This is a genomic window from Polaromonas sp. (genome assembly GCF_029945925.1).
In the GTDB taxonomy this organism is placed as follows: domain Bacteria; phylum Pseudomonadota; class Gammaproteobacteria; order Burkholderiales; family Burkholderiaceae_C; genus Polaromonas.
The window spans coordinates 1-57,671 of sequence record NZ_JAQSDN010000008.1 but is presented as its reverse complement, the minus strand read 5'-3'; the positions used below and the strand labels follow the sequence as shown (position 1 = coordinate 57,671).

The 57,671-nt window shown below is 64.6% G+C and carries 48 protein-coding genes, 1 tRNA gene and 1 pseudogene (1 of these 50 running past the window's edge); 20 read left to right on the top strand and 30 right to left on the bottom strand.

What is annotated here, in order from left to right:
• The 3 genes from PSV40_RS02535 to PSV40_RS02525 all read left to right on the top strand — a co-directional run.
• Positions 1-394, top strand: the end of a protein-coding gene (locus PSV40_RS02535; protein ID WP_300533750.1) for a metal-dependent hydrolase. The gene continues 458 nt to the left of window position 1, outside the view; the window shows 394 of its 852 coding nt (coding positions 459-852); its start codon lies off the left edge, out of view; the stop codon is at positions 392-394.
• A 231-nt stretch (positions 395-625) separates the two neighbouring features.
• Positions 626-2,089, top strand: a complete 1,464-nt coding sequence (locus tag PSV40_RS02530) for a nodulation protein NfeD (RefSeq protein ID WP_300533749.1) — start codon at positions 626-628, stop codon at positions 2,087-2,089.
• A 19-nt stretch (positions 2,090-2,108) separates the two neighbouring features.
• The gene (locus PSV40_RS02525; protein WP_300533746.1) at positions 2,109-2,888 is read left to right on the top strand and encodes a slipin family protein; all 780 of its coding nucleotides are present in this window, start codon (positions 2,109-2,111) and stop codon (positions 2,886-2,888) included.
• Here the strand turns inward: PSV40_RS02525 and PSV40_RS02520 are convergent.
• From PSV40_RS02520 to purL, 4 genes are all read right to left on the bottom strand, one after another.
• Positions 2,885-3,715 (bottom strand): DUF2189 domain-containing protein, encoded by an 831-nt coding sequence (locus tag PSV40_RS02520; protein ID WP_300533743.1) that lies wholly within the window; start codon positions 3,713-3,715, stop codon positions 2,885-2,887. The two genes, PSV40_RS02525 and PSV40_RS02520, sit on opposite strands and share 4 nt — an antisense overlap.
• 179 nt (positions 3,716-3,894) lie before the next feature.
• Complete coding sequence (locus PSV40_RS02515) at positions 3,895-5,436, bottom strand: L-lactate permease (protein WP_300533741.1); 1,542 nt, start codon at positions 5,434-5,436, stop codon at positions 3,895-3,897.
• A gap of 7 nt (positions 5,437-5,443) precedes the next feature.
• Complete coding sequence (locus PSV40_RS02510; protein ID WP_300533739.1) at positions 5,444-6,448, bottom strand: 2-hydroxyacid dehydrogenase; 1,005 nt, start codon at positions 6,446-6,448, stop codon at positions 5,444-5,446.
• A 31-nt stretch (positions 6,449-6,479) separates the two neighbouring features.
• Positions 6,480-10,589: a phosphoribosylformylglycinamidine synthase gene (purL, locus tag PSV40_RS02505; RefSeq protein WP_300533736.1), complete on the bottom strand. Its 4,110-nt coding sequence runs from the start codon at positions 10,587-10,589 to the stop codon at positions 6,480-6,482.
• 208 nt (positions 10,590-10,797) lie between these two features.
• On the opposite strand from purL, the gene map reads away from it, so the two are divergent.
• The 3 genes from map to PSV40_RS02490 all read left to right on the top strand — a co-directional run bounded on the left by map (position 10,798) and on the right by PSV40_RS02490 (position 15,122).
• Entirely contained in the window at positions 10,798-11,670 is an 873-nt protein-coding gene (map, locus tag PSV40_RS02500; protein ID WP_300533733.1) for a type I methionyl aminopeptidase, read from the top strand.
• A gap of 46 nt (positions 11,671-11,716) precedes the next feature.
• A complete protein-coding gene (locus PSV40_RS02495; RefSeq protein WP_300533730.1) occupies positions 11,717-14,359 on the top strand; it encodes a [protein-PII] uridylyltransferase in 2,643 nt (880 codons plus the stop codon).
• A gap of 232 nt (positions 14,360-14,591) precedes the next feature.
• Positions 14,592-15,122 carry an OmpA family protein gene (locus PSV40_RS02490; protein WP_300533727.1) on the top strand — a complete coding sequence of 177 codons (531 nt, stop codon included), beginning with the start codon at positions 14,592-14,594 and terminating at the stop codon, positions 15,120-15,122.
• 18 nt (positions 15,123-15,140) lie between these two features.
• On the opposite strand, the gene def is transcribed toward PSV40_RS02490, so the two are convergent.
• Positions 15,141-15,680, bottom strand: coding sequence for a peptide deformylase (gene def, locus PSV40_RS02485; protein WP_300533724.1), 540 nt, complete (start codon positions 15,678-15,680; stop codon positions 15,141-15,143).
• 95 nt (positions 15,681-15,775) lie between these two features.
• Between def and PSV40_RS02480 the strand changes: the two genes are divergently transcribed.
• The gene (locus PSV40_RS02480) at positions 15,776-16,225 is read left to right on the top strand and encodes a YbaN family protein (protein ID WP_300533722.1); all 450 of its coding nucleotides are present in this window, start codon (positions 15,776-15,778) and stop codon (positions 16,223-16,225) included.
• 6 nt (positions 16,226-16,231) lie between these two features.
• On the opposite strand, the gene ligA is transcribed toward PSV40_RS02480, so the two are convergent.
• The 3 genes from ligA to smc form a co-directional block, all read right to left on the bottom strand.
• Positions 16,232-18,370 carry an NAD-dependent DNA ligase LigA gene (gene ligA / locus PSV40_RS02475; RefSeq protein ID WP_300533719.1) on the bottom strand — a complete coding sequence of 713 codons (2,139 nt, stop codon included), beginning with the start codon at positions 18,368-18,370 and terminating at the stop codon, positions 16,232-16,234.
• Between the two features lie 11 nt (positions 18,371-18,381).
• Complete coding sequence (locus PSV40_RS02470) at positions 18,382-19,446, bottom strand: cell division protein ZipA C-terminal FtsZ-binding domain-containing protein (protein ID WP_300533716.1); 1,065 nt, start codon at positions 19,444-19,446, stop codon at positions 18,382-18,384.
• 136 nt (positions 19,447-19,582) lie between these two features.
• A complete protein-coding gene (gene smc / locus PSV40_RS02465; RefSeq protein WP_300533714.1) occupies positions 19,583-23,116 on the bottom strand; it encodes a chromosome segregation protein SMC in 3,534 nt (1,177 codons plus the stop codon).
• A gap of 345 nt (positions 23,117-23,461) precedes the next feature.
• Between smc and dapC the strand changes: the two genes are divergently transcribed.
• The 7 genes from dapC (at position 23,462) to PSV40_RS02430 (ending at position 31,553) form a co-directional block, all read left to right on the top strand.
• On the top strand, positions 23,462-24,661 hold the full coding sequence (dapC, locus tag PSV40_RS02460; RefSeq protein WP_300533711.1) for a succinyldiaminopimelate transaminase: 1,200 nt from the start codon (positions 23,462-23,464) through the stop codon (positions 24,659-24,661).
• A gap of 11 nt (positions 24,662-24,672) precedes the next feature.
• The gene (gene dapD, locus PSV40_RS02455) at positions 24,673-25,500 is read left to right on the top strand and encodes a 2,3,4,5-tetrahydropyridine-2,6-dicarboxylate N-succinyltransferase (RefSeq protein WP_300533708.1); all 828 of its coding nucleotides are present in this window, start codon (positions 24,673-24,675) and stop codon (positions 25,498-25,500) included.
• 67 nt (positions 25,501-25,567) lie between these two features.
• Positions 25,568-26,749, top strand: coding sequence for a PilT/PilU family type 4a pilus ATPase (locus PSV40_RS02450; RefSeq protein WP_300533795.1), 1,182 nt, complete (start codon positions 25,568-25,570; stop codon positions 26,747-26,749).
• A gap of 32 nt (positions 26,750-26,781) precedes the next feature.
• Positions 26,782-27,975, top strand: a complete 1,194-nt coding sequence (gene dapE / locus PSV40_RS02445) for a succinyl-diaminopimelate desuccinylase (RefSeq protein ID WP_300533706.1) — start codon at positions 26,782-26,784, stop codon at positions 27,973-27,975.
• A complete protein-coding gene (gene prmB, locus PSV40_RS02440) occupies positions 27,972-28,862 on the top strand; it encodes a 50S ribosomal protein L3 N(5)-glutamine methyltransferase (protein WP_300533704.1) in 891 nt (296 codons plus the stop codon). Before dapE ends, prmB begins: the two co-directional genes overlap by 4 nt.
• A gap of 72 nt (positions 28,863-28,934) precedes the next feature.
• Positions 28,935-30,956 (top strand): ATP-binding cassette domain-containing protein, encoded by a 2,022-nt coding sequence (locus PSV40_RS02435; RefSeq protein ID WP_300533702.1) that lies wholly within the window; start codon positions 28,935-28,937, stop codon positions 30,954-30,956.
• A 93-nt stretch (positions 30,957-31,049) separates the two neighbouring features.
• The gene (locus PSV40_RS02430; protein WP_300533699.1) at positions 31,050-31,553 is read left to right on the top strand and encodes a hypothetical protein; all 504 of its coding nucleotides are present in this window, start codon (positions 31,050-31,052) and stop codon (positions 31,551-31,553) included.
• A gap of 116 nt (positions 31,554-31,669) precedes the next feature.
• On the opposite strand, the gene PSV40_RS02425 is transcribed toward PSV40_RS02430, so the two are convergent.
• The 7 genes from PSV40_RS02425 to PSV40_RS02395 all read right to left on the bottom strand — a co-directional run bounded on the left by PSV40_RS02425 (position 31,670) and on the right by PSV40_RS02395 (position 37,380).
• Positions 31,670-31,745, bottom strand: a tRNA-Lys gene (locus PSV40_RS02425).
• Positions 31,746-31,823: 78 nt separating this feature from the next.
• On the bottom strand, positions 31,824-32,627 hold the full coding sequence (locus PSV40_RS02420; RefSeq protein WP_300533792.1) for a tRNA threonylcarbamoyladenosine dehydratase: 804 nt from the start codon (positions 32,625-32,627) through the stop codon (positions 31,824-31,826).
• 145 nt (positions 32,628-32,772) lie between these two features.
• The gene (locus PSV40_RS02415; RefSeq protein ID WP_300533697.1) at positions 32,773-33,888 is read right to left on the bottom strand and encodes a YeeE/YedE family protein; all 1,116 of its coding nucleotides are present in this window, start codon (positions 33,886-33,888) and stop codon (positions 32,773-32,775) included.
• 54 nt (positions 33,889-33,942) lie between these two features.
• The gene (gene ybgF, locus PSV40_RS02410; RefSeq protein ID WP_300533789.1) at positions 33,943-34,650 is read right to left on the bottom strand and encodes a tol-pal system protein YbgF; all 708 of its coding nucleotides are present in this window, start codon (positions 34,648-34,650) and stop codon (positions 33,943-33,945) included.
• Between the two features lie 69 nt (positions 34,651-34,719).
• The gene (pal, locus tag PSV40_RS02405) at positions 34,720-35,262 is read right to left on the bottom strand and encodes a peptidoglycan-associated lipoprotein Pal (protein WP_300533695.1); all 543 of its coding nucleotides are present in this window, start codon (positions 35,260-35,262) and stop codon (positions 34,720-34,722) included.
• A gap of 50 nt (positions 35,263-35,312) precedes the next feature.
• Complete coding sequence (gene tolB / locus PSV40_RS02400) at positions 35,313-36,635, bottom strand: Tol-Pal system beta propeller repeat protein TolB (protein WP_300533693.1); 1,323 nt, start codon at positions 36,633-36,635, stop codon at positions 35,313-35,315.
• A complete protein-coding gene (locus tag PSV40_RS02395) occupies positions 36,616-37,380 on the bottom strand; it encodes a glycosyltransferase family 2 protein (RefSeq protein WP_300533691.1) in 765 nt (254 codons plus the stop codon). Before PSV40_RS02395 ends, tolB begins: the two co-directional genes overlap by 20 nt.
• A gap of 370 nt (positions 37,381-37,750) precedes the next feature.
• Between PSV40_RS02395 and msbA the strand changes: the two genes are divergently transcribed.
• Both msbA and PSV40_RS02385 read left to right on the top strand, forming a co-directional pair.
• Positions 37,751-39,505, top strand: a complete 1,755-nt coding sequence (gene msbA / locus PSV40_RS02390; protein ID WP_300533786.1) for a lipid A export permease/ATP-binding protein MsbA — start codon at positions 37,751-37,753, stop codon at positions 39,503-39,505.
• A complete protein-coding gene (locus tag PSV40_RS02385; protein ID WP_300533688.1) occupies positions 39,502-40,374 on the top strand; it encodes a glycosyltransferase in 873 nt (290 codons plus the stop codon). Before msbA ends, PSV40_RS02385 begins: the two co-directional genes overlap by 4 nt.
• Positions 40,375-40,400: 26 nt before the next feature.
• On the opposite strand, the gene PSV40_RS02380 is transcribed toward PSV40_RS02385, so the two are convergent.
• The 11 genes from PSV40_RS02380 to PSV40_RS02330 all read right to left on the bottom strand — a co-directional run bounded on the left by PSV40_RS02380 (position 40,401) and on the right by PSV40_RS02330 (position 50,134).
• Positions 40,401-41,585 (bottom strand): glycosyltransferase family 4 protein, encoded by a 1,185-nt coding sequence (locus PSV40_RS02380; protein ID WP_300533684.1) that lies wholly within the window; start codon positions 41,583-41,585, stop codon positions 40,401-40,403.
• The gene (locus PSV40_RS02375; protein ID WP_300533682.1) at positions 41,582-42,331 is read right to left on the bottom strand and encodes a polysaccharide deacetylase family protein; all 750 of its coding nucleotides are present in this window, start codon (positions 42,329-42,331) and stop codon (positions 41,582-41,584) included. The genes PSV40_RS02380 and PSV40_RS02375 overlap by 4 nt, the downstream gene beginning before the upstream one ends.
• A 19-nt stretch (positions 42,332-42,350) precedes the next feature.
• Positions 42,351-43,832 carry a ribonuclease G gene (gene rng, locus PSV40_RS02370; RefSeq protein ID WP_300533680.1) on the bottom strand — a complete coding sequence of 494 codons (1,482 nt, stop codon included), beginning with the start codon at positions 43,830-43,832 and terminating at the stop codon, positions 42,351-42,353.
• A 24-nt stretch (positions 43,833-43,856) separates the two neighbouring features.
• On the bottom strand, positions 43,857-44,459 hold the full coding sequence (locus tag PSV40_RS02365) for a Maf family protein (RefSeq protein ID WP_300533678.1): 603 nt from the start codon (positions 44,457-44,459) through the stop codon (positions 43,857-43,859).
• A 133-nt stretch (positions 44,460-44,592) separates the two neighbouring features.
• Complete coding sequence (rlmH, locus tag PSV40_RS02360) at positions 44,593-45,060, bottom strand: 23S rRNA (pseudouridine(1915)-N(3))-methyltransferase RlmH (protein WP_300533676.1); 468 nt, start codon at positions 45,058-45,060, stop codon at positions 44,593-44,595.
• Complete coding sequence (rsfS, locus tag PSV40_RS02355; RefSeq protein WP_300533673.1) at positions 45,057-45,839, bottom strand: ribosome silencing factor; 783 nt, start codon at positions 45,837-45,839, stop codon at positions 45,057-45,059. Before rsfS ends, rlmH begins: the two co-directional genes overlap by 4 nt.
• Positions 45,840-45,874: 35 nt before the next feature.
• Positions 45,875-46,498 (bottom strand): nicotinate (nicotinamide) nucleotide adenylyltransferase, encoded by a 624-nt coding sequence (gene nadD / locus PSV40_RS02350; RefSeq protein ID WP_300533784.1) that lies wholly within the window; start codon positions 46,496-46,498, stop codon positions 45,875-45,877.
• Between the two features lie 5 nt (positions 46,499-46,503).
• Positions 46,504-47,415, bottom strand: a complete 912-nt coding sequence (gene hemF, locus PSV40_RS02345) for an oxygen-dependent coproporphyrinogen oxidase (protein WP_300533670.1) — start codon at positions 47,413-47,415, stop codon at positions 46,504-46,506.
• A gap of 5 nt (positions 47,416-47,420) precedes the next feature.
• Complete coding sequence (locus tag PSV40_RS02340) at positions 47,421-48,065, bottom strand: 1-acyl-sn-glycerol-3-phosphate acyltransferase (RefSeq protein WP_300533667.1); 645 nt, start codon at positions 48,063-48,065, stop codon at positions 47,421-47,423.
• Positions 48,065-49,384, bottom strand: a complete 1,320-nt coding sequence (gene purD / locus PSV40_RS02335) for a phosphoribosylamine--glycine ligase (protein WP_300533664.1) — start codon at positions 49,382-49,384, stop codon at positions 48,065-48,067. Before purD ends, PSV40_RS02340 begins: the two co-directional genes overlap by 1 nt.
• Before the next feature lie 24 nt (positions 49,385-49,408).
• Positions 49,409-50,134, bottom strand: a complete 726-nt coding sequence (locus PSV40_RS02330; RefSeq protein ID WP_300533661.1) for a YebC/PmpR family DNA-binding transcriptional regulator — start codon at positions 50,132-50,134, stop codon at positions 49,409-49,411.
• 65 nt (positions 50,135-50,199) lie between these two features.
• Between PSV40_RS02330 and PSV40_RS02325 the strand changes: the two genes are divergently transcribed.
• The 3 genes and pseudogenes from PSV40_RS02325 to PSV40_RS02315 all read left to right on the top strand — a co-directional run.
• Positions 50,200-51,681 (top strand): helicase HerA-like C-terminal domain-containing protein, encoded by a 1,482-nt coding sequence (locus tag PSV40_RS02325; protein WP_300533658.1) that lies wholly within the window; start codon positions 50,200-50,202, stop codon positions 51,679-51,681.
• A gap of 33 nt (positions 51,682-51,714) precedes the next feature.
• Entirely contained in the window at positions 51,715-52,344 is a 630-nt protein-coding gene (gene upp, locus PSV40_RS02320; RefSeq protein WP_300533655.1) for a uracil phosphoribosyltransferase, read from the top strand.
• 75 nt (positions 52,345-52,419) lie between these two features.
• Positions 52,420-52,578, top strand: a pseudogene (locus PSV40_RS02315) (cytosine deaminase); the annotation flags it as partial.
• Between the two features lie 366 nt (positions 52,579-52,944).
• Here the strand turns inward: PSV40_RS02315 and PSV40_RS02310 are convergent.
• Both PSV40_RS02310 and PSV40_RS02305 read right to left on the bottom strand, forming a co-directional pair.
• Positions 52,945-54,549, bottom strand: a complete 1,605-nt coding sequence (locus PSV40_RS02310; RefSeq protein ID WP_300533653.1) for an ATP-binding protein — start codon at positions 54,547-54,549, stop codon at positions 52,945-52,947.
• A 5-nt stretch (positions 54,550-54,554) separates the two neighbouring features.
• Positions 54,555-55,727, bottom strand: coding sequence for an FIST N-terminal domain-containing protein (locus tag PSV40_RS02305; RefSeq protein WP_300533650.1), 1,173 nt, complete (start codon positions 55,725-55,727; stop codon positions 54,555-54,557).
• Positions 55,728-55,948: 221 nt separating this feature from the next.
• Here PSV40_RS02305 and PSV40_RS02300 point away from each other — a divergent pair, with 221 nt between their 5' ends.
• The gene (locus tag PSV40_RS02300; protein WP_300533782.1) at positions 55,949-56,365 is read left to right on the top strand and encodes a helix-turn-helix domain-containing protein; all 417 of its coding nucleotides are present in this window, start codon (positions 55,949-55,951) and stop codon (positions 56,363-56,365) included.
• 444 nt (positions 56,366-56,809) lie between these two features.
• Here PSV40_RS02300 and PSV40_RS02295 read toward each other — a convergent pair whose 3' ends face one another.
• Together PSV40_RS02295 and PSV40_RS22805 are read right to left on the bottom strand one after the other, a co-directional pair.
• Complete coding sequence (locus tag PSV40_RS02295) at positions 56,810-57,349, bottom strand: DUF6691 family protein (RefSeq protein ID WP_300533647.1); 540 nt, start codon at positions 57,347-57,349, stop codon at positions 56,810-56,812.
• A partial coding sequence (locus PSV40_RS22805) for a YeeE/YedE thiosulfate transporter family protein (protein WP_366914937.1) occupies positions 57,349-57,671 on the bottom strand: 323 nt, incomplete at its 5' end. The genes PSV40_RS02295 and PSV40_RS22805, both read right to left, overlap by 1 nt.

The window sequence follows — 57,671 nt, the reverse complement described above, 5'->3', positions numbered from 1 at the left end:
ACACTCGTCGGAACTTGCCTGGAAAAACCCGACGACCAACAAGGACGAGGTCCATGTCGGCGGCGAGCCGGTGGGCTTCATCCTCGAGATGGAAAACGGCTTCAGGATCTGGCACATGGGTGATACCGGCGTGTTCGGCGACATGCGGCTGATCGGCGACATGTACCGGCCTGATGTGGTGATGATTCCCATCGGCGGCCACTTCGTCATGAACCCGGTGGACGCCGCGATGGCGGTGCGCGACATGATCCGCCCCAAGTTCGCCATTCCCATCCACTACGGCACCACGCCGGTACTGCGCGGCACGCCGGCGGAGTTCAATGCAGCACTGGGTTCCGCGCCCGGCACGCCGCGCATGCTGTCGCTGGAGCCTGGGCAGAAGTTCGACTTCTGATACAGGCCCCGCCGCCCCTCCGGAGGCCGTGCCTGCCGCGACTGACGCGCGCGCATCCGGTAGCCGACGTCCTGCTTGACCTTGGTCAAACGCAGACTGGGTTTTCCGGCTTGCCGTCGGGCGACCCAACGGGACCTGTGCTAGATTGATTTGATATGGCAGCGCTGACCGGAACCATCACGGTACGCGCCCCGACTTGTCTGTCCAGCAACATGGCGCCAGGAGATGTGTATGTGGTCAGTACCTGTGTTTTCGGGCATTTTCCGTCTCATCACGCGACCGCCTGGATTCGCGCGGTGCAAGGCGCGGGCCGCCCGTGCGCTTGCTGCCGCGGCCCTGTGGGGCTGCGCCATGTCATCGGCGGCAGCCGCCCCGGTGCTGGTGCTGGAAGTGCGCGATGCCATCGGACCTGCCAGCGCCGACTACCTGATTCGTGGCATCGCGAAAGCAAAAGATGCGGGTGCGCCCCTGGTGGTGATCCGGCTGGACACGCCGGGTGGGCTGGACACTTCCATGCGGCAGATCATCCAGGCCATTCTTGCATCGCCTGTACCGGTCGCGGTGTATGTCAGTCCCGAGGGAGCACGCGCCGCCAGTGCCGGCACCTACATCCTGTACGCCGCCCATATCGCTGCGATGGCGCCGGCCACCACACTGGGCGCAGCCACGCCGGTGGCCATCGGCATGCCGGGCATGGAACGCAAGCCACCTGCGGACCGCAGGAGCGACAGCCCGGACAAGGGTGGGGGCGAAACGGCGAAGGACGAAAAAAAAGCCGGCACGCCGCCTATGGACATGGCCGACGCCATGACCGCCAAGCAGGTTCACGATGCATCGGCCTTTATCCGCGGGCTGGCCCAGCAGCGCGGGCGCAATGCCGAGTGGGCCGAGCGTGCGGTGCGCGAGGCGGTCAGCCTGACGGCCACCGAGGCGCTGCGGGAGAAGGTGATTGACGTGGTTGCCCGGGATGTGCCTGACCTGCTGGCACAGGTCGACGGCCGCACGGTCCGCGTGCCAGCGGGCGATGTCAAGCTCGCCACCCGGGGCCTGGGCCAGGAGACCGTGTTGCCCGACTGGCGGCAGCGGCTGCTGTCGGTGATTGCCAATCCGAGCTTTGCGCTGATCCTGATGATGATAGGCATCTACGGCTTGATGTTCGAGTTCTCGTCGCCGGGTTTTGGCGTGGCCGGGGTGACCGGCGCCATCTGCCTGTTGCTGGCGCTGTTTGCGCTGCAGATGCTGCCGGTCAACTACGCCGGGCTGGCGCTGATTCTGCTGGGCATGGCACTGTTTGCCGCGGAACTCCTGACGCCGGCCTTTGGCGTGCTTGGCGTGGGCGGCGCTGTCGCGTTCATCGCCGGCGGCCTGTTGCTGTTCGACCGCGACGTTCCGGGCCTGGGCCTGCCGCTGCCACTGATCTTCGGGCTGACCGCCAGCTCTGCCGCGTTGGTGTTGCTGGGCGGCGGCATGGCCCTGCGCGCGCGACGCCGCCCGGTGGTCAGCGGGCAGGAGGAGATGGTGGGCGCGACTGCGCGGGTGCTGGCCGTCGGAGAAGACGGCGCCTGGGCACAGGTCCATGGCGAACGCTGGAAGGTGCAAGGCCCCCAAGCCTTGCTGCCGGGGCAACGGGTCCGCGTGGTGGCGGTAAATGGCCTGACGCTGGAAGTGCGATCCGACGATCTGGAAGAAATGTAACCCTGAAAGGAGCTTCATCATGTTTTTGGACTTCAACCTGGGACTCGGCAGTGTGCTGTTGCCGCTGCTGCTGGTTCTTGCCTTCAGCTCGTTTCGCGTTCTGCGCGAATACCAGCGTGGCGTGGTTTTCCAGCTGGGCCGCTTCTGGCGCGTCAAGGGGCCGGGGCTGGTGATCGTGATCCCGGGCATCCAGCAGATGGTGCGCGTTGACCTGCGGGTGGTGACCATGGACGTGCCGCCGCAAGACGTGATCTCGCGCGACAACGTCTCGGTCAAGGTCAATGCCGTGGTTTTTTTTCGCGTGGTCGATCCACAAAAGGCCATTATCCAGGTGGAAGACTACCTGATGGCCACCAGCCAGCTGGCGCAGACGACGTTGCGCGTGGTGCTGGGCAAACATGAACTCGACGAAATGCTGGCCGAACGGGAACGGCTGAACCTGGATGTGCAGCAGATCCTGGACGCGCAGACCGACGCCTGGGGCATCAAGGTCACCAATGTGGAAATCAAACACATCGACCTGAACGAATCCATGGTGCGCGCCATCGCGCGCCAGGCTGAAGCGGAACGCGAACGCCGCGCCAAGGTCATCCACGCCGAGGGGGAAAAGCAGGCCGCGGTGGCCCTGCTGGAGGCCGCGCAGATGCTGGCGCAGCAGCCCGAAGCGATGCAGCTGCGTTACCTGCAGACCATGACGCAGGTGGCCGGCGACCGCGCGTCCACCATTGTTTTTCCGCTGCCGATGGATTTGCTGGCACGGGTACTCGACAAGGGAAAACCCGGGGCTGGGGCCTCTTAATCCCCCGGTGCTGGCGCCGGCGCCTCCCAGGTGAAGCTGCCGCGGTAGGCATGCCAGCTCGCATGCCCCAGCCAGGGGCCGACCACCAGCAGGCCCAGCGCCCAGGGCAGCAGCATCGCGCCGAGGACCAGCAGCACGATCAGTGCCCCCCAGACCAGCATGGGGCCGGTGCGCCCCGCCACCACCTGGATGCTGGCAATGCCGGCGGTGATGGCATCGGTGTCCCGGTCCAGGATCATCGGGATGGACACCACGCAGGTGGAAAACACCAGGCTGGCGAAAACGCCGCCCACCACGGTGTACACCGCGATGAATTGCCAGTTCTGGGGGTTGAAAACCGCCTTCAGCACGCCGGCCGTGCTCGGCATGCCGGTGTTGAAGAACACGGCAAAAACGACCAGCGAGGCCCGTCCCCACAGCAGCTCCAGCAGCATCACCACCAGCACCAGCATGCCCATGCTGCCCAGATGTTTATCCCAGCAGGTCAGCGAGGCGCCCAGGCTCTGCGGCAGCCCCTGCTCGCGCCGCCGGCTGGACTCGTACAGCCCCATGGCCAGGAAGGGGCCGACCAGAAAGCAGCCCGACACAAAGGACATGGTGTACTGCGGCAGGTTGCGGAACACCGCGCCCAGCACCACGGCCATGAGCCAGAAACACAGGCCGTAGAACAGGGCAATGCCGCGCGCCGCCATCAGGTCATGCCAGCCGGCGCGCAGCCAGCGCACGGGGTCGCCCAGGCGCAACGGCTGCAACACGCGAACCTGCGGCGCTGGCGGCGTGGCAGGGGCTTCGGTGGAGGACTCGGGGGGATGGGCAGAGGCGTTCATGAGGCATTGAACCGCGCGCAACGCCCCGGCGCATCAGGACCAACCCGGGGCGAGCCTCGGATGGCCTGCTATTTGCTATCTTTTAAATAGCTGTCAGCGCATAGCCATCAAGGGCTTGAGGCCTATTTCATCCATTTCCTGGCGTCGTGCCAGAGCTGCCCCTGGTGGCCGGCTCGCTCTCACCAGATGGCGAGGCCGGCCACCAGCAGTCCGCCGGCCACCAGGTACATGGCACAGGGCCACAAGGTATGGCGCAAAATGTCGGCCTCGCGCCCCGCCAGACCCACGGTGGCGGCGCCGGCAATAATGTTGTGGGGGCAGACAATATTGCCGATGGCCGCGCCAAAGCCTTGTGCTGCCACCATCAGCGCAACAGGGAGCCCGAGTGCCTGGGCCGTCTGCGCCTGAAGTGAAGTGAACAGCACATTCGACGCAGTGGCTGATCCGGTCACAAAACTGCCAAGTGCGCCCACTGCGGGCGCCACCAGCGACCAGCTATGTCCCACGCCGCTTACGGCAGCGTTTTCCAGCGCGGCGATCATGCCCGCGTGCAACATCAGCCGGGACAGGCACAACATTGCCAGCAGAGCCGCGGATACCGGCAGAAGTTGGCGGGCGGCATGCGCGAGCGAAGACCCTACATCTTTGAAGGGCACGTGCTGCAGGCGCGCGCCGATCAGCAAGGCCAACAGCAACAACGTGCCCGGATGAACCAGCGGCTGCATGCTGCCGCCGTAGCCGCCCGCCCATTGCCAGTGCAGCTTCACGCTGGCAAGCAAGCCGCTCACCGGCGGAGCACGCGTGAACAGCACCAGTGCGATGAGCACGCCGTAGGGCCACAAGGCCCGGCCGAGGCCAGGTGCCGGCCCCGGGTTCGCGTGCCCGCGGGTTCGCCAGCGAAGCACAGCGGTGAAAATGGCGCCTCCGGCAAGTGCCCCACCCAGGGTTGCGAGTTCCGGGCCAAGCAACGCGGCCAGTGCAAGGCTGGGCAACAGAAAACTTCCTGCGGCCAGAACCGGCCAGGCGATGGGTAACACCTCGCGCGCCTGATCCGGCTTGTCAGCGTTCACGCCGGTAGCGAGCACCCGCATGAAAAACAGCATCAGCAAACCACCCAGCAACGCGTGCAGCAGCGCGGTGCGCCACGCGATGTCCACCGCATCGAGCCCCGTGAGCGCCACCTGGGCCAGCACCGGCGTCCCCAAAGCACCGAAGGACACGCCCACGGCATGCCCCAGCAAGGCCAGCACGACAGCTTGCACGGCCGGTATGCCCAACCCAACAAGGATAGGCGCCGTCAATGCGACCGGTGTGCCGAACCCCGCCGCACCCTCAAAGAACAGCGCCAGGAACCATCCGACGAGCAGTGCCTGCAGGGATCGCCCGGCGGTCAGTCGGCCGAGGCCGCTGCGTATCGCATCAATGGCGCCGCGTTGCTGCTGATGGTGATGTAGCGCAAGTGCTGGCCACAGAATCCACAGGATGGTCGCAGCCATGAACGCGCCCTCTGCGCCGACGGCGGCAAATTCGCCCGCCAGGCCATGGGCACTCGCGCCACCGAAACCAAAAGCCAAGGGCGCCAGCATGCCAGCCAAAGCCAGCCCGACCAGACCCGCCCGGGCTGCCGACCAACGCCATCCCAGCATCAACCCCAGGATGGCCAGGACGGGCACCGCCGCCAGCAGCACCGCAACCGTCGAGCTTGTTGTCCCGCCGGTCATGGCTTGTTCAGGCCAGGCGTTCGACTGAGACTGGATGGGCCGGGCGCCCTTCCCGCTCGAAGGTGTCCAGGTTGTCCATCGTCGTGCTGGCGATGGCGGCCAGCGCATCTTCGGTGAAGAATGCCTGGTGGCCGGTCACCACGACGTTGGGAAAGGTCAGCAAGCGCGCAAAAATGTCGTCATGCAGCACATCGCCGGACAGGTCCCGAAAAAACAGGTCCGCCTCTTCTTCGTAGACATCCAGGCCAAGGTTTCCCAAAGTGCCCGTCTTGAGGGCGGCAATCACGGCGCGGGTGTCGACCACCGCGCCCCGGCTGGTATTGATCAGCATGGCGCCAGGTTTCATGGCGGCCAGCGCCGCGGCGTCGATAAGATGCCGCGTGGCCGGCGTGAGTGGGCAATGCAGGCTGACGATGTCACTTTGCGCCAGCAGTTCAGGCAGACCAACGTAGCGCACCCCGGACGCCACACAAGCGGGATTCGGATGCGGATCAAAGGCCAGCAGCCGACAGCCGAAGCCGGCCATGATGCCTGCAAAACACGCACCGATCTTGCCCGTGCCAATCACCCCGACCGTCCGGCCATGCAAGTCAAACCCGAGCAGGCCGTCCAGTGCAAAGTTTCCCTCGCGTACCCGGGCATAGGCCCGATGTATCTTGCGATTGAGTGTCAGCACCAGCGCCGCCGTGTGTTCAGCCACCGCGTGAGGCGAATACTCGGGGACCCGGCCAACGGCTATACCCAGCCCCGCCGCGGCGGCAAGGTCCACATGGTTGAAGCCGGCACTGCGTAAAACCACCAGTTGAACACCCAGGCGGTGCAGGGCCTCAAGTACCTGGGCATCGAGCCTGTCATTGACAAAGGCACAGACGGCGTTCGAGCCCTCTGCGCTGGACGCGGTGCTGGCGTCCAGCCGCTGCTCGAGGTAGGTCAGCGTGTGGCGCTGCTCACGGTTCGCCCGATCCAGAAACTGGCGGTCATAGGGTCGGGTACTGAAGACTGCGACGCGCATGAGGGCCTCCCAGAGCTTTGTTCAGGCGATGCTACCGCACCCACCGGCGCGCATTGCGCCAGATCTCCATCCACGGGCTGGGCGCGCTGATGTCCTGGTCCGTCCAGCTCATCTGCACATTGCGAAACACACGTTCGGGGTGCGGCATCATGGCCGTGAAGCGGCCGTCTGGCGTCGTCACGGCGGTCAGTCCGCCGGCGCTGCCATTGGGGTTGGCCGGGTAGGCTTCGGTCGGCTGGCCGTGGTGGTCGGTGAAACGCATCGCGGCAATCACTTTCCCGGCATCGCCGCGGTACGCAAAGTTGGCATAACCCTCGCCATGCGCCACGGCAATCGGCAGGCGGCTGCCAGCCATGCCCTGCAGGAAGAGGCTGGGCGATTCCAGGACTTCGACCTGGCTCAGGCGGGCTTCGAAACGCTCGCTGCGGTTCGTCGTGAAACGTGGCCAGGCTTCGGCGCCCGGAATGATGTCGGCCAGCTCGGCAAACATCTGGCAGCCGTTGCACACGCCCAGGCCAAAGGTGTCGGTGCGTCCGAAAAACGCCTTGAACTGATCCGACAGCGCCGGGTTGAAGGTGATGGAACGGGCCCAGCCTATGCCGGCACCCAGCGTGTCGCCATAACTGAAACCGCCGCAGGCCACCACGCCGGTGAAGTCGGCCAGCTGCGCGCGGCCGGTCTGCAGGTCGGTCATGTGCACGTCACAGGCCTCGAAGCCGGCCTGGGTGAAGGCGTAAGCCATTTCCACATGCGAATTGACGCCCTGCTCGCGCAGCACCGCGACCCGGGGCCGCGACAGGTTCAGCGCCGGCGCTTGCGGCCGCTTGGCCGGGTCGAACGTCAGGTGCACATGCAGGCCGGGATCGGCTGGATCGCCGGCCGCCGCGTGTTCGGCATCGGCACAGGCCGGGTTGTCGCGCTGCTGGTTGATCTTCCAGCTCACGGCGTCCCAGACCTGGTGCAGGTCCTGCAGTTTCGCGCTGAAGACCGCCTTGGTATCGCGCCAGACCAGGATCTCGCCCTTGCCCACCTCGAGCGAGGCATGTTGCGGCCGGGTCTTGCCGATGAAGTGGCTGAATCTGGACAGGCCATGTTCGCGCAGGGTCTGCATCACGGCATTGCGTGCCTCGGTCCGCACCTGGATGACCGCGCCCAGCTCTTCGTTGAACAGCGCCTTGAGCGTGAGCTCTTCCCGGCGCGCGCCGACCTGCGACGCCCAGTTCTTGCTGTCGCCGCTGTCCATGCGGCTGTCGGAAATGCCGTCGCCTTCGACCAGCAGCATGTCGATGTTGAGCGAGACGCCCACATGGCCGGCAAAAGCCATTTCGCAAACCGTGGCCAGCAGGCCGCCGTCGCTGCGGTCGTGGTAGGCCAGCACCTGCCCCTGGGCGCGCAAGGCATTGATGGCGTTGACCAGGTTGACCAGGTCTTGCGGGTCGTCGAGGTCCGGCACGGCGCCGCCTTCGAGCTCGAGCGTCTGCGCGAGGATGGAGCCGCCCATGCGGGCCTGGCCCTTGCCGAGGTCGATCAGGATCAGCGTGCTGTCCGCTTCTTCCGCGTCGAGCTGCGGCGTCAGCGTGCCGCGCACATCGGCCAGCGTCGCAAACGCGCTGACGATCAGCGACACCGGCGAGGTGACTTTCTTGCCGCCCTCGCCGTCGCTCCAGACCGTGCGCATGGACAGCGAATCCTTGCCGACCGGAATCGATACGCCCAGGGCCGGGCAGAGTTCCATGCCGACCGCCTTGACGGTTTCGTAGAGCGCCGCGTCCTGACCGGGCTCGCCGCAGGCCGCCATCCAGTTCGCCGAAAGCTTCACACGCGGAAGTTCGATCGGCGCGGCCAGCAAGTTGGTGATGGCTTCGGCGACCGCCATGCGGCCCGAAGCTGCCGCATTGACGACGGCCAGCGGTGTGCGTTCGCCCATGCTCATGGCTTCGCCGGCAAAACCCTGGTAATCGGCGAGCGTGACCGCACAGTCGGCCACCGGCACCTGCCAGGGCCCGACCATCTGGTCACGGTGCGTCAGCCCGCCCACGGTGCGGTCACCAATCGTGATCAAGAAGCGTTTGGAGGCCACGGTCGGGTGGCTCAGGACGGCGATCACGCTTTTCTGAAGGTCGACGCCGGTCAGGGTTATGGGTTTGATCTCGTTGCGGATCGACTTCACGTCGCGGTGCATCTTGGGCGGTTTGCCCAGCAGCACGTTCATCGGCATGTCGACGGGGATGCCCTCACCCCTGCCCTCTCCCAGAGGGAGAGGGGGCTTTTGAATATCGCTCCCTCGCCCCTCTGGGGAGAGGGCTGGGGTGAGGGGCTCCCCTGCATCCGACACCACCAGTTGCCGTTCTTCGGTGGCCACACCCACCACCGCAAACGGGCAGCGCTCGCGTTCGCAAAAAGCCTGGAACTGCGGCAGCGATTCCGGCGCAATCGCCATCACATAACGTTCCTGGCTCTCGTTGCTCCAGATTTCCTTGGGAGAAAGGCCGCTTTCTTCCAGCGGCACCGCGCGCAAATCGAACCGAGCGCCGCGCCCCGCGTCGTTGACAAGTTCGGGGAAGGCATTGGACAGGCCGCCGGCACCCACGTCGTGGATCGCCAGGATGGGGTTGGCGCTGCCGAGCTGGGCGCACTGGTTGATGACTTCCTGGGCACGCCGCTCGATCTCCGGGTTGCCGCGCTGCACCGAGTCGAAGTCGAGTTGGGCCGCGTTGGCGCCCGAGGCCATAGAGCTGGCGGCGCTGCCACCCATGCCGATGCGCATGCCGGGGCCACCGAGCTGGATCAGCAAGGTGCCGGCCGGGAACAGGATTTTCTTGGTGAGGCCGGCGTCAATCGTGCCGACGCCGCCGGCGATCATGATGGGCTTGTGGTAACCCCAGCGCTGGCCGCCCACGGTTTGTTCGTACTCGCGGAAATAACCGGCCAGGTTGGGCCGGCCGAATTCGTTGTTGAAGGCCGCGCCGCCCAGCGGGCCCTCGGTCATGATCTGCAGCGGGCTGGCGATGTGCTCCGGCTTGCCATAACCCTCATCCTCGCCGTCGAACAGGCGGGACACGGTGAAACCGGTCAGGCCGGCCTTGGGTCTGGAGCCGCGCCCGGTCGCGCCTTCGTCGCGGATTTCACCGCCGGCGCCCGTCGAGGCGCCGGGGAATGGCGAGATCGCCGTCGGGTGGTTGTGCGTCTCCACCTTCATCAGCACATGCATCAGCACGTCGTCCGTGGCGCTATAGGTTTGATAGCTGGTTGCGCCCGTCCCTTCTGGGCTGGAGGCCGATTTGGCATAAAACCTCTGAACGTGGACGCCTTCCATCACCGAGGCGTTGTCCGAATAGGCCACCACCGTGTGCTGCGAGTTGAGCTTTTCGGTGTTGCGGATCATCCCGAACAGGCTTTTGTCCTGGGCCACGCCGTCGATCGTGAAATCGGCGTTGAAAATCTTGTGGCGGCAATGTTCGCTGTTGGCCTGGGCGAACATCATGAGTTCGACGTCGGTCGGGTTGCGCTGCAGCTGGGTGAAGGCGTTCACCAGGTAATCGATTTCGTCCGCAGCCAGCGCCAGGCCGAACTCGCTGTTGGCCGCTTCCAGCGCGGCCTTGCCACCGGCCAGCACGTTGATGGTTTGCAACGGCGCACCTTGCAGCTCGGTGAACAGGCCGGCGGCCTGCGCCCGGTCGGTCATCACGCTTTCCGTCATGCGGTCGTGCAGCACGGCGGCGACCTGCTCGCGCTGGGCATCGGTCAGGGCATTCTTGCTGAAAAAACCGGCTTTGAGGCTGACGCGGTATTCGGTGCATCGTTCGATGCGCTTGATGGCCAGGCCGCAGTTGTGGGCAATGTCGGTGGCCTTGGAGGCCCAGGGCGACACCGTGCCGAACCGCGGCGACACGATGAACAGCAGGCCGTCCGCATCGGCCGGCGCCGCCGGTTCGCCGTAGCTGAGCAGCGCGGCCAGGCGGGCCTTGAGTTCCTCGCCCGGCGGGCTGTCGGTCGCCACCAGATGCACAAATCGGGCGCTGATGCCGCTGATGGCGGGCGCGATGGCTTGCAGGCGGGGAAGCAGTTGCTGGACGCGGAAGTCGCTCAGGGCGCTGATACCGTGGGCGTCGCCCTCGAGAGTCGTCAGATGCAGGGTCACGGTGGCGGTGGCCTTGTAGTGGGAGGTGGGCAGCTCACAAGCTGTTTTGGGGTTTAACACCGCCTGCAGGCGCAGAAGGCTGGGGGAGTCGCGTTAACCCGCCATTTTATCAGTGAGTCGGTGCCGGGCCGCGTCCGGCCGGGCCTGCCAAAGACCGGGCAAAGAGGGGTGCCATGCAGTGCCGGTGTGGCAGTGGGATAATCTTCCCATGAGTATTACGTACAAAGACGCAGCAGGCATCGAGGGGATGCGGGTCGCCTGCAAGCTGGCTTCCGAGGTGCTGGACTACCTCACGCCCTTCGTGAAGGCCGGTGTCACCACCCGGGAAATCGACAAACTCGCCAACGACTACATGGTCAACGTGCAGGGCACCGTGTCTGCCACGCTGGGTTATCAGCCACCCGGTTACCCGCCCTACCCGGCTTCGCTGTGCACCTCGCTGAACCACGTGGTCTGCCACGGCATTCCCAACGACAAGCCCTTGCGCAAAGGCGACATCATGAACATCGATGTCACCGTGATCACCAGGGAAGGCTGGTTCGGCGACAACAGCCGCATGTACATGATCGGCGACGTGTCGATTGCGGCCAGGCGCCTGTGCAGGGTCACCTACGAGGCGATGTGGCACGGCATCATGCGTGTCAAACCCGGTGCCAGGCTGGGTGACATCGGGCATGCGATCCAGACCTTCGCTGAAAAACAGGGCTTCACCATCGTGCGCGAGTTCTGCGGCCACGGCATTGGCCAGCGTTTTCACGAAGATCCGCAGGTGTTGCATTACGGCCGTCCCGGCACGCTCGAAGAGCTCAAGCCCGGCATGACCTTCACGATCGAGCCCATGATCAACGCCGGCAAGCGCGACATCAAGGACGGCCCTGAAAAAGACGGCTGGACCATCGTCACGCGCGACCACTCGCTGTCGGCGCAGTGGGAGCACACGATCCTGGTGACCGATACCGGTTATGAAGTGCTGACGCTGTCGGCCGGCAGTCCGGCCATCCCGGACTTTGTGCCACAGCCGGCGCCGCAGGCGGCCACGGCCAAGGCCGAGACCTCCTCGACCGCCGATTCGGCCGCCTGAGCCGGCTGCGCCCCGCGCCGTCCCGCGCCCACAGCGCCTGCCGCCCATGCTTTCCGCGCTGCCGCCCGCTTCGTCGCCCACCACCGAGACGGCCCGGTTGCGTGAGCACTACCGGGCCGGCAAAAATGCGCTGCTGACCTCGCTGGCCGGCAGCGGCGCGTCCACGCGCGGCATCCGCAGCCTGCTGCGCAAGCTGGCCCGGCACACCGACGACACCTTGCGCCAGCTCTGGCTGCGCGCCGGATTCCCGGCCGGCTACGGCCTGGTGGCGGTCGGCGGGTTTGGCCGGGGTGAGCTGTTTCCGCATTCCGACGTCGACGTCCTGCTGCTGCTGCCCGACGACGCCCGGGTGGACAGCGATGCGGCGCTGAAGACCCGGATCGAGCACTTCATCGGCAGCTGCTGGGACACCGGCCTGGAGATCGGCTCCAGCGTGCGCACGGTCGGCGACTGTGTCGAGGAAGCCGCCAAGGACGTGACGGTGCAGACCTCGCTGCTCGAAGCGCGCCTGCTGGCGGGCTCCAGAACGATGTTTGCCGCCCTGCTGACGCAACTCGAGGAGGTGCTGGATCCGCGGGCCTTTTTCGTGGCCAAGACGCTGGAGCAGCGCCAGCGCCACAACAAGTTTGAAGACACGCCCTACTCCCTGGAGCCCAACTGCAAGGAGTCGCCGGGCGGCCTGCGCGACCTGCAGGTCATCCTCTGGGTGGCGCGCGCGGCCGGGCTGGGCAAATCCTGGGACGACCTGGCGCAGAGCGGGCTGGCCACGGCCTTCGAGGTCCGCCAGATCAAGGCCAACGAAGCCCTGCTGAGCCTGATACGCGCCCGCCTGCACCTGCTGGCCGGCCGGCGCGAGGACCGCCTGGTGTTCGACCTGCAGACCGTGGTGGCCGAGTCCTTCGGTTATGCGACGCTGACCCACAGCGACACCGGGCGCGTGGTCTCGCGCGCCAGCGAAGCGCTGATGAAGCGCTTTTACTGGACCGCCAAGGCGGTGACCCAGCTCAACCAGATCCTGTTGCTCAACATCGAGGAGCGGCTCCATCCCAGCGGGCAGGCGCCACAGCCGATCAACGAACGTTTCCTGAACAAGGCCGGCATGATCGAGGTGGCCAGCGACGACCTCTACCTGGCCAACCCGCACGCCATCCTCGAGACCTTTCTGGTTTACCAGACCACGGTGGGCGTCAAGGGCCTGTCGGCCCGCACCCTGCGCGCGCTGTACAACGCACGCGGCGTGATGGACGCGCGCTTCAGGCGCGACCCGGTCAACCGCGACACTTTCCGGCAGATCATGCAGCAGCCCACGGGCATCACCCATGCGATGCGCCTCATGAACCAGACCTCGGTGCTGGGCCGCTACCTGTGGGTGTTCCGCCAGATCGTCGGGCAGATGCAGCACGACCTGTTCCACGTCTACACGGTGGACCAGCACATCCTGATGGTGCTGCGCAATGTGCGGCGCTTTTTCATGGCCGAACACGCGCATGAATACCCGGCGTGTTCGCAGCTGGCCGCCGGCTGGGACAAGCCCTGGATCCTGTACGTCGCCGCCCTCTTTCATGACATTGCCAAGGGCCGTGGCGGCGACCATTCCGAGCTCGGCCGCAGGGACGTGCGGGTGTTTTGCCGCCAGCACGGCATCGCCGCCGAAGACGCGAAGCTGATCGAGTTCCTGGTCGGCGAACACCTGACCATGAGCCGTATTGCCCAGAAGGAAGACCTGAGCGATCCGCAGGTCATTGCCGGGTTTGCCCAACGCGTCGGCAACGAGCGTTACCTCACCGCGCTTTACCTGCTCACGGTGGCCGACATCCGCGGCACCAGCCCCAAGGTGTGGAATGCCTGGAAAGGCAAGCTGCTCGAAGACCTCTACCGCTACACGCTGCGCGTGCTCGGCGGGCGCGCGCCCGATGCGGACGCCGAGGTCGAGGCCCGCAAACGCGAGGCCCTGACCATCCTCGCCCTGCATGCCGAACCCTTCGAGGCGCACAAGGCCTTGTGGGACTCGCTGGACGTCAGCTACTTCATGCGCCACGAGGCCGGCGACATCGCCTGGCATGCGCGCCACCTGTCACGCCACGTGGGCACGGCCAAATGTATTGTGCGGGCGCGCCGCTCGGCCGCCGGCGAAGGCCTGCAGGTGCTGGTGTACACGCCTGACGCGCCCGACCTGTTTGCCCGCATCTGCGGTTATTTCGAGGAAGCCGGTTTCAGCATCCTGGACGCCAAGGTCCACACCGCCAAGCCCGCCAAAGGCTCACCCGGTTATGCGCTGGACACCTTCCAGGTGGTCAGCCCGACCCTGGCCGACCACTACCGGGAACTCGTGGCCATGGTCGAAGCCGACTTGGACCGGGCGATTGAAGAAAACGGCCCGCTGCCGCCGCCGGGCAAAGGCCGGGTGTCGCGCCGCGTCAAGAGTTTCCCGATCACCCCGCGCGTGGACCTGCGGCCCGACGAAAAAGCCCAGCGCTGGTTGCTCAGCGTCTCGGCCAGCGATCGCGTGGGCCTGCTGTATTCGATCGCCCGCGTGCTGGCCCGCCACCGCATCAACCTGCAACTGGCCAAGGTCACCACCCTGGGCGAACGCGTGGAAGACACCTTCCTGATCGACGGGCCGGAGCTGCAGCACAACAAGGCGCAGATCGCCATCGAGACCGAACTGCTCGAAGCCCTCGGGGCCTGAGCGCACCAGCCGCAACAGGCCGGGATCGGCCGGTCCATCCGGGCGCTCACCGAAGAATGATGTTTACTTATTTAAATCAATAAGTTAAGCGGTGTTCTTCATGTTACACATGATCACTGTTTGAGGCTTGTGATGGGCTGCCAGAAGCAGACAATGAACGAACTGCGGATCGGCAACCAGGAAGCCATGGTGGCCGGTCCGGCACCCGGACATTTCACCCAAGGAGCTTGCCATGCATGCCCAGACACAAACCCTGTTGACCCGTGAGCAGCAGTTGCACGCCTCGGGCGAATGCGACGACGACGGCCGGCCCCTGGCCCGTCAGGTCTTTTTTGAACCCGACAACTGGCTGGTGCCAGAGAGTTATGACGACCTGCTGGCCGCCCATGCGGCTTGGCTGGCCGACCGGCCCGAGCAGCGGGTGCTGGTCTCCGGCCACAGCTGCGGCACCGGCAGCCACCGCTTTTTCTGGTTGATGGGCGACCGCCGTGCCATGGCCGTGCGTTCAGCGCTGGTCAAGGCCGGCGCCAGGCTCAAGCAGGTGCTGATCCAGAGCCGGGGCGCGGCCCGGCCGCTGATCGAGCTGGCCGGTGAAGAGGTCGCGCGGTACCGCCGCCGCGTCACGCTGGACTACCTGGACGCCCGGGTAGCGACCACGCCGCCGGTGCCGCCCGAAGGTTCAGCCGCCTGGTGGCGCTCGGTGTTCGGCTCCGGCGGCAAGGCGCGCCTGCCGGCCGACCGCCCGGGGTCACAGGCCGGCTGAAACCCCTGGCGGGATGACTCAATCGTCTTCAGGCGCATCCAGGCCGGGGAACAGCACCTCGGTGTAACCGAACTGCGTGAAGTCCCGGATGCGCATCGGGTACAACACCCCCATCAGGTGGTCACATTCATGCTGCACCACACGTGCGTGAAAGCCGTCCACCGTCCGGTCCATCGGATCGCCATAGGGATCGAAGCCGGTGTAGCGAATGCTTGCGAAGCGTGGCACCATGCCGCGCAGGCCGGGCACCGAAAGACAACCTTCCCAGCCGTTTTCCTCGTCGTCCGACAAGGGCGTGATGACCGGGTTGAGCAGCACGGTGCGCGGCACCAGCGGCGCATCGGGGTAACGCGGGTTCACCGCATCCGTGCCGAAAATCACCAGCTGCAGGTCCACGCCGATCTGCGGCGCGGCCAGGCCGGCCCCGTTGACGGCACGCATGGTCTCGAACATGTCGGCCACCAGCAGGTGCAGTTCATCGGTGTCGAAGCCGGTCACGGGCTGGGCTATCCGCAGGAGGCGCGGGTCACCCATTTTGAGAATGTCGCGTACGGTCATGGAAATCCTGTGTGCTCTGTCGTCAAACCATCGAGCATACAGAAACAGAAAGAAGGTGGGACGGTCCTGTGACCTGCGGCACGGCAAAATGGGGCATGTCCGAGCCCTCCTTCCGCCCGCCTGCCCTTCCCGCCGGGCCCGTCACCCCGCTTCCCCTGGTGACGCGCTGGGCGCTGCTTGCTTTGGCGCTGGTGAGCCTGGCCCTGGGTGTGATTGGCATCTTTGTGCCGGTGTTGCCGACGGTGCCCTTCGTACTGCTGTCGGCCTGGGCCGCCGCCCGCAGCTCGCCGCGCCTGCTGGCCTGGCTGGAAAGCCATACCTCTTTCGGGCCCATGCTGGTCGAGTGGCGCCGCGGCGGTGTGGTGCGCCGGCGCGCCAAATGGATGGCCACGGTGGTCATGGGCGCGAGCGCCGCCATCATGCTGTTGGTGGTGCCGCACCGCTGGGTGGCCGTGCTTGCCATCGGCTGCATGGCGGGTGTGCTGGCCTGGCTGTGGCGCCGGCCCGAACACCTCGCCGACGAAGCCACGCAGCCACAGGCGTAAACGCCGTCAGGCGGGGGGATCCGCCAGCATCGCCAGCAGGGCTGCTTCGTCGATGATGGCCACCCCCAGCTCCTGCGCCTTGGTCAGCTTGCTGCCTGCTTCCGTGCCAGCGACCACAAAATCGGTTTTTTTGCTGACCGAGCCCGCCACCTTGCCGCCCGCAGCTTCCACCCTGTCCTTGGCCTCGTCGCGGCTCAGCGAGGGCAGCGTGCCGGTGATGACAAAAGTCTTGCCCGACAGCGGCTGTGGCGCGCGCGCCGCCGGTTCGCCTTCCGGCCAGGTGACGCCGCAGGCGCGCAGCTGCTCGACCACCTCGCGGTTGTGCGGCTGGTCGAAGAAAGTACGTAGGCTCTGGGCGACGATGGGGCCGACATCGCTGACCTCGAGCAATTGCTCTTCCGTTGCATCCATGATCGCGTCGAGCTTGCCGAAATGGCGCGCCAGCTCCTTGGCCGTGGCTTCGCCGACATGGCGGATGCCCAGGCCGAACAGGAAACGCGGCAAGGTGGTCTGCTTGGATTTTTCGAGGGCCGCGAGCAGGTTGTTGGCGGATTTGTCGGCCATGCGCTCCAGGCCGGCCAGCGCCGTCAGGCCCAGGCGGTACAGGTCTGGCAGGGTGCGGACCACGCCGGCGTCGACCAGCTGCTCGACCAGCTTGTCGCCCAGGCCCTCGATCTCGACCGCGCGGCGGTGCGCGTAATGCAGGATGGCCTCCTTGCGCTGCGCGCCGCAGAACAAGCCGCCGGTGCAGCGGTAGTCGGCTTCGCCGTCTTCCCGCACGGCGTCCGAGCCGCACACCGGGCAGGTGCGCGGCATGGTGAAAACCGGACCCCGTTCGGGTTGAGCCTGTCGAAGCCCTTCGACAGGCTCAGGGAAAACGGATGGAAGAACAACACTGACCACCTCGGGAATCACGTCGCCGGCGCGGCGCACGATCACCGTGTCGCCGATGCGCACGTCCTTGCGCCTGGCTTCGTCCTCGTTGTGCAGCGTCGCGTTGGTCACGGTCACGCCGCCGACAAACACCGGCGCCAGCTTGGCCACCGGCGTGAGTTTGCCGGTGCGGCCGACCTGCACGTCAATCGCCAGCACCGTGGTCATCTGCTCCTGGGCGGGGTATTTGTGCGCCACGGCCCAACGCGGCTCGCGCGTCACGAACCCGAGCTTTTTCTGCAGCGCCAGGCTGTTGACCTTGTAGACCACGCCGTCGATGTCATAGGGCAGCTGGTCGCGCTCGCGGCCCATCTTCTCGTGGAACGCTATCAATTCAGAAGCGCCTTGCGCAGTCTGCGTCTGGGCTGCGACCGGAAAACCCCATGATTTGAGGGTCAGCAGCAACTGGAAGTGGGTGTCGAAGTCCGGCCCGCCTTCTTCCGGCGGCGTGACTTCCCCGACGCCGTAGGCAAAAAAGCTCAGGGGGCGCTGCGCGGCGATCGCCGGGTCGAGCTGGCGCACCGCGCCGGCCGCGGCATTGCGCGGGTTCACAAAGGTTTTTTCGCCCTTCGCACCTTTTGCAATTTTTTCGCGCTGCCTTTCATTGAGCGATTCGAACTGGTCGCGGCGCATGTAGACCTCGCCGCGCACTTCCAGCACCCTGGGCGCGTCTTCAGGAAGCCGCAGAGGAATCTGCCGGATGGTGCGGATGTTCTGCGTCACGTCCTCGCCGGTTTCACCATCACCGCGCGTGGCCGCCTGCACCAGCACGCCCTGTTCGTAACGCAGGTTGATCGCCAGGCCGTCGAACTTGAGTTCGACCACGTATTCCACCGGTGCATCACCCTCCCCGAGTCCGAGCTCCTTGCGCACGCGCACATCGAAATTTTTCGCACCCGTCGCCTCGGTGTCGGTTTCGGTGCGGATGCTCAGCATGGGCACGGCATGGCGCACGCTGGCGAACTGGTCCAGCGGCCGGCCACCGACCCGCCGGGTCGGCGAATCCGGGCTGGCCAGTTCGGGGTGCAGCGCTTCCAGCGCCTGCAGCTCCAGGAACAGCCGGTCGTATTCGGCGTCCGGAATGGCCGGCTCATCGAGCACGTAGTAGCGGTGCGCGTGTTCGTCGAGCTGGGCCCGCAAGGCCGCGGCGCGTTCGGCGGGCGTCGGCGTTTTCCGCGGCTCGGGCGGCGCAAACATGTCAGGGGTGACCATGGGAAGAAAATTCAGGAGAACAGGCGCCGGCCCAGAGCCGAGCCGGCCGGCATGTCGCGGCCTTCCAGTGTGTCGTAGAGCTGCTCCAGGTCGGCGTGGATGACTTCCATGGCCTCGGGCCGGATAGGCTGGCCCTGGTCGTCGATGATCACGCCGTCCATGCTGGCGGCCAGCGTGATCGCGGCTTCGCACATGCGCACAAACGGTTGTTCGGAACGCAGCACCTGCGGCACGTCCAGCGACAGCGTCAGCTCGCGCAAGGCGGTCTGCTCGGGGTCCTCGGCCATGGCCGCCTGCGTGTCGAAGGCCAGCCCCAGGATGGGCGCATGGCCGGACTCGCTGGCCGGCAGCACCATGCGGCCCGGGATGGAGCCGGTGACAAAGCCGAGCTTGGCGGCGCTCTGGTGCACATAACCGGGGCTCCAGGCGGTGTTCTTCGCGCGCAGCGTGAAGCTCAGCTGCGCATCATGAGCGCTGGCAAAGGTGTCCAGTTCACGTGCCCGGGCGACCTCGTCGAGCATGTCGGGAAACTCGGGCTGGCCGTCAATCGCGTCGGCAAAGGCCTGCGCCTTGATGACAAATTCCGAAAACTCGATCTGGTTCAGCGCGCCCGTTCGGTTGGCCAGCTGCACGCCGGCCTGGAAGGCGCTGTAGCGCTGGCCCGCGAACGGGGTTTCCCAGGCCCCGGTGGCGACATTCAGGCCTTCCACTGCAAACGGCTTGCTGCCGGCGCGGCGCGTGGCAGGCATGGCTGCCAGGGCGGCCTCGCCCGAGACCGGCGCGTCCACCAACATCGGCGCAATGACGTCGATCAGCGCATCGAGCCCGGGTTTTTTCTCTGGCGCGGTCAGGGCGGTCAGCGCGTCCAAGCCGGAGTCGCGGTCAAAACCGGGCTCCCGGCGCTCTGGTTCGGTGTCAAAGGAAGGCTCGCCGACCGGCTCCACGGCCGGGGTGGCCGCCGGGTCGGGCGTGGCGCGCCGCGGCAGGTTTTTGCGGGCGGACCAGGTGCTGTGGGCCACCACGATCGCAAGAATCAAACCGCCAAGTATGGCCAAACTGATCTGGAGTGTGCTCATCGGGCCCCCACGGTCGTTCGCTTCGCGTAACTCCCTGCCCCCCGGGGGGGCCGCTGCGCCTGCGGCCCGGCGAAGCCGGTTCCGCGGCCCCTGCTTGACTGGGAAACCCTCGGTATGCGCGCTTTACAGACATTCGTCATGCAGCCTCCGCGAAACCGAGCGCCGCTTCCATGTCCACGGCAACAATGCGCGAGACGCCCTGCTCCTGCATGGTGACGCCGATCAGCTGTTCGGCCATTTCCATGGCGATCTTGTTGTGGCTGATGAAGAGGAACTGGGTTTCCTTGCTCATGCTGGCCACCAGCTTGGCATAACGCTCGGTGTTGGCATCGTCCAGCGGCGCGTCCACCTCGTCGAGCAGGCAGAACGGTGCGGGATTGAGCTGGAAGATCGCAAACACCAGCGCAATCGCGGTCAGGGCCTTTTCGCCGCCTGACAGCAAATGGATGGTCTGGTTTTTCTTGCCCGGCGGCTGGGCCAGCACCTGCACGCCGGCATCGAGGATTTCCTCGCCGGTCATCATCAGCTTGGCGTTGCCGCCTCCGAACAGGCGCGGGAACATCTCGCCGAAATGGCGATTCACCGTCTCGAAGGTGCTCGACAGCAGGTCGCGCGTTTCGGCGTCGATCTTCTTGATCGCATCTTCCAGCGTCGTCATGGCTTCGTTCAGGTCGGCCGACTGCGCGTCGAGGAACTGCTTGCGTTCGCGGGCGCTGCTGAGTTCGTCCAGCGCGGCCAGGTTCACGGCGCCCAGGGACTGGATCTCGCGGTTGATGCGGTCGATCTCGCCCTGCAGGCCGGTCAGGCGCACATTGCCGGTCTGGATGGACAACTCGACGGCGGTGATATCGGCCTGTGCGTCCTCCAGCAGTTGCGCGTATTGCTCAAAGCCCAGGCGTGCGGCCTGCTCCTTGAGCTGGAATTCGGTGATGCGCTGGCGCAGCGGCTCGAGTTCCCGCTCCAGCTGCAGGCGGCGCTCGTCGCTGGCCCGCAGCTTGGTGGTCAGGTCGTCGTACTGGCTGCGCTTGGCACCCAGGTCAGCCTCGCGCTCGAGCTTGACGTTGAGCGCATCCTGCAGCCCGGCCTGTGCTGCGGCATCCGTCAGGCGCGAGAGTTCCTCTTTGGCGCGTTCTTCATCCCCGGCAATCGACGCGGCCTGCTGCGCGGCGATGGCCATGGAGCGCGTCAGTTCGTCGCGGCGCGAGGCCAGGCTGCGCAGCGCAAATTGCGCTTCCTGCGACTGGCGTTCCAGCGCGCGCTGCTGCTCGCGTGATTCGTTGAGTTTGCGCTCGGCCTCGATGACGCGGTCGTCGAGCTGGGCGTGGCGCTCCTGGCTGTCGGCCAGCTGCATGTCCAGCTCTTCAAAGCGCCCTTCGGCCGTTACCCGGCGCTCCTGCAGCTCGTTCATCTGCGCGTCGATTTCCGCGAGGTCGCCGGCAATCTGTTCGCTGCGCGCCCGGGTCTGTTCAGCCAGCTGCGTCAGGCGCAGCACCTCGACCTGCAGCTCATGGGTGCGGCTCTGGCCTTCGGCGGTCTCGCGGCGCGCCGTGGCCAGGCGCTGGGCCGCATCGGCATAAGCCGCTTCGGCGCGAATCAATGCGCTGCGTGCCTCGTCGCTGATCAGGGCCTGGGCGCGCAGCTGTTTTTCGAGGTTTTCGATTTCCTGCGCGCGGGCCAGCAGGCCGGCCTGCTCGGAATCCTGGGCGTAAAAACTCACGCTGTGCAGCGTGACCGCGTGGCCGCTTTTCACGTAAATGACTTCACCCGCCTGCAGCTTCTGGCGCGCCGCCAGGGCTTCGTCGAGGCTGGTCGCGGTCAGGCAGCCGTGCAGCCAGTCGCCCAGCAGCGCCGTCTGGCCGGCATCGCCCAGACGCAGCAGATCGGCCAGGGGTTTGAGGCCGCTTGCGGAAGCGCTAGCCGGTGCGGCGGCCGTTGGCGGCGAATAAAACGAGAGTTTGGCCGGCGGTGTGTCGCGCCCGTCCGTGCCGGCAAAACCACGCACCATGTCCAGGCGCGAAACTTCGAGTGCGCCAAGCCGCTCGCGCAGCGCGGCTTCGAGGGCATTTTCCCAGCCCTGCTCGATATGGATGCGGCTCCACAGGCCCTGCAGACCGTCCAGGCCATGTTTGGCCAGCCAGGGTTTGAGCTTGCCATCGGTCTTGACTTTTTCCTGCAGCGCCTTGAGCGCTTCCATGCGCGCGGACAGCTCGGCCTGTTTCGCCGATTCGGTGTTGACGGCCTGCTGTTTGGCACGCCGGTCTTCGTCGAGCTGGGGCACGCTGTCGGTCAGTTCGTGCAGGCGGGCCTCGGCTTCGTCCTGCGCTTCCCTGGCTGCGGCGAACTGGGTGTTCAGGTTGAGGAGGCGGGCTTCGTCGGGCGCGTTGAGTGCGTTTTTGTCGGCCGTCAGGCGCTCGTGGCGCAGGCTCAGGGTGCGCGACTGTTCCTCGATGTTGCGCTGGTCGGCGGCCAGCACCTGGATCTGCTGCTGCACCTGGCCCACGCTGCTGCGCTGCTCATTGGCTTTGGATTGCGCGGCGCGCAGCGCTTCTTCGAGGGCGGGCAACTGGCCGGCCTGGTCTTCGCTCTGCGCGGCCAGCAGCTCGGCCTGCTCTTCGGCCTGAATCGCCCGCTCGGTCAGGGTTTCGGTTTCCAGCGCGGCCTCTTCCTTGCGCGCGGCCCACTGGCTGGTTTGTTCCTTGAGTTGCGCCAGGCGCTGCTCGACGCGTTGCCGGCCTTCGACCACAAAACGGATTTCGGCCTCGAGCCGGCCGACTTCGGCGCTGGCTTCGTACAGCTTGCCCTGGGCCTGATTCACGTGGTCGCCGGCGGCGTAATGCGCCTGGCGGATGGTTTCCAGGTCGGCTTCGATATGGCGCAGGTCGGCGATGCGGCTTTCGAGATCGTTGACCGACTTGGCGGCGTCGGCCTTGACCTTGGCCTGGTCGGCTTCGCTTTCGGCGCGTTTGAGGAACCAGAGCTGATGCTGCTTGAGCGTGGCGTCGGCGTGCAGCGTGTTGTAGCGCAGCGCAACCTCGGCCTGCTTCTCGAGTTTTTCGAGGTTGGCATTGAGCTCGCGCAGGATGTCTTCGACACGGGTCAGGTTTTCGCGCGTGTCGCTCAGGCGGTTGGCGGTTTCGCGCCGGCGTTCCTTGTACTTGGACACGCCGGCCGCTTCTTCGAGGAACAGGCGCAGCTCTTCAGGCTTGGACTCGATGATGCGGCTGATCGTGCCCTGGCCGATGATGGCGTAGGCGCGTGGGCCCAGGCCGGTGCCGAGGAACACGTCCTGCACGTCGCGCCGGCGCACCGGCTGGTTGTTCAGGTAGTAGCTGGAGGTGCCGTCACGCGTGAGCACGCGCTTGACGGCAATTTCGGCAAACTGGCCCCACTGGCCGCCGGCACGGTGGTCGGCATTGTCGAACACCAGCTCGACGCTGGAGCGGCTGGCCGGCTTGCGCAGGTTGGTGCCGTTGAAAATCACGTCCTGCATGGATTCACCGCGCAGCTCGCTGGCCTTGCTCTCGCCGAGCACCCAGCGCACAGCATCCATGATGTTGGACTTGCCGCAGCCGTTGGGGCCGACCACGCCGATCAGTTGGCCCGGCAGCACGAAATTGGTCGGCTCCGCGAACGATTTGAAGCCGGATAACTTGATTGAATTGAGACGCACGGCGGACCCTGTTTTTTTCCTGGCGCTGGGAGACCTTTGAAGCTAAGCAGTTGATTTGTATGGCATTTTTCTGGAATGCCCGGCTTGCTTCAGGCAATGCACAGCCCGCAATGTTACCCGAGCCCGACACCCAAGCCGCTGTAAAAAATGGTGACCGGCGCCATGCGGGCCAAGGGGGTGGTGGCGGCGCACCCTCTCGTGGCCGGCTCCCGCCTGAATTCATGCATCAAAATGGCCTCCAGCCCTTGTACCTCCTGCGCCGGCAGCTATTCTTTTCGTAGCAAAGAAGCTTCGGTGGCTGGCCGGCCGCCACCTGCGTGGCGTTCACACGGGATAATCCGGGCCATGAATCCACTGTTGAAACGCCTGCAGCCCTACCCCTTCGAGCGGCTGCGCCAGCTCCACGCCGACGTCACGCCGAACCCGGCCTACCGCCCCATCAGCCTGGGCATTGGCGAGCCCCGGCATGCGACGCCGGAACTGATCAAGACCGCCCTGAGCGCCAGCCTGGCCGGACTCGCCAGCTACCCGGCCACCGCTGGCGAGCCGAAACTGCGGCAGGCCATGGCCGACTGGCTTCAGCGCCGTTACGGCCTGGCGCTGGACCCGGCGACGCAGATCCTGCCGGTCAACGGCTCGCGCGAGGCGCTGTTTGCGCTGGCGCAGACTGTCATCGACCCCACGCTGCCCGGCGCGACGGTGGTCAGCCCGAACCCGTTCTATCAAATCTACGAAGGCGCGGCGCTGCTGGCCGGTGCGGACACCTGGTTTGCACCCAGCGACCCGGCGCGCAACTTCGCGGTGGACTGGGCCGCCGTGCCGCAGGAGGTCTGGGCAAAAACGCAGTTGCTGTTTGTCTGCTCGCCCGGCAACCCGACCGGCGCGGTCATGGGTCTGGACGAGTGGAAGCTGCTGTTTGAACTGAGCGACCGGTACGGCTTTGTCATTGCCTCGGACGAGTGTTACAGCGAGATCTATTTCCGCGACGAGCCGCCGCTGGGCTCGCTGCAGGCCGCGGCGCAGTTGGGCCGGCACGACTTCAAAAACATCATCGCGCTGACCAGCCTGTCCAAACGCAGCAATGTGCCGGGCCTGCGCAGCGGCTTTGTCGCCGGTGACGCGGCGCTGATCAAGCCCTTTTTGCTTTACCGCACCTACCACGGCAGCGCCATGAGCCCCATCGTGCAGGCGGCCAGCATCGCCGCCTGGAACGACGAGAAACATGTGGTCGAGAACCGCGCGCTGTACCGCGAAAAGTTTGCCCAGGTCACCCCCCTGCTCGCCAATGTCATGGACGTGGCCCTGCCTGACGCCGGGTTTTACCTGTGGGCGCAGATTCCGGCACGTTTTGACAACAACGACCCCGCGTTTTCGCGCGAACTGCTCGCTCTTTACAATGTGGTGGTGTTGCCCGGCAGTTACCTTGCCCGCGAAGCCCGGGGCCACAACCCCGGTACCGGGCGCATCCGCATGGCGCTGGTGGCTGAAACCGCTGAATGTGTGGAAGCTGCCGAAAGAATCGTTCAATTTATCCAATCCACCTGATCTGAAAAAAAATGAATCAAGACCAACTGCAAAGCATCATCAACGCCGCCTGGGAAGACCGCGCCAACCTGTCGCCGCAGGCTGCGTCCAAAGAGATCCAGGATGCGGTCGAGCACACGATTTCCGAACTCAACGCCGGCCGCCTGCGCGTCGCCACGCGCCAGGGTGTGGGCCAGTGGACCACGCACCAGTGGATCAAGAAGGCCGTGCTGCTGAGCTTTCGCCTGAAAGACAACGTGCTGATGCGCGCCGGTGACCTGGGCTTCTATGACAAGGTGCCGACCAAGTTCTCGCACCTGAGCGAACAGGAAATGAAGGAAAGCGGCGTGCGTGTGGTGCCGCCGGCCGTGGCCCGCCGCGGCAGTTACATCGCCAAGGGCGCGATCCTGATGCCTAGCTACGTGAACATCGGCGCTTACGTGGACGAAGGCACCATGGTGGACGCCTGGGCCACCGTCGGCAGCTGCGCGCAGGTCGGCAAAAACGTGCACCTGTCCGGCGGCGTCGGTCTGGGCGGCGTGCTCGAACCGCTGCAGGCCAACCCGACCATCATTGAAGACAACTGCTTCATCGGCGCGCGGTCCGAAGTGGTTGAAGGTGTCATCGTCGAGGAAAACTCCGTCATTTCCATGGGTGTCTACATCGGCCAGAGCACACCCATTTATGACCGCGAGGCGGATACCGTGACTTATGGCCGCATTCCGGCCGGTTCTGTCGTCGTGTCGGGCAACCTGCCCAAGGCCGGTGGCAAATATTCACTGTATTGCGCGGTGATCGTCAAAAAGGTGGACGCCAAAACCCGCGCGACCACCAGCCTGAACGACCTCCTTCGTGACTGATTGACTGATTGACTGATTGACTGATTGACTGATTGATTGATCGGAACCGACGATGAATGCGCAGACCATGAGCACGATGGAACGAATCCTGCGTTTGATGGCCGATAAAAAGGCTTCGGACGTCTATCTGTCGGCCCATTCGCCGGCCCTCATCAAGATCAACGGCGAGGCCATTCCGATCAACAGCCAGATCCTGCCGCCCGAAGCACCGCGCAACCTGCTGGCCGAGGTGCTGCCGCCCGAGCGTATCGAGGAGCTCGAAGAACTCGGCGAGCTCAACATGGGTTTTCCGCTGGCCGGCGTCGGCAATTTCCGCATCAGCGGTTTCAGGCAGCGCAGCACCTATGCGGCCGTGATCCGTTACGTGCCCGGTGAAATTCCGCCGCTCGAGAGCCTCAACGTACCGCCCATCCTGGCCGACCTGATCATGGAAAAACGCGGGCTGTTGCTGATGGTGGGCTCCACCGGCGCCGGCAAAAGCACCACCCTGGCGTCCATGATGGACCACCGCAACGCGACCATGCCCGGTCACATCCTGACCATCGAAGACCCGGTCGAGTTTTTGTTCACCAACAAGAAGTCGGTGGTCAACCAGCGCGAGGTCGGCAGCGACACGCAGTCGCTGCAGGTGGCGCTGAAAAACGCGCTGCGCCAGGCGCCCGACGTGATCCTGATCGGCGAGATCCGTGACCGCGAAACCATGTCGGCCGCGATTGCCTATGCGCAGTCCGGTCACCTCTGCCTGGCCACCATGCACGCCAACAACAGCTACCAGGCGCTCAACCGCATCCTGAGTTTTTACCCGGTCGAGGTGCGTACCACCATGCTCGGCGACCTCGGCGCGGCGATGAAGGCCATCGTTTCGCAGCGCCTGCTGCGCACGCAGGCCGGTAGCCGCACGCCGGCGGTGGAAGTCATGCTCAATACCAAGCTGATCTCCGAGCTGATCGAAAAAGGCGACTTCTCCGGCGTCAAGGAGGCGATGGAGAAGTCCCTGGCCGAGGGCTCGCAGACCTTCGAGCAGGACATTGCCAAGCTAATCGTCAACGGCACCGTCACGCGCAAGGAAGGCCTGTTGTATGCCGACTCGCCGACCAACCTGATGTGGCGCCTGGAAAACGACTTCGCCATGGCCGCCAAGGCGGCGGAAGAGCCGGAAGAAGAGGACGAGGAAGCGTCCTTCACCGAAATCACACTCGATGTCCGGCACGACACCAAGACCGGCAACACCGGTTATGGCAACCCGTAAAAGCAGCCCCGGCATCCTTCTTCTCCTTCTTCATGTCTTCCACACTCCGACTTGCTGAACAACTGATTTCCCGGCCCTCGGCGACGCCCGACGACGCGGGTTGCCAGGCCCTCCTGGCCGCGCGCCTGCAGGCGCTGGGTTTTGACTGTGAAACCATCGTCAGCGGGCCGGAACACTTCCGCGTCACCAACCTGTGGGCAAAATTCAAGGGTTTTAGCCCTGTAGCCCAGGCAGGACGGGCGCAGGCAGCTTCCAATTCGATAGCACCGAAAACCCTGGTCTTTGCCGGCCACACCGATGTGGTGCCGACCGGCCCGCTCGATCAGTGGACCAGCCCGCCCTTCACACCCAGCCACCGCGACGGCGTGTTGTACGGGCGCGGCGCCGCCGACATGAAAACCTCGATCGCGGCCATGGTGGTGGCGGTGGAGGAATTTCTCGCGGCCAACCCGCAACCGAATCTGTCCATCGCCTTTTTGATCACCAGCGACGAGGAAGGCCCGTCGGTGGACGGCACCGCCGTGGTCGTCCAGCAGTTGAAGGCCCGCGGCGAGGTGCTCGACTACTGCATCGTCGGCGAACCGACCTCGGTGGACCAGCTCGGCGACATGATCAAGAACGGCCGCCGCGGCACCTTGAGCGGCAAGCTCACCGTCAAGGGCGTGCAGGGCCACATCGCCTACCCGCATCTGGCCAAAAATCCGATTCACGACTTTGCCCCCGCGCTGGCCGAGCTGGTGGCGACCGAATGGGACAAGGGCAACACCTTTTTCCCGGCCACCAGCTGGCAGGTGTCGAATGTGCACGGCGGCACCGGTGCGTCCAACATCATCCCGGGCGAGCTGGTGGTGGATTTCAACTTCCGCTTTTCCACCGAATCGACGGACTACAGCCTGAAAACGCGGCTCGAGGCCGTCCTGCAAAAACACCAGCTCGACTACACGCTGGCCTGGACCCTGGGCGGCCAGCCCTTTCTGACCACGCCCGGCGAGCTGGTCCAAGCCGTCAGCGAGTCTATACGCGTTGAGACCGGTCTGCAGACCGAGCTGTCGACCACCGGCGGCACCAGCGACGGGCGTTTTATCGCCAGCATCTGTCCGCAGCTGATCGAGTTCGGCCCGATCAATGCGTCCATCCACAAGATCGATGAACACGTTCTGGTCAGCTCGCTGGACCCGCTCAAAAACATCTACAAAGGCGTGCTGGAGCGCCTGGCCGCGCTGTGAACCCCGCGCAGCCGACAACCGTCATCGCGCTGGTCGAACACTGGGCCGACCAGCTCGAGGCGGCCGGCCTCACGCTGGCCGACGGCTTTGGCCAGGGCACGCTGACGGCTTTTGACGAAGCCGCCTGGCTGGTGCTGTGGTCGCTGGGCCTGCCGCTGGACGAGCTGGACGAAGTGGAAAATACGCCTGTATCCCCCGCCGATACTGAAAAGGTTGCTCTCCTTCTGGAAGCACGCATCAACACCCGCAAACCCGCCGCCTACCTGACGCGGGAGGCCTGGCTGCAGGGCGTGCCGTTTTATGTCGATGAACGCGTGATCATTCCGCGCTCGCTGATTGCGGAGCTGCTGGTCGATGAAAGCATAGACCCCTGGCTCAGCGACTCCACGCACCGCGTGCTCGACCTGTGCACCGGCAACGGCAGCCTGGCCGTGCTGGCGGCCATGTGTTATCCCGACGTGCAGGTTGACGCTGCCGACATCAGCACCGACGCCCTGGCCGTGGCCAGCATCAACGTGGACGTCCATGAGTTGCAGTCGCGCATCACCCTCATCGAGTCTGACGGACTGGCCGCCTGCCCCGGTCCGTATGACCTGATTCTGTGCAACCCGCCCTATGTCAATGCTGCCACCATGGCCGCCTTGCCGGCCGAATTCAGGGCCGAGCCGGCCTTGGCGCTGGCCGGTGGCGAGGATGGCATGGACTTCATTCGAAGCCTTTTTCTAAACGCGGCCGGCCATATGAGCGAAAATGGTGTTTTGGTGCTGGAAATCGGCAACGAGCGCGAGCATTTTGAACGCGCCTTCCCGCACCTGGAACCGCTCTGGTTTGAAACCAGCGCCGGCCCCGACCAGGTTCTGCTCCTCACGCGCCAACAACTGGCTTGAGACTTGCGTCTCGGGTCAGCACTGGGGCGCAACGCGCCGACTGGCTATTTTTCTTGTGTCTGCTTGGTTTAAATGATTACCCTTAAAAACGTGGTGCTGCGTCGCGGCGCCAAAGTGATTCTCGACAGCGCGTCTGTCACCCTCAACCCCGGCGAAAAAGTCGGTCTGGTGGGGCGCAATGGCGCGGGCAAGTCCTCGCTGTTTGCCATGCTCAACGGCACGCTGCATGAAGACGGTGGCGAGTTCTACATCCCCGCCCAGTGGCGCATGGCGCAGGTCGCCCAGGACATGCCCGAAACCGAGCAAAGCGCCACCAGCTACGTGATTGAAGGCGACGTGGTGCTGCAGGCCGCGCAGGCCGAGGTTGATGCCGCCGAAGCCAGCGGTGACGGCGACCGCATGGCGCATGCCTACATGGAGCTCTACGACTCGGGCGCACACGACGCGCCGGCCCGTGCCCAGGCGCTGATCCTCGGCCTGGGTTTCAAGCTCAGCGAACTCGACAACCCGGTCAACAGCTTTTCCGGCGGCTGGCGCATGCGCCTGCAGCTGGCGCGCGCGCTGATGTGCCCGTCCGACCTGCTGCTGCTCGACGAACCGACCAACCACCTGGACCTGGACGCGCTGGTCTGGCTCGAGGCCTGGCTCAAGCGTTACCAGGGCACCATGCTGGTCATCAGCCATGACCGCGAGTTTCTCGATGCCGTGACCGATGTCACCGTGCACATCGAAAGCGCCAAGCTGACCCGTTACGGCGGCAACTACAGCAAATTTGAAGACCTGCGCGCCGAGCAGATGGCGCTGCAGCAGGGTGCTTTCAACAAGCAGCAGGACAAGATTGCCCACCTGCAGAAATTCATTGCACGTTTCAAGGCCAAGGCCAGCAAGGCCAAGCAGGCGCAAAGCCGGGTCAAGGCGCTGGACCGCATGGAGAAAATCGCGCCGTTGCTGGCAGAGGCCGACTTCACCTTCGAGTTCAAGGAACCGGCGAACCTGCCCAACCCCATGCTCTCGATGCAGCACGTCGACTTCGGCTATCCGCCGCCGGCCGATGCGCCCGAAGGCACACCGCCCACGGTCATCGTGCAGAACGTCAGCAAGTCGGTGCTGGCCGGCCAGCGCATCGGCATCCTGGGCGCCAACGGCCAGGGCAAGTCCACCGTGGTCAAGACCATCGCGCGTGCGCTGGCCCCCCTCAGTGGCGAGATGCTGGAGGGCAAGGGCCTGAACATCGGCTACTTTGCGCAGCAGGAACTCGACGTGCTGCGCCCGGCCGACAACCCGCTGGAACACATGATCCGGCTCGTCAAGGAAGTCACCGCCGCCGGCAAGATAGGCGGCCAGCAAACCCGCGAGCAGGACTTGCGCAGTTTCCTGGGCAACTTCAATTTCGGCGGCGACATGGTCAAGCAGGCCGTCGGCAGCATGAGCGGCGGCGAAAAAGCCCGCCTGGTGCTGTGCATGATCGTCTGGCAGCGCCCCAACCTGCTGCTGCTCGATGAGCCGACCAACCACCTGGACCTGGCCACCCGTGAAGCCTTGTCGATGGCACTCAACGAGTTTGAAGGCACGGTCATGCTGGTGAGCCACGATCGTGCCCTCTTGAGAGCCGTGTGCGACGAGTTCTGGATGGTCTCGCGCGGCGGCGTTGCGCCGTTCGACGGCGACCTCGACGACTACCAGCGCTATCTGCTCGACGAAGCCAAACGCCAGCGCGAAGAAGCCAAAAAGTCCACCAGCACCGCTGCACAGGCCGCAGCTGCTACTAAAACAGTAGCTGCCAGCGCAACAGTGACGGGGGCTGCAGCCACTTTTGATGCAAAAAAGCCGGCCGGCAAGAAGGACGATGCACAGCGTCGGCAACAGCAGTCGGACACGACCAAACCGTTGCGCAAGGAACTGGAAAAAATCGACGCCCGCATGCAGTCGCTGACCGCGGAACGCGACAGCCTGCAGGCCTCGCTGGCAACGACCACCGCGCCGGCGGAAATGGCGCAGTCCGGCAAGCGCCTGAAGGTGATCGACACCGAGCTGGGCACGCTGGAAGAGCGCTGGCTGGAACTCACCGAGCAGATCGAAACCTCGCTGGCCTGAGCCCGCCTGGAGCGGAGGTTAACCGGGCGTTAAGCGGACGGGGTTGGGCTTGCGGCGCTAACCCCGCCGGGCATTTCGCGCTAAAGTGCATTCATGCCTACCGCCCTCCAGATGGCTTCAGACGACGCGGCCCTTGCGGCCGCGGTGATTCGCAGCCGCAAGCTTCTCAACAAACGCGCCATGGTCGCCGCCGCGGCCAGCGCCGTGCCGGTGCCCGGCCTCGACTGGGCGGTCGATGCCGCCATGCTGTCCCGGCTGATTCCTGAAATCAACCGGGAGTTTGGCCTCACGCCGCAGCAGCTCGACCTGCTCGATCCGAAAAAACGCGACCAGGTCCAGAAAGCCGTCACCCTGGTTGGCTCGGTGCTGATCGGCAAGTTCATCAGCCGCGACCTGATCCTCAAGGCCACCACCAAAATCGGCATGCGGCTGACCACCAAACAACTCGCCAGGTACGTGCCCTTCGCCGGCCAGATCGTCGCCGCCACCGTCGGTTATGCGGCCATCCGTTATCTGGGCGAGGAACACATGAAAGACTGCATTCGCGTGGCGCAGCAGGCGCAATTGGAAGTGCCTCTGCTGGGCTACTCCGCCTGAATGTTCGCTGCCGGCCATGAAGCCGTCAGGATGGTGCCGGCGACTTGAAACGACGTACCGATCAAACACAAGGCAAAGAAAAAGCGCCTGACTTTGCAGTCAGGCGCTTTAAAATTTGGTGGGGCCTGCGGGGGTCGAACCCACGACAAACGGATTAAAAGTCCGCTGCTCTACCAACTGAGCTAAGGCCCCAAGGATTTCTCCCTGGTCTGTACTGCGTGATGCAGAACAGCCTCAAATTATAGCGTCATTTTTTGGCTCTTTAAAAAACTACTCAGCAATTTTATTGAGCACCCAACCCGCAGCGCAGAAACCGAAGGCCGATGTCACGCTGACCACCGATCCATAACCATGGCAATTGAGGCTGCCATCGCTCGCCGCGTCGTCCTGGATGTCACAGGCATCCAGTGCAGCGTCAGCCCCAGGGACCAGGGCCGCAGGCTGCATCACCGCCTCGCGGCTGAACACGCAGGCCACACCGAATTTTCCCTTGCGCGCTGCGCCCTGCTCCTTGCGCAGGCGGTAACGCAGCTGCGCGAGCAGCGGGTCGTGTGTGACCAGCGACAGGTCCTCGATGTCGACCTTGTGCGCGTGGCGCTTGCCGCCGGCTGCGCCGACGCTGATGAAGTTGATCTTGTGGCGCATCGCCCAGGCGGCCATGGCGGTTTTGGCCCGGACCTGGTCGCAGGCATCGATCACCGACACTTCGCTGTTGCCGTGCGCCTCCAGCCCGGCAATCGCCGGCCAGTTGGCGGCGTCGACAAACTCTTCAATGCAATGCACCGCACAACCCGGATGGATGTGCGTTATGCGTTCGCGCATCGCCTGGACCTTGGACTGCCCCAGTGTGGTGTCGAGCGCGTGGATCTGGCGGTTGATGTTGGACTCGGCGATGTGGTCCAGGTCAATCAGGATCAAGCTCGCCACGCCGCTGCGCGCCAGGGCTTCGGCGGCCCAGGAACCCACGCCGCCCAGGCCCACCACCACCACATGGGCCGCGCGAATTTTCTGGGCACCTGACACACCATACAGACGCGCCAGCCCGCCGAAGCGACGTTCCAGGTCGGCAGGCATTTCAACTTCATTCACGGATTGAGCCACTATTGATGTTTTCGTAAATTTCATGACACCACAACGTTAGGGCTGAGCCTGTCGAAGCCCTTCGACAAGCTCAGGGCGATCGGTAGCAAGTTGCCTGTCGTGATTCAGGGAAGGCTCATCAAGCGCTGCGCTCCAGCCGCCAGATCTGGTATTTCAGACCCGCCACGGCGCCGGCGATGATGGCGGCGACAGCGACGAAGCTGGTGGCGCTCAGCGTGGAGATGCCGGACAAGCCCTGCCCGATTGTGCAACCCATGGCGGTCACGCCGCCCACCCCCATCAGCACGGCCCCGACCAGGTGGTTGGCGGTGTCTTCGGTATTTCGAAAGCCTTCCCAGCGGAAGCTGCGTGACAGCAGGGAATACAGCGCCGAGCCAACGACCACGCCAAACACGGACACAACGCCCAGCGTCAACAATTTGGTCTTGTCACTGAAAAATATCAGCCAATCGATGGTGTAGGCCATCGGAGCCACAAAACTCAGGGCTTCCATGCGGCCGGAATTGGTCACCAGAAACGTCTCCTCCAGCGTTTCCGGATGCTCTGCGACATAACCCATGTGGCCGCTGAGCCACCACATGGCGGCAATCAGCAGGCCAATGCCGAGCCCGGCGAGCAGGTTGTCAAAGCGGAGAAACTCCGGGCCGGCCAGCGCCCAGACAATCAGGCCGCCGCCCAGCACCCCGGCCAGCACCAGTCCGGCCAGCACCGGTGACACACCGAGCAAACCGGCCGCCCAGTTGGACAAGGCGGCGTTGCCGGAAAAATCGATGGCCACACGGTCTACCGTGGCCACGCGCAGCACCGCCGTGATGCCCTTGAGTGTGGCAAATGCGGCCACCGCCATGACCACAAACACCACCAGTGATTTGAGGTTGCCGCCGCCAATGCGGACCAGTGTCTTGCTGCCGCAGCCCGAAGCCAGCACCATGCCAAAGCCGAACAGCAGGCCGCCAACCAGCGCGGACAGCCAGATGAAACGGTTCGAGGCATACACTGCTTTGGCCGGGTCGATCAGCCCGGCTGCGGCCAGGCCGTAAAAGCCGATCATGGCCACGCCGATGGCCATGCCCCACACGCGCATGCGTGTCCAGTCCCCCATGTTGACGATGTCGCTGACGGCGCCCATGGTGCAGAAGTGGGTGCGCTGGACAACAGCGCCGAAAAGCGTCGCCAGAATGAAAGCCGCCCAGAGAACCTGGGCGGTGAGTGTGTTGAGCTGGGAGATATCCATCGCCCGATTTTAGGGGCTGGGCACGAAGTGCGCTGCCCCGTCGCCCACGCGGGCCTACTTGAGCCTGGCCAGGCGTTCCTTGGCGACCGAAGCGGCTTCCGACTGCGGGTAGGCCTTGATCAGGTCTGCCAGCGTCTTTTGCGCCCCCTTGACGTCCTTGAGCTCGACCTGGCAGTTGGCCACGGCCAGCACGGCTTCCGGGGCACGCACATGCTCGGGGTCGGCGGCGACCAGCGCGCGGAAATTGACCAGGGCATCGCGGTAATTGCGCAGCGCGTACTGGGCGTTGCCGAGCCAGAACAGCGCCGGTGCCTTGTAGCCGCTTTGGGGATAACGCTTGAGAAAATTGGTGAAGGCGGCCTGGGCCGGCGCGAACTCACCCTTGCGCAACACCGCCAGCGCAGCCTCGAACTCCTGCTTTTCTGCCGGATCTGCCACGAACTCACGGCCGTCAACACTGACCTTGGACGGTTCGAACCGGCTGAGCCGGTCATTCACGCCCTGTGACAAGTCCTTTTGCATGCGCTGGACTTCGGCGAGTTCGCGGGCAAACTGCTCGTCCTGCCCGCGCATTCTGGCCAGTTCGCTACGCAACTGGTCGATCTGGCTGGACAGCTCGAGCAGGCTGCGGCGCAGCTGCGCGGTTTCATCGCCGGACTTGCGCAGCTCGGTCGTGGTGGCATCGAGCCGCTGGCGCAATTCAAGAATTGCCTTGCGGGCTTCATCATCCTCGAACAGGGCCGCATGGGCGTTAAAAGCCATGGCGCAGGCCAGCGCGCACGCCACGGCCCCCAGCGAGGTCCGGAAGTTCTTCAAGGTCATGGCTGCGGCTTAACGGTAGTTGAATTCAGCGCGGCGATTTTTGGAGTACGACTCTTCATCCGAGCCCGTCACGGCAGGTTTTTCCTCGCCGAAGCTGACCGCTTCGACCTGCGCGTCGGTGGCGCCCAGCAGGCCCAACGCGCGGCGCACGGCCTCGGCGCGCTTCTGACCCAATGCCAGGTTGTACTCGCGGCCGCCGCGCTCATCGGTGCTGCCTTCAATCACCAGCTTGCGTGCCTTGTTGGCGCTGAGGAAACGCGCATGGGCTTCCACCGTCGCCTGAAATTCCGGCTTGATGACAAAGCTGTCGTAGTCGAAGTAGATCACGCGGGCCGCACCGGGCGGGCCGGCGAGCGAAGGATCGGTGGCGCCGATCTGGACCGGCGCTACATCGCGGCCGGTCACGCCGGCTGCATCGCCGGTTCCCGGTGCCGTGGTGACCGGGGTCCGGTTTTCGACAGGCACTTCATTGAGTTTGACGCCCGAGCTGCAGCCAACCAGTGCGGCGCTCAGGGTGATGATGGAGGCGAGTGAGATCAGGATGCGCTTCATGAGTGGATACTTTCCGTAAAAATCAAAGGGGTTGGGATCAAGGTGGCTGGTTACCTCTGGAAAGGTCCCCAGTCAGGCTCACGTATGTCTCCGGCGGCACCGGTCAGGCGGGCTTTGATCTTGCCGTCCAGGGTGGTGGTCAGCAGGGCTTCCCTACCCTGTTGCTGCGTGGCATACACGATCAGCCGGCTGTTCGGCGCAAAACTCGGGCTTTCATCGGCGCTGGTGTCGGTGATCGAGATGGCGGTTCCCTTGCCAAGGTCCATCAGGTGCAGCTTGAAGGCGCCTCCTATGCGTGAAATATAGGCCAGCCAGCGACCATCCGGGCTCAAGGCCGGCGATATGTTGTAACTCCCGGTAAAGGTGACACGTTCGACATTGCCGCCGCCGGCACCCATGCGGTAGATCTGCGGCGAGCCGCCGCGGTCGCTCACGAAATAGACATATTTCCCGTCCGGTGAAAACGCCGGCTCGGTGTCGATGCTGGCCGATTGGGTCAAGCGGCGCGCCTCCCCGCCTGTTGCCGGGATGGCATACAGCTGCGAGCCGCCATCGCGGCTCAGCGTCGCGACCAGCTGGTTGCCGTTCGGCGCCCATGCCGGCGCGCTGTTGGAGCCGCGGAAGTTCGCCAGCAGGCGGCGTTTTCCCGAAGCCACGTCATGGGCATAAATCACCGGCTTGCGCGATTCAAACGACACATACGCCAGCTGCGCGCCGTTGGGCGACCACGCCGGGGAAATGATCGGCTCGGGGCTGGTCAGCGCCGACTGGGCGCCTTCGCCGTCGGAGTCGGCCACCCACAGGTTGTAGCGCGGGCCGACCTTGGTCACATAGGCGATGCGGGTGGAGAAAACACCTTTCTCGCCGGTCAGTTTTTCATAGACAAAGTCGGCGATGCGGTGGGCCGACAGGCGCAGGTCGCCCTGCGGTATCACGTAGCTTTGCCCGCCGAGGTCCTGCCCGCGCACCACGTCCCAAAGACGGCAGCGAACGTCGAAGCGGCCATCGGCCAGACGCGTCACGCTGCCGGTCAGCAGCGAATCGGCAGCGCGCTGGCGCCACACCGACAGGTCGGGCCGGGAATTTTCGTCCAGATTCTGGCCGGCGGTATCGACCGCGCGGAACTGGCCGCTTCGCTCCAGGTCGGCCTGCACAATGGCGGCGATTTTCTGCGGCGACTGCGCATCGCCGCGAAAGCCGGCAATGGCAATCGGCAACTGGGTCAGGCCGACGCCCGACACCTCGACCCGGAACTGGGCCCAGGCGGGTTGTACCGCCAGGGCGCCCAGACTGCCGGTCAGGCCTGCGATGAAACTGCGACGGCCTGCAGAAAGGCCTCGGATCGAAGAAGGGTCAGGTTTTTTGAGGTGCATTTTTCTGGTTCAAACAATACAGGGTGAAGTACTTGCCGAAGGCGGCTTGGGCCTGCATGGCACACACGGCAAAACCCATGCTGCCATCGAGGATGCCGAGGCGAAAGAAATAGCTTTTGACGAAAGCGACCACGCCCGATATTACCGCCCTCGGCATGGAGCTGGACCTGCCGCGCGCATGCGCCTGCGTGGCCCAGGCCAGACTGTATTGCTCCAGCTTGCGCCAGTAGTGGGCGGGCGACGGGTAGCTGTAGTGCAACAGCTTGGCGTTCAGCCGTGAAACAGCGCCGGAGCTCAGGATCACGCGCTCATGCACCAGATCGTCGCTGAACCGGGCCTGTCCGCGCCGGAAAAGGCGCAGCACCGGGTCCGGTGTCCAGCCGCAGTGGTGAATCCACTGGCCGCAGAACTGGGTGAGGCGGGGAATTTCAAAGGCATCCGCCGCGCCATGGAGGACCGCCTGCTGGATCTCGGCGGCCAGCTCGGGCGTCACCCGCTCATCCGCATCGAGGGACAGCACCCATTCCTGGGTGGCCAGGCCCAGGGCGAGGTTTTTTTGCGGTCCAAAGCCGGGCCAGGGGGCGGTTTCAGTCACTTCCGCCCCGAAGGCTCTGGCAATGGCGCGCGTGTTGTCGGTGCTGGCGTTGTCAACCACGACCCACTGGTCGGCGAACCGCACAGACTCCAGGCATGCCTGCAAATTGGCCTCTTCGTTTTTCGTGATGATGATGACGGACAGGGTCATGGGCGCTCGGGTGTTGGTGAATTTCGCAAACCAGCCGCCCTCATTTAACGCTCCGCAAACAAGCCGTTGATTGTGGGCGCTGCTGGCAGGCGTGTTTGTAGGAATTGGCCACCAATTGTTCCACGATAATGCAGGCTTGCCCACTTCACGGTCCTGATACGGCGCCCATGCCAACTATCGCTGCCCTTCCCCGCACCGTCACTGCTGACCCGCTCCCGGCTCCCGGTGGGGTGGCTGCGACTGCCAGCCAGATGCAAATGGGCTTGGCCGTGGTTGCCCCGGTCAGTATCCACGACGAGGTTCCGGTTTGACGACCGGCCCCGAGCAGACCACCGCCGCTGCCGCCACGGGGGCGGTGTCACCGGCGCCCATCGGCCAGCGTCTGCGCCGCATCTGGCCTTATTTCAGCCAGTCACCGAGCGCCTGGGCCATCGCCGTTGGCGCCACTGTGGTGGCTTCCGCCACCGAACCGCTGGTGCCGGCCCTGCTGCAGCCCCTGCTGGACAAGGGTTTTCGCAAGGGGGGCATCGATATCTGGATGGTTCCCGTGTCGCTGATGCTGCTGTTCGGCGTGCGCGGCTTCGCCGGTTTTCTCGCGCAGATTGCGCTGGCCAAGGTCACCAACATCGGCTTGCTGGAATTGCGCAAGGCCATGTTCCGCAAGCTGATGACGGCCCGCCTGGACCTTTTTTCGAACCAGTCAGCCAGCGCCCTGGCCAACACCGTGGTCTACGAGGTGCAAAACGGCTCGTCCATGCTGGTCAACTCGTTGATGGGCCTGGCCCGGGACACCCTGACGCTGCTGGCGCTGTCCAGTTACCTGCTGTACCTGAACTGGCGGCTGACCCTGATTGTCACGCTGCTGATTCCGGCCATTGCCTGGGTCATGCGTGTGCTCTCCAGCCGCCTGTACCGCCTGACCAAGGCCAGCCAGGCGGCCACCGACTCGCTGGCTTACGTGGTGGAAGAAAACGTGCTGGCGCACCGCGATGTCCGGCTGCATGCGGCGCAGGAGAGCCAGGCCACGCGTTTTGCGCAGCTCAGCGATGCCTTGCGGCGCCTCTCCATGAAATCCGTGGTGGCCTCCGCCGCCATGACCCCGGCCACGCAGATGCTGGCGGCGGCCGCCCTGTCGGCCGTCATTTCGGTCGCCCTGCTGCAAAGCTCCACCGACACCACGTCCGTCGGCTCGTTTGTGGCTTTTGTGACCGCCATGCTGATGCTGGTTGCACCGATCAAGCACCTGTCGGAGGTCGCCAGCCCGATCACACGCGGCCTGGCGGCGCTGGAACGCGGGCTGGACCTGATGGAGAAAACGCCCGACGAACCGGGCGGCGATTTTTCGAAACCGCGGGCGGAAGGAAAAATCAGTTTCATCAATGCGCGTGTGGCCTACAGCGACGATGGCGCGCCCGCGGTGGACGCACTGAACCTGACCATCACCCCCGGCGAAACCGTGGCCCTGGTCGGTGCTTCAGGCGCGGGCAAAACCACGCTGGTCAATTTGCTGCCGCGTTTTGTCGAGCCCACATCCGGAAGCATCGAGCTCGACGGCCACGAACTGCGTGAATGGCAGATCGACTCATTGCGCGGCCAGTTCGCGCTGGTCAGCCAGCACGTGGTGATGCTCAACGACACCGTGGCCGCCAATGTGGCACTGGGCATGGCGGTGGACAGGGACAAGGTGCTGGCCTGCCTGAAGGCTGCCAACCTGGAGCGTTTTGTGGCCGAGCTGCCCCGGGGCATGGACACGCTGGTGGGCCACAACGCCACGCAGCTGTCGGGCGGCCAGCGCCAGCGCCTGGCGATCGCCCGCGCCCTGTACAAGGACGCGCCTGTGCTGATTCTGGACGAGGCCACCTCGGCGCTGGACACGGAATCCGAACGCGCGGTGCAGGAAGCGCTGCAGCGGCTGATGCGCAACCGCACCACGCTGGTCATTGCACACCGCCTCTCCACGGTCCAGCACGCCAGCCGCATCGTCGTGATGGATGCCGGCCGCATCATCGAAACCGGCACACACGCCGAACTGATTGAACGCGACGGCCCCTATTCCCGCCTCTACAAGCTCGGGCTGTACGACGCCGATCTATCGCAAAGTCCCCCCGTGGCGCAACTTTCATGACAATTTCCATCAGTGGTTTTACCTTCATCCGCAACGGCGTCGAGCTGGGCTTCCCGTTTGAAGCCTCGATCCGCTCCCTGCTGCCGCTGGTCGACGAATTTGTCGTGGCGGTGGGCCGCGGCAGCGACGAGACGCTGGCCCGCGTGCTGGCCATCGGCGACCCGAAAATCCGCGTGATCGAAACCCTCTGGAACGAACGCATGGCCGACCGCGGCTTTGTCTACGCGCAGCAGAAAATGATTGCCCAGTATTCCTGCACCGGCGACTGGGCCTTCTACCTCGAGGGTGACGAGGTGGTCCACGAGGAAGACCTGGCCGCGATCCGCGCCAGCGTCGAGAAGCACCATGGCAACCCGGCGGTGGAAGCGCTGGTCTTTGATTACCACCATTTTTACGGCTCGGCGCAGTGGGTCTCGGTCAGCCCGGGCTGGTACCGCCGCGAGTGCCGGCTGATCAGGAACACCATCCGTTCCTACGCGCCCGACGGCCAGTACTGGCTGGTGACCACCGAGCACAAGCGCCCGCGCAATCCGCAGGCGGCACTGGCCAACGCCCACATCTACCACTATGGCTGGATTCGCCGCAACGAAGACATGCAGAAAAAGCTCGATCAGGTCAGCAAGTACTGGGCAGACTCAACGACCATGCAGATCAAGTACAGCCAGTTCGATGCGCGCGCCCTGGAGGCTTTCAAGGGAACCCACCCGAAATCCGTGCAGGCGTGGCTGCTCACGGGTGCCGAGCAGGACCTGCAGATCGACCCGGCTTACCAGCCTACCCGGAAGGAAAACAAATACCACCTGATGCGCAGAATCGAGCTGCTCACCGGGCAGGACTTCAGCCGCAAACACTTCAAGCTGGTGGCCTGAAGGCCCGAAGGCCTGAACGCAGCTTGTCAGCGCTGCTCCGCGGCCAGCGTTGCGAGATACACCACTTCCTGCTGGCGCGCAATGGCCGGCCACTGGTAGCGGCTCGCAAACGCCCTCGCCTGGTTACCCAACTGCTGCCGCAAGGCCTCATCGCCGAGTACCTGCTTGAGGGTGCCGGCCAGCTTCGCGGCATCCTGCGGATCGTCCAGGAGCAGCGCATCGGCACCATGGCTGAGCAGGCTGGAAATACCGCAGTACGCCGCACTGCTGACCACCACCGGCAGGCCGTGCGCCATGGCCTCCAGGACCACCATGGCAAACGTGTCCTCCAGCGTCGGGTGCACCAGGCAGTCCGCCGCGCGGTACGCAGGCGCCACGTCCTGCAGCGAGCCGAGAAAAAACACGCGCCCGGCCACACCTTCCGCTTGCGCCTGACGTTCAAAGACCGGGATTTGCCCCGGGTTGCCTACCACCGCCAGCACCACGTCCGCCGGCAGGTCGCGCAGCACCCGCAGCAGCGTCCCCAGGCCTTTTTTTCGGTAGTCATTTCCGACAAGCAGCAGGCAACGTCCCCTGGGCGGCAGGCCCAGCTGCACGCGGGCCGCACTTTGTTCCTGCGCGCCGGTGGGGGCCGCGGGCAACACCACCCCCGGCGTGATGACGGTGGTGACCGCCGCCGTGCCCGGGTAGGTCGCAGCCAGGGTGTCCCCCAGGCTGGCCGACGTCACCACCACACAGCGCCCGCCCCGGGCCGCGACACGCAGGCGCTCCAGCCCCAGGTAGGTCAGCAGGCGCGGGCTGCTCCAGACCTTGGCCCAGGCCAGCACGCGCCGCCAGCCGGTCCGGCCATGAAACAGGTTGTATTTCACCGGCAACACGTGCACGGTCTGCACCTGGCCCTGCCAGGTGTTTTCATGGGAATGGACTACATCAAAACCCCGGCGTGTGGCCCACCAGGTGGCGGTGGCGTACCAGAGTTGGTTCAGCCAGCGCGGTTTGCGCAGGGGCATGGAAACGAGGTGGTAAGTCACGCCCGGCGCGTGGTGCCTGATCTGCTGCGCAAACACATGTATCTCGTGACGCTGTGCAAGCTGTTCCACCAGTGCGATCGAATAACGCTCTGCCCCACCCCCGGCCGGGTCAAAAACGCGGTTCAGCACCGCAATACGCAGCCTGCGCGGGGCCTCAAGCGGGACGGGCGAGTCGCTCACGTGCGGTCCCGGTCTTCGTAGGCCGTCGCAACCTTGAGCCAGAACACCGGCAGGCTGGTGGAACGCACGACGGGCACCCGCGGCAACTCCATCAGGTCGTTCCGGGCGGAGCTGCGGCCGCGCTGCGTCGTGGTGACGGTCTGGAACCCGGCCTGGCGAGCCATGGCCACGTGTTGCGGCGCGTATTCACCGAAGGGATAACAAAAATGCCGCACGGGGGTGGCCAGCAGTCCTTCGAGTGCCGCCCTGTCCCCGGTCATGTCAAGAAGCGCGGTGGGGTCGTCGCTTTGCAGCAGACGCGCGTGGTTTTGCGTGTGTGATCCGACCTCCTGGCCACCGGCCACCCACAGGCGCAACTCGTCCGCTGTCATCAGCGGCACCTGCGCCATGCCGATGCCCTGGTCCCATTCGTTGGTCTTGCCCAGCAGCCCGCTGACGGCATAACAGGTCGAGGAAAACCCCTGGCGCTGCAGCACCGGCAGTGCATGGGTCAGGTTGTTGCGGTAACCATCGTCAAAGGTGATGCCCACCACCTTGCCGGTTTTTTCACCGCGCAGATAGGGCAACAGCGCGCTCATCGACAGCCCATGGTAGCCGAGCAGCTTCAGCATGGCCATCTGGCGCGAAAAGGAGGCCGGCGAGACGTAGAGGCTGCGGAAAGGCGCACCTTTGGGCGGCGCTTCGCTGATCTGGTGGTAGACCAGAATCGGTATCGGTCGCTGGGGGCTGGCGGGCGTGGCTGGCATGCAGGACGGGGGCAGTGCTTCAGAGCAGGACGATATCGTACTGTTCCTGCGCCATGGCGGCTTCGGACTGCAGCGAAATCGGCTTGCCGATGAAGTCGCTCAGGCCGGCCAGGTGCTGGCTTTCCTCGTCGAGAAACAGCTCGATCACCTTGGGCGAGGCAATCACCCGGAACTCCCGGGGATTGAACTGGCGGGCCTCGCGCAGGATTTCCCGCAGGATGTCGTAGCCGACGCTGCGCGCCGTCTTGACCACGCCCTTGCCCTGGCAGGCGTTGCACGGTTCGCACAGCTGGTGCGCCAGCGACTCGCGTGTGCGCTTGCGCGTCATCTCGAGCAGGCCCAGCGCCGAAAAGCCGTTGACGCTGGTCTTGATGCGGTCGCGCGCGAGCTGCTTCTGGAACTCCGCCAGCACCGCGTCGCGGTGGCTGTCCCGCAGCATGTCGATGAAATCGACAATCACAATGCCGCCCAGGTTGCGCAGGCGCAGTTGCCGCGCAATCGCCTGCGAGGCTTCCAGGTTGGTCTTGAAAATTGTGTCGTCGAAATTGCGCGCACCGACAAAACCACCGGTGTTGACGTCTACCGTGGTCAGCGCCTCGGTCTGGTCGATGATCAGGTAGCCTCCCGACTTCAGGTCCACCCGCCGGCCCAGCGCCTTGGCAATTTCCTCGTCGATGTTGAAGAGGTCAAAAATCGGGCGCTCGCCGCTGTGCAACTGCAACCGCTGCAGGGTCGCCGGCATGAACTCCGTGGCGAACAGCTTGAGCTTGTCGAACTGCTCGCGTGAGTCGATGCGTATGCTCTGGGTGGTTTCCACCACCATGTCGCGCAGCACGCGCTGCAGCAGGTTCAGGTCCTGGTGCAGCACCGAGGTTGGCGGCAAGCGCAGCGCGGCGTCCTTGATGCGGGCCCAGGTCTTGCGCAGGTAGGCGATGTCCTCGCCGAGTTCCGCGTCGGTGGCATCCTCGCCATTGGTGCGCAGGATGAAGCCGCCGCCCATGTCGCCGGTCAGGGCCTGCAGGCGCTGGCGCAAGTCCTCGCGTTGTGCGGCAGGGATCTTCTGCGACACGCCGATGTGATTGTCCTGCGGCAAAAACACCAGCAGCCGGCCGGCGATGCTGACCTGCGCGGTCAGCCTCGCGCCCTTGGTGCCAATCGGTTCCTTGAGCACCTGCACCATCAGCGACTGGCCTACAAACAGCTGTTTTTCAATCGGCTGCAGTACTGCCGCAGGCGTCGCCGCGCTGTCGGCATCGGCATGCCGGCTGTTGATGCTGCTCATCAAATCCGCCACATGCAAAAACGCGGCCCGTTCCAGGCCGATGTCGATGAAAGCCGACTGCATGCCCGGCAGCACCCGGACGACCTTGCCGAGGTAGACATTGCCGACCAGGCCGCGCTCCAGCGTGCGCTCGACATGCAGCTCCTGCACCGCCCCGTACTCGACCATGGCCACACGGGTTTCCTGGGGCGACCAGTTGATCAGGATGTCTTGTTGCATGGTGCTTTCTTGTGGCGCGCTTTTTTATATTTTCAGGCCTGCAGCTTGCAGCAGCAGCGCGGTTTCATGCAGCGGCAGGCCCATGATGCCGGAATAACTGCCGCTCATGTGCGAGATGAACATAGCCACCTTGCCCTGGATGGCATAGGCGCCGGCCTTGCCCAGCGGCTCACCCGTGGCGACGTAGGCGCGGATCTGGGCCCGGCTCATGGGCGCAAAGGTCACCCGCGACACGCTCAGCGCCTGAACCCGCTTGCGGCCATGCTGCACCGCCACGGCCGTCAGCACCCGGTGCGTGTGCCCGGCCAGTTCAGCCAGCATGCTTTCGGCATGGGCGGCATCGTCAGGTTTGCCATAGATACGGCGCCCCATCGCCACCGTGGTGTCCGAACACAAAATCGGTGCCGGCGGCAAACCGCGTTGTTTCAGGCGAGTCACGGCGGCGTCGAGCTTGAGCTGCGTAACGCGCTGGACATAACCGGTCGGCGCCTCGCCAGCCAGCACCACTTCAATCGCCTCGCTGTCTTCCTCCGCGCCGGGCAGCAGCAGTTCGCAGGACACGCCCAGTTGCTCCAGCAACTGGCGGCGGCGCGGACTTTGGGACGCCAGGTAAATGAAGTCGGTCATGTTTGAAGTCCTGAGGCAAGCCACATCCCCGATTCAGCCCAGCAGGGGCCGCGGGCCCGGCTTCGCCGGACCGCAGGCGCAGCGGCCCCCTCGGGGGGCAGAGAGTTACACGCAGTGAACGAACGTGGGGGCTTCATTCCCGATGATAGGGATGGTTGACCGTGATGCTCCAGGCGCGGTAGAGCTGCTCGATCAGCAGCACACGCACCATGGCATGCGGCAGGGTCAGGTCCGACAGGCGCAGGCGCTCGTGGGCGGCCTGTTTGAACGCGGGGTCCAGCCCGTCCGGGCCGCCGATGACGATGGCCACGTCATCGCCTTCGCGCTGCCAGCTCTTTAGCTTCTCGGCCAGCGCCACCGTGGTCATCGCGGTGCCGCGTTCGTCCAGCGCGACGATGCGGGTCCCCTTGGGAATCACGCCTTCGATGCGCTGGCGTTCAGCCGCCAGCAGGGTGTCCAGGGTTTTGGAGGCGCGCGGCTCGGTCTTGACGGCCTTGAGTTCGACACGCAGTTCCGACGGAAAACGCTTGGCGTAGTCGTCGTAGGCTGTTTGCGCCCAGTCGGGCACTTTCTGCCCGACGGCGACAATCGTCAGCCTCATTTGCTCCGGGTCGTGGTTTTCTTCGCAGCGGGTTTCCTGGCAGCCGTCTTGGCTGCTGCTTTTGCAACTGTTTTCTTCGCCGCGACTTTTTTGGCGACAGGAATCTTGACGATGGGTGTTTTCGCGGGCGCCTTTTTCACCGCCGTTTTGGCAGCCGCCTTGACGGGCTTGGCCGCAGGCTCCGCAGCCGGTGCGGCGGCATTGCGCTTGGCGGTCCAGTCGGTCATCTTGCCGACGCGGCCCACGTAAGTGCCGTCATCGGTCCGGGCAACCACTTTTCTGGCGGCGGGTTTGGCAGCAGCCTTGCCCGACGATTTCGCACCAGCACGTGACCTGGCGGGCTTGGGCGCTTCCTCGACTTCGGGCTTGGACGCCTTCACCAGCGGTGCAGGTGCGCCCAGCTTGAGCTTGACGGGTTTGTCGCCCCACAACTCTTCGAGGTGGTAATACTGGCGGATCGTCGGCTGCATGATGTGCGCCACGGCGGCCCCGCAATCCACAATGATCCACTCGCCGTTTTCCTCGCCCTCGATGCGCGGCTTGGCAAAACCGGCGTCGCGCACGGCATCACGGACACTGGCGGCCAGCGCCTTGGTCTGCCGGTTGGAACTGCCCGAGGCGATGATCACGCGCTCGAACAGCGAGGTGATGTGCTCCGTGTCGAACACCTGGATGTCTGCCGCCTTCACATCCTCCAGCCCATCAATGATGGCTCGCTGCAGTTTCTGGACGTCTTTTTTCGCAGCGGTGCTGGCGGTGTTGGCAGGGTTGGAAGTCATGCAGTGGTTTGCTTCAATGAGTGAGTTGACGGGAATTACGGGGAAATGTAGAGATGATGGCGCTCAATATAACGCGCAACCGGCTCCGGAACCAAGGGGGTCCAGCCCGGTGGGCTGGCGCTGCCTGAACTGATTTGCCGCCGGATGTCGGTGGCACTGACGGGCATCAGGGGCATTTTCAGGGTCAAAACCGCGTGCCTGGCCTGATTTTCAGGGTCAAAACCGGCACCAGTGCTTGTCGAACCGGCGCGGTTTGCTATACAAATTATAGCTATTTCCAGAACCGCCTGCCATCGGTGCCATGTCTTGAGGGCGGCGAACTGGTCGTTTCCAATGACCAGGTAGAGCTGGGCGCCGGGGTTTTCGGCCTGCAGGGCCTCCAGCGTGTCGATGGTGAAGCTGGGGCCGGCACGCCGGATTTCCCGGTCGTCGACCACCACCCGGTCCAGCCCGGCAAATGCAAGCCGGGCCATGGCCAGCCGGTGTTCGGGGGCGCTGAGCGCCCGGGTCTTGTGCCAGGCCTGGCCGGTCGGAATGATGTGCAGGGCATCGAGCGCGAGCTGCGCCGTCGCAGCCTTCGCCAGGGCCACATGGGCCAAGTGCGGCGGGTCAAACGCGCCGCCAAAAATGCCGATACGTCTTGCGCCCGTTGACGGCACAGCACTCAAAGCCAGTCCCGCCTGACCAGAAACTCGGTGGACAGCCGCGCCTCGGGCGAGCCGGTCTCGACGGGGCGCTGGTAGGACCAGGCCGCCAGCGGCGGCATCGACATCAGGATGGACTCGGTGCGCCCGCCTGACTGCAGGCCAAAGTGGGTGCCGCGGTCCCAGACCAGGTTGAACTCCACATAACGGCCGCGGCGGTAGAGCTGGAAATCGCGCTCGCGCTCGCCGTAAGCCATGTCCTTGCGCCGTTCGACAATGGGCAGGTAGGCGGCCAGGAAGGCGTCGCCGACCGAACGCATCATGGCCAGACTACCCTCGAAGCCCAGTTCCTGGAAATCGTCGAAAAACACGCCGCCTATGCCGCGCTGCTCATCGCGGTGCTTGAGGTAGAAATACTCGTCACACCAGGTCTTGAAGCGCGGGTACTTGTCCTCACCAAACGGGCCCAGGGCGTCCTTGCAGGTCTGGTGGAAGTGCACGGCATCCTCGTCAAAGCCGTAATACGGCGTCAAATCCATGCCGCCGCCGAACCAGTAGGCTGTCGGGCCCGAGGCCGGCGTTGCCGCCAGCATGCGCACATTCATGTGCACGGTGGGCACATAGGGGTTGCGCGGGTGAAACACCAGCGACACACCCATGGCCTCGAAAGGCGCACCGGACAGCTCGGGCCGGTGTTGCGTGGCCGAGGGCGGCAACTTGGGGCCACGCACATGCGAAAACCCGCAGCCGGCGCGCTCAAACACCCCGCCCTGCTCCAGGATACGGGTGATGCCGTTGCCCTGCAGGGTTTCGCCGGGTTCCTTGTGCCAGTGGTCGGCCACAAAGGGCTGGCCATCGATTGCGGCGACGGTGCTGATGATGCGCTCCTGCAACTCCAGCAAGTAGCTGCGGACATGGGAAGAATCGGTCATGGGGGTCATTTCACGATGGTATCGGCCTGGGACAGGCCTGAATTGATCAAACGCACGGGGGCGGCAGCGCCGGTCCGAAAGCCGTGGAAATCCTGCAGGGCCCCGGCCATGTATTCCAGGTCGCGGTCTTCATCGCCGGTCAGCCGAAGAAAATCGCGAAAGACCAGGCGTTTGCGTGAATAGTCGAGTCCGGCCAGGCCCACCGGCACACCAGCCTCCAACGCCAGCCGGTAAAACCCGCTGCGCCAGCCCGCGGTGAGCCGGCGTGTTCCTTCCGGCGACAGCGCCAACCAGAAATATTCCCCGTCGGCCTTTTTCTGTTTCATCATGGCCGTCATCTGCCCGACCACGCCCTGCGGGGCAGAGCGCCTGACGGGCACGCCGCCCAGCCAGCGCAGCCACGTGCCGAACAGCGGAATCCGAAACAGCGTGTCCTTGCCCCAGAACTGCACCGGAATGCCGACCGCCCACTTCAGCAGCACGGCGACGGGGAAGTCCCAGTTCGAGGTGTGCGGGTAGACCACAATCACGCCCTGCAGCGTCGGCAGGCCTGCAAAATCCACGCGCCAGCCGAGGGCCCGCACCAGCGCCCTGGCCAGACCGCTGCCCTGAAACTGCACGGGATGCGGCGGCTGGAAATCCATGCCCATCAGGACTTGATGGCCCGAAATCCGATGTCCCTGCGGTACTGGGCGCCGTCGAAATGAATCGCCTGCGTCGCCTCGTAGGCCAGGTGCTGGGCCTCACGCACGGAACTCGCCAGCGCCGTGACACACAACACACGGCCGCCGGAGGTCACCACGCCGGCCTTGACGCCACCCGCGGCCGTGGCGGTTCCGGCGTGGAACACCACCACGTCTTCAGGCGCCCCGGACGGATGCACCACCGGCAGGCCGGTGATCAGATCGCCCTTGCGGGGCTGTAGCGGGTAGCCGTGCGCGGCCATGACCACGCCCAGCGCCACGCGGCGGTCCCATTCCAGCTCCACCTCGTCGAGCTTGCCCGCGGTGGCCGCCAGCATGACCTCGAACAGGTCGGACTTGAGCCGCATCATGATGGGCTGGGTCTCGGGGTCGCCCATGCGGCAGTTGAATTCCAGCGTCTTGACCTTGCCGTCGGCGGAGATCATCAGGCCGGCATACAGGAAGCCGGTGAAGGGAATGCCGTCTTTTTCCATGCCCTTGATGGTCGGCAGGATGATCTCGCGCATGGCCCGCGCGTGCACCGTGGGCGTGACCACCGGCGCTGGCGAATACGCGCCCATGCCGCCGGTGTTGGGGCCCTGGTCGGCGTCCAGCAGGCGTTTGTGGTCCTGGCTGGTGGCCATGGCGGCCACGTTTTTACCGTCGCACATCACGATGAAACTGGCTTCCTCGCCCTGCAAAAACTCCTCGATCACGACACGCGCGCCGCCGGCGTTGTGCGTCACGCCCAGCGGGTTGAAGCTCGGGTCGGGCGCCAGCATGAACTCGATGGCTTCGTGCGCCTCGTGCAGGCTCATGGCCACCACCACGCCCTTGCCGGCGGCCAGGCCATCGGCCTTGACCACAATCGGCGCGCCTTTTTCGTCGACATAGGCATGGGCCGCCGTGGCGTCGGTGAAGGTCTCGTACTCGGCCGTCGGGATGCCGTGGCGCTTCATGAAGGCCTTGGAAAAGGCTTTCGAGCTTTCCAGTTGCGCGGCGGCCTTGGTCGGGCCGAACACCCGCAGACCGTGCACACGGAACTCGTCGACGATGCCGGCCGCAAGTGGCTGCTCCGGTCCGACCACCGTCAGTGCTATCTTTTCTGTAGCTGCCCACGCCCGCAGTTCTTGCACATCCGTGATATTGATGTTCTCAAGGCGAGGGTCCAGCGCGGTGCCCCCGTTGCCCGGGGCGACGTACACCGCCTGCACCTTGGGGGACTGCGCCAGCTTCCAGGCCAGCGCATGTTCACGGCCACCGCCGCCGACCACTAGAACTTTCATGCGGAAACTTTCATGGTTTGATGTTTATTCTGAAATGGCGGCGTTGTGGAAGACGTCCTGCGTGTCGTCCAGGTCTTCCAGCACGTCCAGCAGTTTCTGCATCTTCTGGCCCTCGGCACCCGTGAGCTCGATGGTGTTGTCGGCGCGCATGGTCACTTCGGCCACTTCGTGCACCAGGCCGGCCGCTTCAAGGGCGTTCTTGACGGCTTCGAACGCGGTGTAGGGCGTCAGCACCTCGATGACGCCGTCCTCGTCGGTGATCACGTCGTCGGCGCCGGCCTCCAGCGCCACTTCCATGATCTTGTCTTCGTCGCTGCCCGGGGCAAAAATCAGCTGGCCGCAATGCTTGAACTGGAAAGCCACCGAGCCCTCGGTGCCCATGTTGCCGCCGTGTTTGGAAAAGGCGTGGCGCACCTCGGCCACGGTGCGCACCTTGTTGTCGGTCATGCAGTCCACGATGATGGCCGCGCCGCCTATGCCGTAGCCCTCATACCGGACTTCCTCGTAATGCACGCCTTCCAGGCTGCCGGTGGCCTTGGCAATGCCGTATTTGACGTTTTCGTTGGGCATGTTGGCCGCCTTGGCCTTGTCCACCGCCAGCCGCAGCCGCGGATTGGTGCCCAGGTCGCCGCCCCCCATGCGAGCCGCAACCATGATTTCGCGCATGACACGGGTCCAGATACGCTGGCGCTTCTCGTCCTGGCGACCCTTGCGGTGCTGAATATTCGCCCATTTACTGTGACCAGCCACGGAAATCCTTTGGAATTGATTTAATCTACAAAGCGCATTTTACTTTTTCACCTACAGGACCCGCCATGGCCGAGCCGTTTTTGATTGCCAGGAATGCTTCCACCCACTGTGAGCTGCTTCCCGGGCTGGCCAACCGCCATGGCCTGATCACCGGCGCCACCGGCACCGGCAAGACGGTGACGCTGCAAGCCCTGGCCGAAAATTTCTCGAAAATCGGCGTGCCGGTCTTCATGGCCGACGTCAAGGGCGACCTGGCCGGCATCAGCCAGGCCGGCAACATCGGCGAAAAAATGGCGGCCGTGCTCAAGGAGCGCGGCATCGACAAGCCCGTGCCCCTGGCCTGCCCCACCACGCTGTGGGATGTGTTCGGCGAGCAGGGCCACCCGGTGCGCGCCACCGTGTCCGACATGGGGCCGCTGCTGCTGGGCCGCATGCTCGGCCTGAACGAGACCCAGGCCGGCGTGATCAACCTCGTCTTCAAGATCGCCGACGACGCGGGCATGCTGCTGCTGAACCTGAAAGACCTGCGCGCCATGCTGCAGCACGTGGGCGACAACGCCAGCAAGTTCACCACCGAGTACGGCAACATCAGCGCCGCCAGCGTGGGCGCCATCCAGCGCGGGCTGATGCAGATCGAAACCCAGGGCGGCGACAAGTTCTTCGGCGAGCCCATGCTCAACATCAGCGACTTCATGCAGACCGTGGATGGCAAGGGCGTCATCAACATCCTGGCCGCCGACAAACTCATGAACTCGCCGCGCCTGTACGCGACCTTTCTGCTCTGGATGCTGTCCGAGCTGTTCGAGCAGCTGCCCGAGATCGGCGACCCCGACAAACCAAAGCTGGTGTTTTTCTTCGACGAGGCGCATCTGCTGTTCGACGAAGCGCCCAAGGTCCTGATCGACCGCATCGAGCTGGTCGTGCGCCTGGTGCGCTCCAAGGGCGTCGGCGTTTATTTCGTCACGCAGAACCCGCTGGACATTCCTGACTCGGTGTTGGCCCAGCTCGGCAACCGGGTGCAGCACGCGCTGCGCGCCTACACCCCGCGCGACCAGAAAGCCGTCAAGGCCACCGCACAGACCATGCGGCAAAAGCCCGGCCTGGACATTGAAACCGCCATCACCGAACTGGCGGTCGGCGAGGCGCTGGTGAGTTTTCTCGACAGCAAGGGCCGCCCCAGCGTCACCGAGCGCGCCTATGTGCTGCCGCCGGGCAGCCAGATCGGCCCGATCACGCCGCAGCAGCGCCAGGCCCTGCTGCAGAGCTCGCTGGTGGCAGGCGTGTATGAAAAAGCCATCGACAGCGAATCAGCCTACGAAATATTGAAGGCCCGCACCGAAGCCTTGCAGGCCGAAACCGCCAAGGCCACCGAAGCTTCCGGCGGTTTCATGGGCGGCCTGAGCGACGTGCTGTTCGGCTCCAAGGGTCCGCGCGGGGGCCAGCGCGACGGCATGGTGCAGTCCGTGCTCAAGGCCGAAGCACGCATGATGGCGCGGCAGGTACTGCGGGGCGCGCTGGGCACCATCTTCGGCGGCAAGAAGCGCTGAACCTTTCAACCAACCAGTAAAGCAAAGATATTTATGAGCAAGGTTCACCTGATCGACCACCCGCTGGTGCAGCACAAGCTGACCCTGATGCGCCGCAAGGACGCTTCCACCAACACCTTTCGCACCCTGCTCAACGAGCTCAGCAGCCTGATGGCCTATGAAGTCACCCGTGACATGCCGGTGCAGGACGTCGAAATCGAGACCCCGCTGGAAACCACCACCGGCACCATGATCGACGGCAAGAAGCTGGTGTTTGTGTCCATCCTGCGTGCCGGCAACGGCATCCTGGAGGGCATGCTCAACGTGGTGCCGGGCGCCCGCGTCGGGCACGTCGGGCTGTACCGCGACCCGATAACCCTGGAGCCGGTGGAGTACTACTTCAAGATGCCGCAGGAAATGGAAGAGCGCGACATCGTGATCGTCGACCCCATGCTGGCCACCGGCAACTCCGCCATTGCCGCCGTGACCCGGCTCAAAAAGCTCAAGCCCAAGTCCATCAAGTTCGTCTGCCTGCTGACCTGCCCCGAAGGGATTGCCGCCATGCAGAAGGCCCACCCCGACGTGGACATCTACACCGCGGCCATAGACCGCCAGCTCGACGAACACGGCTACATCCTGCCCGGCCTGGGGGATGCGGGTGACCGCATCTTTGGAACGAAATAGGCCGCCAGCCCAATAAACACGGGCGCAACCAGCTATTACTTTAGTAGCACCAATCGTCCGTGCTTGACCTGCTGACAAGTCGCGCACATGGGCCTGGATGTGGCCCAGATGACCAGCTAGAAAGGCATTCGCCCGTGTTTTGCCGCCGTCACGCTGAACGCCGCGAAAGTGATGCACCTCGAAAACTACGGCAACGCGTCAGGTTGCGATGCGAGTTGTGTGCTGCTGCAAGCGCCTTGAGACTTGCCGGCCAAGTGTGGGGCATCCCGACAGGCGTGGCCGACCAGTCGTGCGCGCGCATCAGCGCGCCCAACTCTCCCCTGCCCTGCAGGAAGGAAATGTCTGGGGCGGATGAGTTGGCCAAAATGAATTCTCTATGTGCGGTGGTCATGAGGGCGTCGGGCTCCCTACGACGTCGACTTGTCCGAGGCTCCGGCAAGCTTGCACGTCAGCTTATGCCAAAACCTCGTTACGTTGCCCGCTGAGGCGGGTGGTGCGGACAACAAGATGGCTCGCAGCAAGCGAGTTCAGTGACGGTGGCTGGGTGCGCTCCTGAACAACCCGCGATTTGAAGTGATGTCGGAATTGTCTGTAGAACATTTATGCTTTACAGAGCAGCGTCTCTATAAGCTCAATTGTCACCGGTTTCACGAGGTGCCCGTCGAACCCCGCCTGGGCGCTGCGACGCCGGTCGTTGGCGCTGCCATAGCCAGTGAGTGCGAACAATCTGGCTTTCGAGCCGAAGCGCCGGCGCCATTCCCGGGCCGTTTCGTAGCCATCCATTCCTGGAAGGCCGATGTCCAGGAAGACCAATTCAGGGTGCGGGTCTCGCGTACCCAGCGCCAGCGCCTGCGCCCCGTCATACGCTACGCTCACGCGCGCGCCCATCAGACGCAGGACTTCCGCCAGCGTCTCGGCAGCATCCACGTTGTCGTCTACAACCAAAATTTCGGCGACAGAACTTGCTCCGCTTGGCGCTTCATTGCCCACCGCTGCGGGCCGCTCACCCTCAACAAGGGGCAGCGCCACAACAAACGCGCTGCCGCGACCCACACCTTCACTGCGCGCCTCCACACGGCCTCCGTGCAGTTCAATCAGCGTCCTGACGAGCGTGAGGCCGATACCGAGTCCACCCGGCGCCCGGTCAAGAGACCCGGGCACTTGCGTAAACAGGACGAAGACCGCCTTCAACATCTCCGGCGGAATACCCAGCCCGTTGTCGCACACGCGCACTTCGACATTACCAGCCGTGCCATCCACATGTACAACGATATCTCCACCGGGATCCGTGTACTTCGCGGCGTTGTTCAGGAGATTCGAAAACACTTGGGTCAGCCGTACGCGATCGCCACTCACATGCAGGTCCCCTACAGCACAAGCCAACCGAAAGTTGTGTCGCCGGCTGTCGATGAGCGGTCGGCTGGCCTCTACCGCCGCGGCGACCACCTCCTGAATCGACAGGACCTCGTGACGCAACTCGATCAGGCCGCGGCTCACTCGCGAGATGTCCAGTAGGTCATCCACAAGATGTGTCACCTGCTGCATCTGCCGGCCCATCACCGCCAGCTGGCGATCACGGCAATCCGCGTCTTGCGCTCCCGTCCGCTTGAGCACTTCGATGGCGGTGACGATGGGGGCAAGCGGGTTACGCAGCTCGTGGGCGAGCATGGCAAGGAATTCGTCCTTTTGCTGGTGCTCCAGCCGCAGTTGCCGATTCAGCTCCGCCGCTGAGGCTCGCGCCGTATCGAGTGCCGTTGCGAGTTGGTGCGCGCGCGCCGCAGCGTCTCGCGCGTCAGCCGCAGTGGCGTTGCCGATTCCTAAAGCTTGCTGCGCGCACAGAACTGCTGCAAGAAGCGGCAAACTCTCGAGCAGGTCATGCGGAAATGGGGAGGGGGTGTCGCATAAAAGCACGAACGCGCAGTCGCTTTCGACGCACGCATTCGCATGCCAGTCACGGCCTTCGAGTTCGACGCTTCCCTCCAGTCGAACCTCTTGCAGGCAGCGCTGGAGAAAGGTCCGCCAGGAGGGTCCCGCGACATGCGTTTTGCGCATTCCCGGCGCGGGCAGGAGAACGCCCAGTTCCGGGTCCTTCACGAGAAGAAGCAAGTGTTTCGCGCCAATCACGTTGGCGAGCGCCTGCGCGGCTTGCTCACGTCCGGTTTCGCTGGCTAACGCGTCTATCAACGGCCGCGGCGAATGCGGCATCGGCGTCACTCGGGCAGCACGCAGACAACCGCCGTGCAGTTGTGAAAGCCGCCGAATTGCCCTTCGGCCCGCGCGATCTGCCCATAGGTATTGCACCCTACGAAACCCGCAGGCTCCAGCAGCTTTGCACACGCCTGCAATTCGTTCTCAAATGCCCGTCCGAGGCGCAAGCGCGTCGCCACACAGTCAAAAACGAGAGCCGCCGCTGGTTTATTTCCCGCGAGCGCACGCAGGGCAGCTTCAGTGGCCTGCTGTGCAGCTCGCACGGCCGACTGGGCATCCGTTTTCATGATGTGCACAACGGAGCCCTCAGGTACAGCGGCCGCGCAATGAATCGAGCCGTTCTCGCCAATGGACAGTGGCACGCGCAACCGATAGCCTTCGGCTGAGCGGATTCCCAGGACATTGTGGAGGAAAAAGGGGAGTGGGTCGGAGGTGTCCAATTCCTGACCCGTGTTGCGAGCGTATTCCCGGATCGCTTCGAGTGCGGGGCCCCCGTTCAGGCCGATCAAGCGCGTTCCCTGCGCCTCCGTGACCCGCATGCCGTCGCTGGCGGGCTCCCATCCATGCGACACACCGATTCCAATGGGCTTTGTAGACAATATCTCTAGCGCCGAAACAGCATTGTTGTACGACCGGGTTCCGGCGAATACGTGGGTGGCGTGAAACTGGCCATCGTCACCCGCTCCGCCGCCAAAAAATCGGTAATCGCCCTGGGTTCGAAGCGTAAGTTCTTCGACGAGTGCATCCGCGTGGCCCGCCAGCGCATCCGTCATCACCAGAGCACTGTGATGGTTAGGGCCGGACGAACCAATACCGCGAAATCCTTCCAACAACTGGTGCGCCGCTGTTTGTGCGTTTTCGCTCACGCCCTGGCCCAAGCCGACGGCGAATTTCATGTCCGAATTGCGGATGCCCAACGCAGACACTTGGCCCTCGCCCCGGCCGCTATGAGTGAATTCCCCGGCCGACGAAGAACCCGCGATCAAATGTGTTCCGGCTTCGTTCGCAAGCCCCTGAAGAAGCGCATCGTAGTCGTGCTGTGCCGAGGCAAATACGATCACTGCATCGGCAGGCGCGCCGTTAAATGCGGCGCGAATGGCTTGTCCAAGTTCCGCGCCCGCCGTGGCGCTATGTGCGGTTTCGGTCAGGGCAATGTGGGTCTGGGTTTTGGGCATGGCGCACAGATGAGGTTGAGGTCGTCAGTATGCCCGGGGCGTCCCCGGCACGGCGTAAGACGGGCCCGATTGCAGAGTCGGCGCGGTCCTACGCACGCATGCGTTTCGAAACGCGGAGTGCATGGCAAACCCCTCCCACCGCGCCAGCCCCACTTCACGAACGAAAGCGGCGACTCGTTCAATGACGGTCGCTTGCCAACCTAGTGGACTGTAACGATTGAATCGGAAGCGGTCTACTCAGGCAAAAGCAGACTCTCTTTTATCTGTTACAGGCCGATGGCCTTACCTGGGCTGAGATTCGCGTCAAGCTGGACTGCAGCGACAGCTACATTGACCGGTGGAGCAAACGCTTCGCCAGTGACCGCTTGGCGGGCCTGTTTGCTCGCCACGCCGGGCGTGAGCCGTACAAAGTGACAGATCGCCTGGAAGCTCGGGTGCTGGCGCGCACCACCAAACACAAACCTGCTGACGGCTCCACACATTGGTCCTCGCGCAAACTGGCTGCCGAGTTGGGTGGTGACATCTCGCACATGACGGTGGCCCGCATTTGGACCAAGCACGGCATCAAGCCGCATTTGCTTGAGGGCTATGGTAGGCATTGCCCTGCTTACCCTGAAGCCGGGGGAAATCGGGAATAATAGATGAGGCGACATTCATGGCATCAGACGGCGGGCACTGCGAGCTCAGGTGTCCGTCCCTGGGATTTCTAAGCCTGCTGGCCTGACTCGCAACACAGATGAAACACTCGCGAATCACGAGAGAGAGCCAAGTACCCAAGGCGGGGCAGCTTCGGCAAGCGCGATACTGCGCCGTGGAAACTGTCTACCTGGCTTGTGTGGGTCAAAATTCGATGGAAACTCGGGTTGGACCTCAGGACAACTCAACATGCTCGGGCGCGATACCCTGGAGAACGGCCCGACGATGCCGTGGCAACTCCATGCGCGATGTAGCGCAGTTCATAAAAACTGCAACCTGCGGCACTTGACCTGGTTCTCGATTGACCACGACGACACGCGCGACATGGACCAGTTCAGTGTGGCCGAGCCGCTGGCCGCGGGTACCAGCGCTCGATGGACCACGCGTCAAGAAACCGGGTTGACAGGGACGTCAGCTGCGCGGGGGCGAACAACAACGTCCAGCAGTGGCGTAACGGTCCGTGCGGAGGTCACACCCGCCAGTGTCACCCGCCCGAGGGTCCCGGCCTCGAGCGCCTTCTCCAGTCGGGGATAGGTGGCGACGAAAACTGTAGCCGCGGCCAGCATGCCGGCCATTGCCCACACCCCTTCCCGGCGCCCGCTGCCCGCGGCCGCTGCCGCTGTGCCCGGGCAGTAGCCGGACAGCGCCATCCCGGCCCCGAACAGAACCGCGCCGCCGACGAGGCCCACCGGGTTCATCGGCTTCGGCTCGTGGGTCGTCAGCCCGCGCCGGTGCAGCCAGCGGTGGCCAAGCGCGCCGACCGCGACGGCCGTGCCCATCGTCTTCGCGACGCGTGCATCGTCGCCGGTCAACTGGCCAACAATCGTCCGCGAATCTGCCAGCCCGCCGCGCTGCAGCAGCGCGCCGAATATGATGCCGGTCGCCAGGCCAAGCGCGTTACGCGTGCTCTCGTTCATCTCGGCCATCAGACCTCCCCGCCCTGGCGCCTTGCGCTGCGTGCAAGCCGCGCCAGCACCGATCCGACCCCGAACATCAGTGGCGTGAACAACCAGCTCGACCCCGCACCCTGCGCGGTGCCTGACAGCCCATGTCCACTGGTGCAGCCGTCGGCCATGCGGGCGCCGAACATCAGCATCGCTCCGCCGGCCGCACTCGCGAGCGGCGAACGCTTCGGTTCAGCGCCGGGGCGGTCGTCGACCCATGCAGCGTCGTTGCCGCCTGGCGTCCGCGCGGCCGCCAAGCCGCCGAGGCTGGTGGCGGGCACCCGCCACGCCACCCCAATAAACA

Coding starts and splice junctions, on each gene's coding strand:
- PSV40_RS02325 (WP_300533658.1), top strand. CDS start 50,200: ATGGCCGAGCCGTTTTTGATTGCCAGGAATGCTTCCACCCACTGTGAG.
- PSV40_RS02470 (WP_300533716.1), bottom strand. CDS start 19,446: ATGAGCACACTCCAGATCAGTTTGGCCATACTTGGCGGTTTGATTCTT.
- PSV40_RS02375 (WP_300533682.1), bottom strand. CDS start 42,331: ATGCCAGCCACGCCCGCCAGCCCCCAGCGACCGATACCGATTCTGGTC.
- PSV40_RS02385 (WP_300533688.1), top strand. CDS start 39,502: ATGACAATTTCCATCAGTGGTTTTACCTTCATCCGCAACGGCGTCGAG.
- PSV40_RS02520 (WP_300533743.1), bottom strand. CDS start 3,715: ATGAACGCCTCTGCCCATCCCCCCGAGTCCTCCACCGAAGCCCCTGCC.
- ybgF (WP_300533789.1), bottom strand. CDS start 34,650: ATGGCTTTTAACGCCCATGCGGCCCTGTTCGAGGATGATGAAGCCCGC.
- PSV40_RS02395 (WP_300533691.1), bottom strand. CDS start 37,380: ATGACCCTGTCCGTCATCATCATCACGAAAAACGAAGAGGCCAATTTG.
- purD (WP_300533664.1), bottom strand. CDS start 49,384: ATGAAAGTTCTAGTGGTCGGCGGCGGTGGCCGTGAACATGCGCTGGCC.
- upp (WP_300533655.1), top strand. CDS start 51,715: ATGAGCAAGGTTCACCTGATCGACCACCCGCTGGTGCAGCACAAGCTG.
- PSV40_RS02430 (WP_300533699.1), top strand. CDS start 31,050: ATGCCTACCGCCCTCCAGATGGCTTCAGACGACGCGGCCCTTGCGGCC.
- PSV40_RS02340 (WP_300533667.1), bottom strand. CDS start 48,065: ATGGGCATGGATTTCCAGCCGCCGCATCCCGTGCAGTTTCAGGGCAGC.
- PSV40_RS02295 (WP_300533647.1), bottom strand. CDS start 57,349: ATGGCCGAGATGAACGAGAGCACGCGTAACGCGCTTGGCCTGGCGACC.
- def (WP_300533724.1), bottom strand. CDS start 15,680: ATGACCGTACGCGACATTCTCAAAATGGGTGACCCGCGCCTCCTGCGG.
- PSV40_RS02515 (WP_300533741.1), bottom strand. CDS start 5,436: ATGACCGGCGGGACAACAAGCTCGACGGTTGCGGTGCTGCTGGCGGCG.
- PSV40_RS02510 (WP_300533739.1), bottom strand. CDS start 6,448: ATGCGCGTCGCAGTCTTCAGTACCCGACCCTATGACCGCCAGTTTCTG.
- rng (WP_300533680.1), bottom strand. CDS start 43,832: ATGCAACAAGACATCCTGATCAACTGGTCGCCCCAGGAAACCCGTGTG.
- PSV40_RS02450 (WP_300533795.1), top strand. CDS start 25,568: ATGAGCACGATGGAACGAATCCTGCGTTTGATGGCCGATAAAAAGGCT.
- dapE (WP_300533706.1), top strand. CDS start 26,782: ATGTCTTCCACACTCCGACTTGCTGAACAACTGATTTCCCGGCCCTCG.
- PSV40_RS02435 (WP_300533702.1), top strand. CDS start 28,935: ATGATTACCCTTAAAAACGTGGTGCTGCGTCGCGGCGCCAAAGTGATT.
- dapD (WP_300533708.1), top strand. CDS start 24,673: ATGAATCAAGACCAACTGCAAAGCATCATCAACGCCGCCTGGGAAGAC.
- PSV40_RS02495 (WP_300533730.1), top strand. CDS start 11,717: ATGCTTTCCGCGCTGCCGCCCGCTTCGTCGCCCACCACCGAGACGGCC.
- PSV40_RS02530 (WP_300533749.1), top strand. CDS start 626: ATGTGGTCAGTACCTGTGTTTTCGGGCATTTTCCGTCTCATCACGCGA.
- PSV40_RS02365 (WP_300533678.1), bottom strand. CDS start 44,459: ATGACCGACTTCATTTACCTGGCGTCCCAAAGTCCGCGCCGCCGCCAG.
- tolB (WP_300533693.1), bottom strand. CDS start 36,635: ATGCACCTCAAAAAACCTGACCCTTCTTCGATCCGAGGCCTTTCTGCA.
- PSV40_RS02480 (WP_300533722.1), top strand. CDS start 15,776: ATGTCCGAGCCCTCCTTCCGCCCGCCTGCCCTTCCCGCCGGGCCCGTC.
- dapC (WP_300533711.1), top strand. CDS start 23,462: ATGAATCCACTGTTGAAACGCCTGCAGCCCTACCCCTTCGAGCGGCTG.
- PSV40_RS02525 (WP_300533746.1), top strand. CDS start 2,109: ATGTTTTTGGACTTCAACCTGGGACTCGGCAGTGTGCTGTTGCCGCTG.
- PSV40_RS02305 (WP_300533650.1), bottom strand. CDS start 55,727: ATGCCCAAAACCCAGACCCACATTGCCCTGACCGAAACCGCACATAGC.
- ligA (WP_300533719.1), bottom strand. CDS start 18,370: ATGGTCACCCCTGACATGTTTGCGCCGCCCGAGCCGCGGAAAACGCCG.
- map (WP_300533733.1), top strand. CDS start 10,798: ATGAGTATTACGTACAAAGACGCAGCAGGCATCGAGGGGATGCGGGTC.
- rlmH (WP_300533676.1), bottom strand. CDS start 45,060: ATGAGGCTGACGATTGTCGCCGTCGGGCAGAAAGTGCCCGACTGGGCG.
- PSV40_RS02310 (WP_300533653.1), bottom strand. CDS start 54,549: ATGCCGCATTCGCCGCGGCCGTTGATAGACGCGTTAGCCAGCGAAACC.
- pal (WP_300533695.1), bottom strand. CDS start 35,262: ATGAAGCGCATCCTGATCTCACTCGCCTCCATCATCACCCTGAGCGCC.
- PSV40_RS02420 (WP_300533792.1), bottom strand. CDS start 32,627: ATGCCTGCCGACCTGGAACGTCGCTTCGGCGGGCTGGCGCGTCTGTAT.
- rsfS (WP_300533673.1), bottom strand. CDS start 45,839: ATGACTTCCAACCCTGCCAACACCGCCAGCACCGCTGCGAAAAAAGAC.
- PSV40_RS02490 (WP_300533727.1), top strand. CDS start 14,592: ATGCATGCCCAGACACAAACCCTGTTGACCCGTGAGCAGCAGTTGCAC.
- hemF (WP_300533670.1), bottom strand. CDS start 47,415: ATGACCGATTCTTCCCATGTCCGCAGCTACTTGCTGGAGTTGCAGGAG.
- PSV40_RS02415 (WP_300533697.1), bottom strand. CDS start 33,888: ATGGATATCTCCCAGCTCAACACACTCACCGCCCAGGTTCTCTGGGCG.